Below are 56,320 nucleotides of genomic sequence, written 5' to 3' on the forward strand. Positions count from 1 at the left end.
CATGTACAGAAACGCGGTTTTCACCAGGAACGGAGCTAAAGTTTTGCCCAATAATCGATATTGTATCTCCAATCATAGCGGCGTTAGTCGTATTACCGCTAATGATAAGACTACCGGGATTGATGATCTCAACAGTAATCGCTGGGGGCAGAGCCTCTTCATCGGAGTTACAGGAAGGTAGTAGAGCGACGAGAAGCAGTGTTTTAAGGTAGTAGGCGACTTTCATATTAAAAAATTATATTGGTGAAAGTACGCTTATAACGATAAATCTAAATCATTATTTTAGCAATTCGAGGAAGTATCCATAGCAAGATATTGGTAAACTTTCTGATGGTTTTTATCAGCCATACAAGCCGTACTCAATGCGTTCGAGGGTCTGACTTACCTCATAGCGTCCCGTCTGTAAAGCTACTAAATCGATGGGGCGGCGTCCAGCCAGGTTTTCCACCCTTCCATACAGCCATTCCTGAAAACGTGACCATTCGCCAAACGTAGTTAACCCTTTATCTACTAAGCGAGCAATAGTAATCAAGCTATCTTTGATGGCCAAGTCAACATCTTCCTTATGAAACTGGCGGTATAAGCGCGCCTGACTGATAGGTAGAATGGTATTTAAATCAATACCTAACTCTTTGTATATTAGGTAGATAATTTTTAGCGTAGAACCCGATAACGGAGTTGGATCAAGTTCATAACTAGGAATATCTAATAATGCTGTGTTCACAGTTGCCAATTTCTCTTCGCTAGTCATATCAGCCAGCAGATTTTTTGAAAGCGTAGAAATAGGAACACTTGATGACATCATATTATTATCAAAAGAAGTAATAAACCCTAAAAGTGCAATGAGCAGCAGTAGAAATAAATCTTCATCAGTCTGTGACAAAATGCCAGAAATTGCTACTAACTCACTAAATCACGGTTGATCGTTACTTTACGGATGGCAAATCGAAAGAAATTTCTTGACCAACTACATCAGCATCAGGGGCTAATTCATAGCCTGTGCCGTAGTTACTTTGCCAATGCCGAAGATCGGGAAGATGCCTTTCAGGAAATTGTGCTGCAACTTTGGAAATCCTACCCATCGTTTCGGGGCGATTCAGCCGTGAGCACCTGGATGTACCAAGTAGCTCTTCGGACGATTTTCAATTTGCTTCGCCAGCATCAGTTTACGTTTGCTACCCTTCCGGAGCAACTAAGCGGGAATGATGCAAAAGATACCGAAACGATTCGAGTAGCACTTAGCGTGCTGAATCCCGAAGATCGGGCTTTGCTTATTCTCCACTTAGAAGGGTACCAGTATCGAGAGATTGCGGAAATAAATTTGATGACGGTTACTAATGTCAGCACGCGCCTCAACCGGATTCGACAAAAATTACGCTCACTCTTTCAATCGGAGATGATATGAACTTAGATGAATTAAAATCGGATTGGCAGCACTATGCCTCAGCGACTGCTACGCAAGAGCAAAGAAGCTTGGATGAACTAGATGCTTTACTTCCATCGCAGCAGTCAACTTTTAGTCAATGGTTTACAAGCTATTCTTCTTTATTAAGAAATGCTGCTATGTACGCATCTATCATTGTTCTCTGCGGTGGCTGCTGACTTTATGCTTTTTGCTTTTATACAATGGACAGTTTCACCCGAAATTGTTGATCTGGGCTTTTTCACCCTGCGCTGGTACAGTCTACTATTCACTACGGGAATTCTACTCAGTTATTACATTGTCCGCAAGCAGTTCGAGCAGGCAAAACTACCGAATGAAGTATTTGAATCGCTAGTAATGCATGTGTTGGTAGGCATGATTGTTGGAATGCGACTGGGGCACTTTTTATTTTACGAACCTGATGCTTTTTTAGATCGTCCCCTCGAGATTTTTCTGCCAGTTAGTTTCACTCCCGAACTACGTTTTACGGGTTACGCTGGTTTAGCTAGTCATGGCGGAGCTATTGGCATTCTGATCAGCCTGTGGCTTTTTTACCGTAAGTACCCTAAAGTATCTGTTTGGTTTGTATTAGACCAACTGGCACTAGTTGCTCCGCTGGTCGGAGCATTCATCCGCTTAGGAAATTTTTTCAACTCCGAAATGATCGGGCATCCTACCTCCATGCCCTGGGCTTTTGTATTTCCATTGGTAGATCAACTACCCCGGCATCCGGCGCAGCTCTACGAAGTAGCAAGCTATCTGTTTATTTTCGCTGGGCTAATTGCTTGGAAGTCTCGCACACGCAATCGGCCAGCAGGGCTAATTTTTAGCGGATTACTCATCAACTTATTTTCCGCCCGCTTTGTGATAGAATTTTTCAAGATCAATCAGGTAGCTTTTGAGAGTAACTTCGTACTGAATATGGGTCAGTTGCTCAGCCTGCCTTTCATCGCTATCGGGATCATTTTGTACTACTCTCGCCGCACAAAGTCAATAGCGATTTCGTAATCTTTTTCTCTGACAAAAAGGGCAGAAAGCTATCGTAGTAAAGGCAGTAAGATGGCAATATCTTATTAGTAATGAGGAAGTTAAATGTGTAGAGATCGCTTCGCCAAGCCTTGCGATGACGTATAAATTAGAAATCCCACCAAAATTGCTCGAAAATCACCTTTCTTTCTACTCCGTTAATCCCTCGGAACTTTTGGCTTTTTCGGATGTTCTTCAATGGTATTCAATCTGATTCCTATGTCATTTTATATTGTATGCTAGAAACTATTTATACTATCAATTATCCCTTGTCAATTTTCAATTAATTTTGCTGTATCCTAACACCATAGAAGAAAAAATTGGCTTCGACCAAATTCGGCAGTTGCTGAAAGAACATTGCAGTAGTTCTTTAGGAACGTATTACGTAGATAAAATTCAGTTTTCGGATGACTACGACCACATCAGTAAACTGCTATATCAGACCGAAGAGTTTCAGCAAATCTTGCAGGAAGAACAGTCCTTTCCTTCGGGAAATTATCTGGACGTACGTCCGCAATTAGCCAAGGCGAAAACTCCCGGCATTTTTCTCTCCGAAGAAGAATTTCACCAGGTTCAGCTATCGCTAGATACCATCATTCGTTGCCAATCTTTTTTCAAAACTTCTGATGAAGAACAACCCTACCCGTATTTGGCCCGCCTCAGCGAGCACGTAGGAGTACCCCCTAGTTTGCTGGGAAGTATCAGGAAAATCATTGATGAAAAGGGGCACATGCGTAACAACGCTAGCAAAGAGTTGCAGGATATTCGTAGAACCATGTTAGGCGAACAGTCTCGCTTACGAAAGGTACTCGATCAGATTATGCGACAGGCCCGCCAGCAGGGTTACACATCCGATGATGCCTCGGTCACAATCCGGGGAGGGCGCATGGTAATTCCCATTCAGGCGGAATACAAACGGCGCATCAAGGGGTTTGTACACGATGAGTCAGCTACCGGGCAAACCGTTTATCTGGAACCCGCCGAGGTGCTAGATATTAACAATGAGATTCGGGACTTAGAATATCGGGAGCGTCGGGAGATTACTAAGATCTTAACTCAGCTCACGGATGAGTTACGGCCTCATCTGAAAGAACTACGGTACGCTTATCAGTTTCTGGGGATGATGGACTTCATTCGGGCCAAGGCACGATTAGCTCAGCAACTGGAAGCAGTTTGTCCCAAGCTGGAGAAAAAGCGATTGGTCGATTGGCAAGAAGCCCGACATCCATTATTGTATCTATCGCACCAAGCCCAGAACAAACCAGTCATTCCGCTGACGATAGAATTAAGTGCCGATCAGCGAATTTTAGTTATCTCGGGGCCCAATGCTGGGGGTAAATCGATCTGTCTGAAAACGGTGGCTTTGGTGCAGTATATGCTTCAGTGTGGCTTACTCGCACCAATGGGCGAACAATCCACCGCCGGAATCTTTCAAAATATTTTTATTGATATTGGCGATGAACAATCCCTAGAGAACGATCTGAGTACCTACAGTTCGCACCTCACCAATATGAATTACTTTGTGAAACTGGCTGACCAGAAAACACTAATTCTGATTGATGAATTTGGTACTGGTACCGAACCGCAGTTCGGCGGTGCCATTGCTGAAGCTATTCTCAGTGATTTAAACCAAAAGAAAGTATTCGGAGTCATCACCACACATTATTCTAATCTGAAGGAATTTGCTGACCGAGCCGACGGAATTATCAACGGGGCAATGCGCTTCGATACAGATGAACTGGAACCGCTCTACCAATTAGAAATAGGCAAACCCGGTAGCTCCTTTGCTCTGGAAATTGCTCGGAAAATCGGTTTGCAATCATCTATCTTAAATCAGGCGAAAGAGCTAGTAGGAGTAGAGCACGTGCAATACGAGAAGATGCTGAGCGAGCTGGAAAACGAGAAAAATAAGTACGAGCAGCTTACGCAGAATTTAGCCGCCAAGGAAAAGCGTATTTCTACCACTACTCAAGAGTACGAAGAACTGCGGGAACACTTGAAAAGCGAGCGTAAGCGTATTCTGGCTGAAGCCAAGCAAGAAGCCAGTCAGCTTTTGCAAAATACTAACCAACGGATTGAGAACACCATCCGCACCATTAAGGAAAAGAATGCTGAGCGAGAGAGCACCAAGCAGGTTCGGCAAGAACTAGAAGACTGGAAACAGCAAGTAAAACCTAAAAAATCTGAAATAAAATCCCGTCCGAAGAAAGCAAAAATTGCTAGAGAAGAAGGGCCGATTCAGGCAGGGGATGCAGTACGAGTGAAAGAAAATGGAGCGATTGGCGAAGTGCTGTCACTAAAAAATAATCAAGCCGAAATTCTAATTGGCGCTCTCAAATCAAACATAAAGCTGAATCGCCTTGAGAAAGTTGCTAAGCAATCGTTAAAAAAACTGCAAAAGAGTCTTGCTACATCTGGTAGTCGTAGTATTGATCTGAACGAAAAGCGGGCGGAGTTTAGTAGCAGTTTAGATTTACGGGGCAAACGGGCGGAAGAAGTTATTCCCCAGTTAGAAAATTGGGTAGACGAAGCCGCGATGTTCGGGGCAGGCGAACTACGGATTGTTCACGGCAAAGGAAATGGGGTGCTGCGCGAGATTGTTCGTAACTACTTAAATACCCACCCTTCGGTATCACGATTTCAGGAAGAACACATTGAGCGAGGTGGCTCCGGCGTAACGCTGGCGTATTTGCACTAATAAGATTCTTTTGAGAAGATTATCACTGCGTTTGCTGCTTAGTCATCGTCAACTGGTAACTACCCGAGATTCCCGATATCCGACTGTTATCAGTGGGAATGCTGCTATTTAGACCCGCCGAAAATGTTATTTGTAAGGAAGCAGTATCGGCTTCGAATAGCTGAATAGTTAGCGGAACCAAATCGGGTTGGCGAATTACTTCAGCTCCCACCGAAAAATTATCACTTTCTTCTATTACTAACGTTCCTTGGGGCGGAAATATCGCCGGACTAATGTTTCCCTGGCTAATGTAAGCTACTTCGCTTAAGGTAGGAGTAATCGTTAGCCGAAAGCCAGCAAAATCTCCGGCTTCTACTTGCGCTTCTATTCCCGGGGGGGTGTCCAGGTCTACTACTGCATCGGTTGTATCACGAACCAACCAAGTTCCGGCAATGGCCTGTCCGGGCACTACCTCGTTGCCACCGCCAGAGTCATCATTTTCTCTACAACCCCAGATGCTTATTGCCAATAAAAATAGTAGAAGCGTTCCGATCGATTGAGTCATTGGCTGAGAATTGAAGACGTTAGAAAGCACGTTTGTAGTTTTTAACTGTGAGGTTAGCGTTTAAATTGTGTAATATCAATGATCTGGTCGCAGAAATCGTACTCAAATGATTGATTGGAGCAAATGATTACCAGCTTTTCGGCAATGTGCTGTTTAATTTCTTCTTGATACCACTGTATTCCTTGCTGATCTAAATTAGAACAAGGCTCGTCGAGTAGCAATACGGGGCTTTGGGAGTAAAAAGAAATTCCCAGTTTTAGTCGTTGCTTCATACCGGAAGAAAACTGGTAAATATACTTTTGACGAGCCGCAGTGAGTCCGGTTCGCTCCAGCAATTGGTTCGCCGTTACCCCTGGTTTGAAAGGTTTTAGCGTAGTGTGAAAAGATAGAAATTCTTCCAGTGTAAACTCTTCAATGAGTTCCATGTACGGTGCCGACATACTGATATGGCGAAATATCGTTTCTTCATCTACTGGTTTTTCTTTCTGGTAGTAATGAATTTTTCCTTTTGAGGGAGGAAGTAATCCGGCCAGAATAAGTAATAACGTGGACTTCCCGCTGCCGTTAGGTCCAGTAAAAGCGTACGATTGCTGTTGCTGAAACGTAAGGGTAATACCCCGAAAAATCCACTCGCCAAGTCCCAGGTTTCCCGAATGCTGACCACGCTGAAATTTCTTGCCTACCTGCTCTAGTTCAATACGCACAAACGAAGGCTGCTTACTGATCAAATCCTCGTATGATGCCTCGCTCAGAGCCATGCATGAACCGAAGAATTTCATCCCGCTCCCGAGAAGGGTTCATGGTAATTTCTATCTGGTCAAGAGCCGTAGAATTGTTCATTCCGCTGAGGTAGATCATGCGGTAGATTTCCTGTATCTCGTTGATTTTCTCATTAGAAAAGCCCCGTCGCCGTAAGCCAATAGAGTTGACCCCACTGTAGCCTAGAGGTTCGCGGGCCGCCCGAATAAACGGAGGCACATCTTTACGAACTAAAGACCCACCTGAAACCATAGCGTGCGCCCCTAGCTTAGCAAACTGATGAACTGCACTCATTCCTCCAATGAAAGCAGAATCACCGATAATTACGTGTCCGGCAACTTGCACGGAGTTGGCTAAAATACAGTTGTCGCCAATGGCACAGTCATGGGCAATGTGTACGTAGGCCATGAGCAGTGTATTGCTTCCGATGGCAGTTTTATAACGATCAACCGTACCCCGGTTAATGGTCACACATTCGCGGATGACAGTATTATCGCCAATTTCAGCGGTAGTCTCTTCTCCAGCAAATTTTAAATCCTGTGGTACTGCAGAAATTACTGCGCCGGGGAATACCTTGCAATTTCGGCCAATTCGCGCCCCTTCCATAATAGTTACATTAGGGCCAATCCAGGTGCCTTCTTTGATAACGACATTTTTATGGATAGTGCTGAAAGGTTCAATCACTACGTTACTAGCGATTTTGGCTTCGGGGTGAATATACGCTAAGGGTTGGTTCATGAGCTTTTTCGGACTATGCTGGCCGACATGGTGGCTTCGCAGACTAAGTTTTTTCCCACGTACGCCTCACCACGCATTTTGGCAATTCCTCGCTTAATAGGCGCCAGCAGTTCACATTTGATTGTAAGAGTGTCGCCGGGCAATACCATTTTCCTAAAACGGCAGTGCTCAATGGCTAAAAAGTAGGTCCAATAATTTTCGGGGTCAGGTACGGTATTAAGTACCAAGATACCGCCGGTTTGCACCATAGCTTCCACCTGTAGTACGCCCGGCATCACTGGGTTACCCGGAAAATGACCCTGAAAGAAAGGCTCGTTCATAGTAACATTTTTTGTACTACAAACGGTAGTGTCATCTAGGTGATAAATTTTATCAATCATCAAAAACGGATACCGATGCGGTAGCATGTTACTAATCTGATTGATATCTAGCACTGGGGGAAGCTGGGTATCAAAATGAGGCACATTGGAATTATCCCTTGCCTTCATGGCTTTCTTCAGCTTCTTAGCAAAGGCTACATTGGCAGCGTGACCCGGGCGAGCGGCCAAAATCTGCGCTTTAATGGGACGGCCTACCAACGCCAAATCACCTACCATGTCTAGTAGCTTATGTCGGGCAGGCTCGTTCTTATAGCGAAGCTCTACGTTGTTCAAAATCCCTTCTTCCCGTACCTCTACTTTGGGCTTATTGAACAGATCGGCTAAGTAATCTAGCTCATCATTATCTACTTTCTTATCAACTACCACAATAGCGTTGTTAAGATCGCCCCCTTGGATTAAGTTATTTTTATGTAACATCTCCAACTCGTGCAGAAAGCAGAAAGTACGGCAGGCGGCAATATCTTTAGAGAAATCCTTAATGTCATTGAGGGTAGCGTGCTGGCTGCCTAGTACCGGAGAGTTGTAGTCAACCATTACCGTAACCCGATAATCATTCAAGGGAAGGGCCGCAATTTCTACATTGCGGGAAGAATCTTGAAAGTGAACGCTTTCCTTTACTTCGAAGAAATTACGCAACGCACTTTGCTCTTCGGTGCCAGCTTCTGCCAAAGCATCGATATAGGGTTTAGCACTACCATCCATAATAGGTGGTTCGGGGCCATCGAGCTGAATGAGCACATTGTCAATCTCCATGCCTACCAGCGCGGCTAATGTATGCTCAACAGTATTAATGCGGGCACCGCTCTGTTCAATGGTGGTTCCCCGGGAAAGGTCTACCACATTATCTACATCAGCATCTACGGTAGGTTCCCCTTCCAAGTCAGTGCGCTGAAATTTGATTCCGTGATTAGGTTTAGCGGGTAAGAAGGTCATATTAGCCGGTACTCCCGTATGTAACCCAACTCCTGAGACGGTTACCGACTTTTGTATAGTGTGTTGCCTAATGTTCATCATGTATTTTGACTCAATTAAGCGGCAAAGTTAGTATTTTTTTTCAAGTTCATTGATTCTCTCAATTAGATCGGGTAAGCTTCTGAAAGCAGCGTACGCTCGTAGGTATTTCTTTCGGTCAAATGCGGGGCTGCCTAACACAATTTGGTCAGACTTAAGCGATTTTCCCACCCCGGCCTGGGCACCCACGGTTGAGCGATCACCGATAGTGAGATGCCCTACAACGCCTACCTGTCCGGCCAGAACGCAGTTTTTGCCAATTTTGGTTGACCCAGACACTCCGGTTTGGGCAGCAATCACCGTATTTTCACCAATTTCTACATTATGAGCAATCTGGATGAGGTTGTCTAATTTTACTCCGTCGCGAATAGTAGTAGAGCCCAACGTAGCGCAATCGATAGTTGTGTTGGCACCAATGTTTACGTGGTGGCCAATGACTACATTGCCCAGTTGAGGAATTGTTTTGTAAGTGCCATCGGGCTGCGGGGCAAAACCAAAACCATCGCTGCCAATTACGGCTCCGGCGTGAATCACGCAGTGCGAGCCAATAATGCTATCCGCGTAAATCTTCACCCCACTATGAATAATGGTATGGTTGCCAATTACCACATTATCACCCACGTAGGCTTGGGGGTAAATTTTAACATTGTTTCCAATTTTGCAGTTAGCCCCGATATACGAAAACGCTCCTCGGTATAAGCTTTCACCTAACTGACTACTTTCGTGAGCAAAAGTGGGTTCTTCTGTACCTACTTTATCGTGGTTGAGTAATTTGTGGTACTCCTCCAGCAACGTGGTAAAGCCTGAATATGGATCTTCTACCCGAATAAGCGTAGTTTGTACGGTTTGGCGGGGTTGAAACTGCTTGTTAACCAGCACAGCACTAGCGGCAGTATTGTAAATGGCAGGTTCGTACTTAGGGTTGGAAAGAAAAGCTAACGCACCAGGCTCGGCATCATCAATTTTGCCTAGCTTACTTATCTTAGTGGTACCATCACCCTGGACTTCTCCGTCTAGTAACTGGGCAATGTACGTAGCACTGAACTCTATCATGAAAGGGTGAGTATTAGGTTAATTCAGACCGCTTCTGCTTGAAGTGCCAAATTCTTTGGCCAGCAAACATAATACTTTTTTACGATCTGGCTCATTGCCTTCACGTAAGGTAAATCGGATGCCTCTACTACGTCAAAAATCTTGCCCTCTTTGGTCAGAATATTGATTTTTTGATCCCCGGCTGCGTAAGCAGCATTGCTCACTTCTCCATAGTATAAAAAGTAGGCTACTTCATCTTGATTTAATTGCATTTCTTGCTGAGCCTGTTGTTGTAAGCGGTTGATTGCTTCGGCAGGTAGGGGTTGGTTGAAGAGTCTGATTCTGAATAATTGTCGCTGAAGCAGCATCTGGCTCAGGGTAGACAGCGCGCGGTCAGGGTGTTGCTGCCAGTTTTTAATAGCGTACCAAATATCAATGTCATCCAACTCGGTGTAGTGCTCCAGATGCTTTTCATTTTGCTCAATATCAGCTAGGGATAATGATTGTTCTAGGAACAAAGAGAGGCAAGAGGAAGCGGGTACCTCAGCTCCCACAGTTAATAGGTGTTGGGCTCGTTGGATAATGGCCACCATCATTTTTTCAGCACTTACGCTGGCTTTGTGCAAGTATACTTGCCAGTACATCAGTCGGCGGGCATGAAGGAAATTCTCGATGCTGTAGATTCCTTTTTCCTCCACCACTACCTCGTCGTTCCGCACGTCTAGCATTTTAATGATGCGGTCGGCTCCAATTTCGCCCTCCGATACTCCGGTGTAAAAACAGTCTCGCTTGAGGTAATCCAGTCGGTCAATATCCAGTTGGCTGGCTACGAGCTGATGAAAAAATTTGCGCTCGTACCGGTTAGTGAAAATTTGGTAGGCCAGTGGTAAGTTACCACCCAACTCCTGCGCCAGCCGTTTCATAATGAGTCGCGACATCTCTTCGTGACTTACATCCAAAAGGGTATATTCTAGCGCATGAGAAAACGGGGCATGGCCTACATCGTGCAGCAGAATGGCAATCAACAGTGCCTCACATTCATCATCTGAGATTTCCTGTCCCTTGTTGCGAAGGCTATCAACGGTATTTTGCATCAGATGCATGGCACCCAGGGCATGATTGAACCGGGTGTGCAGTGCGCCCGGATACACCAAGTGAGCTAACCCCATCTGCCGAATGCGCCGTAACCGCTGTACATAGGGGTGCTCAATAATATCAAAAATAAGTTCGCTGGGGATATTAATAAACCCGTAAACCGGATCGTTGAAAACTTTTCTCTTATTCAACGTTAGTAAGTTTAAATGATTAGTGTTAAGGTATTATAGTGCTATAGTTCTAAGTATGGTAACGGCTAAATAGTAACTCTAAACTTAGCTCCCGGAACTATAACACCACGCACTATAACACCATTTGGATAACCCCCTCAAAATTAATTAGTTTTTAACTCAACCTACTTATGCAGAAATACAAAATTCTTTGGGCCGATGATGAAATAGACCTGCTGAAGCCCCATACGCTTTTCTTGGAAAAAAAAGGCTACGAAATGGTAACCGTGAACAGCGGAGCCGATGCCATTGAGCAAGTAGAGAACCAGCCGTTTGACCTGATCTTCTTAGACGAGAACATGCCCGGCATGACGGGGCTGGAAACCTTAGACTACATTAAATCTTCTAAGCCTAATATTCCGGTAGTGATGATCACTAAGAGCGAGGAAGAGATGATTATGGAGCAAGCCATCGGAGCCAAAATCAGCGATTACCTGATTAAGCCACTAAATCCTAACCAGATACTGCTCTCTATTAAGAAAATTCTGGATAACCGACGGCTGGTTACCGAGAAAACCAACATGAGCTATCAGCAGGATTTTCGGAACCTAAGCATGGCCTACAGCGACGATATTGACCATCGGGAGTGGATTGAAATCTACCGGAAGCTGACTTTTTGGGAGTTGGAAATTGATAATACTGAGGATCGGAGCATGTCGGAGGTGCTGGATAATCAGAAAGACGAGGCGAACTCCAATTTTGCCCGCTTCATTACCGATAATTATGATTTGTGGCTGAACGAGGTGGGAGTAGATAAACCATTGCTATCGCACGAGTTAATGACTAAGCGCATTTTCCCAGAGCTAAAAACGGATCAACCGCTCTTCTTTATTCTGATTGATAACCTACGGTTTGATCAATGGAAGATTATTGAACCCATTATCGCCGATCATTACACGGTAGAGGAGGAATCGTCTATGTATTCTATTCTGCCAACAACTACCGCTTTTTCGCGTAACGCCATTTTTTCGGGAATGCTACCCGCTGAAATGGCCAAGTATCACTCCGATATTTGGGTAGGCGACGATCAAGAAGAAGGCAAAAACAACCACGAGTACGAGTTTCTAAAGCGACAGCTTAAAAAGAACCGCCTGGATATTAAGAGCAGCTACCACAAAATTATCCGCACTGAGCAGGGCAAGCAGTTGCTGGATAATGTATCTAATCTGATGAAAAACGATTTGAACGTAGTGGTTTACAACTTTGTAGACATGCTCTCTCACGCCCGCACCGATATGGAAATGATCCGTGAACTGGCTCCCGATGAGGCTGCCTATCGCTCCATTACCAAATCTTGGTTTTTACATTCTCCTTTGCTTGACCTATTCAAGTGGTTATCGAGGGAATCGGTGAAGGTAATTGTGGCGACCGACCACGGCACCATCCGGGTAAAACGCCCGGCTAAAATTATTGGCGACCGAAATACTAATACCAACTTGCGCTACAAGCAGGGAAAGAACCTTAACTTCGACAATAACCGAGTGTTTGCGGTACGCCGTCCTGAAGATTTGCACTTGCCTCGCCTAAATGTATCAACCACGTATGCGTTTGCTACGCAAGACTACTTTTTTGCGTACCCTAACAATTACAATTATTACGTAAATTACTACCGGGATACCTTCCAGCACGGAGGAGTATCTTTAGAAGAAATGATTGTGCCGCTAATTACGCTAACGCCTAAAAATGCCTGAAAATGAATGGGCTCGAAAGACCGTGCCGGAAGCAGATTTGTCTCAGGTTGCTCAGGAGTTGATTAATTGGGGAAATTCTTACGATATTTGGCTATTTCAGGGCGACTTAGGAGCGGGGAAAACTACTTTGATTAAGGAGTTAGGTCGGCAGTGGAAGGTAGAAGATCAGATGAGTAGCCCAACGTTTTCTATCGTGAACGAGTACCGAACATCCGACGGCCAAAGTATTTATCACTTTGATTTTTACCGATTAAATCACGAATCAGAAGCGGTAGACATTGGTGTTGAAGAATATTTTGATTCAGAAAGCTACTGCTTGGTGGAGTGGCCTGAAAAAATCCCTAATTTGCTACCCGATCGGCACCTGCAAATTTTTTTAGAGGTACAGCCCGATCAGAGTCGCACTATTTACGCGTCCCAACATGAATGATTCAACCAAATCGGAAACCCTAGTCAGCGCCACATCTTCCGAAATTAAGGAGCTTGCCAAAGAGCAAGTGCTATATCCCCAGGAACAGTTAGCCAAGGTAAAAGAAAGCAACAAATCACTCCAGATCGGAATTCCGAAGGAGACATCATTGCAGGAGAACCGACTGCTGCTCACTCCGTCTTCCGTAGGGGTAATCACCAATTTGGGTCATCGGGTAATGGTAGAAACCGAAGCGGGCGTAGCCGCCAAGTTTTCCGATAATGAGTACAGTGAAGCCGGGGCTAAAATTGTGTACTCGGCCAAAGAAGCCTTCGATGCAGAAATTGTACTGAAAGTTGCTCCGCCCACTCTGGAGGAGATTGAGTATATTCTTCCGGGAGCTACGCTAATTTCGGCTCTGCAAATGGGAAACCAAACTCCCGAGTTTATTCACGCTCTGAACAAGCGAAAAATAACCGGAGTTGCCTTTGAATTTATTGAAGATAAAGTGGGGGGGATGCCCGTAGTGCGGGCTATGAGCGAGATTGCCGGGAGTACCGTAATGACGGTAGCGGCTCACTATTTGAGCAGTAGTACCAACGGCAGTGGAGTTGTTTTGGGGGGGATTACCGGGGTGCCTCCTACCAAGGTGGTAATTCTAGGAGCGGGTACGGTGGGAGAATACGCCGCTCGTACCGCTATCGGTCTTGGTGCCCAAGTAAAAATATTTGATAATCAACTGTACAAACTGCGTCGGATAAAGCATACGCTGGGTCAGCAAATATACACTTCAACCATGGATGTAGTCACGCTGAGCAATGCGTTAGAAGAGGCCGATGTAGTGATTGGTGCCATTCGGGCTGAGAAGGGAACTAACCGCATGGTGGTAACCGAAGAAATGGTGGCTAACATGCAAGCCGAATCGATCATTGTGGATGTAAGTATCGATCAGGGAGGCTGTATTGAAACCTCGGAAATCACCAGCCTGAAAAAGCCGGTATTTCGTAAGTACAATGTGATTCATTACTGCGTACCCAATATTGCTTCGCGGGTACCGCGCACAGCAACCACCGTGTTCAGTAATATTTTTACGCCTATTCTATCGCAAGTATGCGATGCCGGTGGGGTAGACGAGATGATCTACAACTACCGTTGGTTTATGAAAGGCATTTATACCTACCGAGGTAGCTTGACCAATGCGGCTATCGGCAAAAAATTCAATCTCCGCTCCCGCGATTTACATTTGCTAATGGCCGCCCGGATATAGTTGTTGACAAAATGTATTTCATGGGGAACTGGACATATTATATTGAGTCTAACCCTGTTTTCTTTTTCATGAATACTGTCTTTTTAGCATCCTAATAAAAGACGATTTTCGGGTATATTCTGCTATAATTTGATCCAGGAATGTTTTGAAGTCACTTTGAGTATTAAAATACTCATTCATTGATCTCAAATCCTCTAGTTTGGCTATTGCGATTTTATAGTACTTACTATTTCCCAACTCGATATTTTCTATTATCTCTTGTTTGATCTTATCACTGTTCTGAAGAATATTGTTCATTTTCTCTAATTCTTGCCGGTCTTTTTCTTTCTGCTCTATTTTTCTTCTGGATTGTTCTACTACCGCAGCTTTTTCACCAATTTCAGTCAATTGTATCTGGTGATGTTCATCTTTATCTTTACTGATATTTTTGTCCTTCAACTCCTTTATCAACCGCGCTTTCAGGTTGGACTCATCTTTCAGTATCATTTGTAAATATTCAGCCATTCTATCTTGAGGCATTTTGAAGATTTGGTCTTCCAGATCAGTTGCCTCTTCTTTCTTTTTACTATATGATTGCATAACATCCAACCAATCTTGGCTAACCAAACAAAAGTCTTTTGCTTCTTGACCACTCGCACTTAAGGGAAGTAAATTTGGGGGAATCAGGCTGGAATTGAAACTGTAATCAAAATCGAATTCATCACTTTTGTAGAGGTCTTCTAAAAAACGTAACCATATTACGAATAGCGATCGGTAGTCCCCGTTCATGATTTCATCCCGGATATTCAAGAGTACCTCTCCGTAGCTATCTTCTTCTATCCACCCCAATCCGTCTTCTTCACTGAAACTGATATCAAGGATGACAAATGCTGACTTCTTGAATATTCGTATATCTTGGGCGTAACTAGAAATAACGCTGATGCTGTATTTTTTAAGAAATGCATAATCAACTAATTCAGCGGGAAACTTCATCATTATTCGCTTGCTTCCCCAGTTAGCGATATAGAACATAAAGTCAAAGTAGTTTATCAAAACTTCTTCCTCATCGTAACGAAAATCACTGTAGCTATACGTAAATACCGCTTTTCGTGACGACAATTGAACCCGACTCGACATTCCCCGAACAGCTTCCAAATCTTTTGAAGATAAAGGTTTATCTACTGCGTGGAATTCATAATATTGGAATTCGCTCATATCATTAATAATTCTGTATTGTAGTTTGTTACGTCGTCTAGCTATGCGACATGCCGACCATCGGGGGTATGGACGTATAGTGCTGTATTACATGAAGTGCTAAACTTCGCTCGCTATCTGAGCTATGGTCACAGTCAAAATACTTTCCAAATGTGCTTTTATATTTTTCTCTTTAGGCTTAGCATCATCAGTAATTGATATAATATGTGGTTTTATACTCAATGGTGCTGTGGAGTCTGTATCATCGCCTGATGTTGATTTGTACTCTAAAAATGCACCGATTGCAATAGTACTATCATCATATCCATAGTGGTGAATTGATATACCCAGTTCATATTTTTGACCATCTCTCAAATTAAAACCAAAAATGAAATAGGATTTAGGAAGATTACGATTGAAAAAGTAATTATGTTGATTAGCATACCTTACAATCTGATGATAGTAATAATGCTGGCGAGTTGAATCATCTGGACGGCCACTACCAATATAAAAGGTTACTGAATCGTCAAAACCAGTTTCTAGCTGATCCTTATAGCTATTTAAGAACTCATTGCATATAGTATAAATTTGTAAGCGTCTATCTGCAAGTAATTGCTTGTGTTGAGCTTGTTCATGCTTCCCTTTATCTAATAATTTCTGTTTAAATATGTTGGTTACCTCATCTAATGAGGTCTGTGAAACTTCTCTTAAGTTCAGCACCTCTTCTATATTTCGGCGCTGAATTTCCCCAAAATAAGTTACTAGCCGCTGTGGGCTACCTGCATCCGATTCCTCTAATGATTTGATGTACTTTTCCTTTGCCTCTTCTCGCAAAACGGTCACAGGAAAATAATTTGCTTTTATCAAGATTAGGCTTGCAATTAGCCTTACTACTCGGCCATTACCATCTTGAAAAGGATGAATAGTTGTAAAAGCATGATGAACCCACGAGGCTACTATCAGAGGGTGTACTTTTTGCTCAATTAACCCTTCATATATTTTAATAAGGTTATCCATTTCTGCCTCCACATGATCAGGAGGACAATATTTAACCACTATACCATCTGGTCTTGTTGGGTTATTCTCTCTTTCTTTAAACTTGCCTTTTATTAATGCAATTTTAGTCTTATTCCCAAACTGACCCCTCCCCTCAGCAAACTCTTGGTGTCGTGTTGTAAGCTGATGCAACTCCAAAATAAACCCCTTAGTCAATGGCCTATTTTCCTTCACAACATCGAATATAAAATCTACCGCCTCTAAGTGGTCATCCAAATGACTAAGAAGTTTCTTTTTTTCAATATTAGTATCCCCATGAGATATTAAAGAAGATAGAAATCCCTCATTTATCAATGTCTCAGTAACCCCCTTTTCTATATCATACATGCGCTCTACTACCCCAGTTTCAATAGCATGTCTACGCTTTAGTCTATTCATAAAATCTTGATACTCCTTAGAGTTCTCAAGTAAAACCTCACGTCTTGAAAACCAAGATGGTGCAATTTCATCTAATACAGATGTATCTGCGTAAGCCCATTCATCAGAAAAAGATATATGCCTCCAAATTCTATTTATCTCACTCATACTTTAATCCTCTAAATTTCATCTAACAACTACACCAAAGAAACTAGAATCCGTTATTTCTATTGTCACTTTTCTGTTCAACTGAGTCGCCTCAAGCTACCGATTACTCGCAATAAACAGCAGCTCCGTTAAAGTACAACGCTCTACAGTTAATCTTAATGCGTTTTGCCCGATAGTTAATAAGTATTTGTTGAATTTACCTATAATATTTCTTATCTCGTACTTCAAGACGTACTGATGAAAAGGAAGACTTTTCCAGTTTACCCTATACCACATATTAAGAGATTATAAAACGTCATTATCACTAGCATAAAACAGGTGAATCCGTCATATTTGTGCGGTTTACTTCTTCATTCATCATGCGCTATCCCTACCTACTAACGCTCTGTTTCATACTAAGCATTCCGACCTTCGTTTGGGCACAAAGCCAACCTTATTTTCCCACGAAAACCTGGGAAAACCGTTCACCCCAAGATGTTGGCTTAAACGCTGAACAACTACAAAAAGCCGTTGATTTCGCTCAGAATAACGAGTACGAGGGGGATCGTGATCTGAAAGTAGCTATTTTGAAGGGGTTTGCTCGGGAGCCGTACCACGAAATTAAGGGACCAACCAAAGATCGGGGTGGCCCAGCTGGAATTGTGTTGAAAAACGGATACATTGCAGCTCAGTGGGGCGATGTTGAGAGGGTAGACATGACGTTTAGCGTTACCAAAAGCTACTTATCAACTATGGCTGGCTTGGCCGTAGATGCTGGACTAATTGCTAATGTGAATGACTCGGTAGCCAGTTACGTCTGGGATGGAAAATTTGCCGGAGCGCACAACTCCCAAATAACCTGGGATCACTTACTCACTCAGTCTTCCGACTGGTCAGGCACATTATTCGCTACTAAAGACTGGGCTGACCGTCCACCCAGCGAAGGCGGTATTGATGACTGGAAGTACCGTGAGCTACTGACTCCGGGCACTAACTTTGAGTATAACGATGTGCGGGTCAATTTGCTGGCCTACTCATTACTGCAAGTCTGGCGAAAGCCACTGCCAATGGTGCTGAAAGAAAAAATTATGGATCCGATCGGGGCATCTACTACTTGGCGCTGGTATGGTTACGACGACTCTTTTGTAAACGTAGATGGTATTATGATGCAGTCGGTGAGTGGAGGTGGTCACTCGGGTGGGGGAGTGTTTATCTCTACGCTAGATCACGCCCGCTTCGGATTGCTATTTTTGCGACGAGGCAATTGGAACGGACAGCAGTTGATTTCTGAACGTTGGATTGAGCAGGCGATTACCTCATCGACAGCTAATGCAAGCTACGGCTACATGTGGTGGGTGAACCGAGGCGAACGCGCTTGGGAGGGAGTTTCCCCTTCGGTTTACTACGCAGCCGGTTTTGGAGGTAACTTCATCGTCATTGATAATGAACATGACTTGGTTATTGTTACCCGCTGGCTACAGCCATCTCAAATTGGCGAGATGGTGCGATTGGTTATCTCTTCGGTAGAATAGGCCGTTTCGGGCTGCACAGCCGGGGTGGCGGTTATTTCAGCCAAAACAGTTCGACCCGCCTTTGTCTTATCGCCAATACTGACCTTTACTTCGGCATTGAGTGGAAGATAAACATCTACCCGAGAGCCGAATTTAATAAATCCAAATTCTTCGCCCTGTTGCACGGTATCGCCTTCGCCTACGTACCACTTAATTCGACGAGCCATTGCCCCGGCAATCTGGCGTACCAGAATTTCCAAACCACTCGGTAACTGTAGAACCATTGTAGTGCGTTCATTATCGGTGCTAGACTTGGGGTGCCAGGCTACCAAATACTGCCCCGCGTGGTATTTAAAATATTTTACTAACCCAGATGCCGGGTTACGATTAACGTGAACATTGATGGGCGACATGAAAATGGAGACCTGCATCCGTCGTTCCTGAAAGTATTCCTTTTCTTCGGCTTCCTCAATCACTACTACTTTACCATCGGCTGGAGCTAAAATTTGTTCTTCATTTCGGGTTACCACAATACGAGGGTTGCGAAAGAACTGAAGAATTAACAAATACAGTACAGCACTAGTGATGAGAATGACGGTTTGCAAAACGGTGCGCCCAGGAAAAAAATACGCAACCGCGAAGTTGAACAGAATCAAAACGATTGAAGAAACTAATAGTAATACGCGCCCTTCTTTATGGATAGTCATAGATGATATGCATTGTTGTAACTATACGACAAAGATAATGGGCTTTTGTTACCGAGAGCATGTTTGAATGAGTGAATGATGGAATAAAATATTATTCGAACATTCTTTCATTCACTCATCCAATCATTTCTTAAAATCCTCCTCGGAATTTGTACGTGTTAGCCACCTTATCAATAGCAACGATGTAAGCCGCAATTCGCATGGATACGCCGTATTTGAGAGCTGTTTTATACACCCGCTCAAAAGATTCGCGCATAATACGGTCGGAACGGCGGTTCACTCGGTCGCGGGTCCACTTGTAGCCGAGGCGATTTTGTACCCACTCAAAGTACGAAACGGTTACTCCCCCGGCGTTCGCTAGAATATCCGGAACAACCAAAGTGCCCTTGCTATTGATAATATCGTCGGCTCGGGCTGAAGTAGGGCCGTTGGCACCTTCCACAATCATGCGGGCGTTGATCTGCTCGGCATTCTTCACGGTAATGACATCTTCCATCGCGGCCGGAATCAGAATATCTACTTCTAAGGTAAGTAGTTCCTCGCCTTCAATAACCTCTCCTCCGGTAAACCCCGTTAGCGTACCTCCGTTGGCCTCCCGAAATTCTACCGCCTGCTGAATGTTAATACCATCCGGATTGTAGTACGCTCCCGAAATATCGCTAATAGCTACCACTTTGCTGCCGCGCTCTTCCATAAGCAAAGCGGCGTGAGAACCTACGTTACCAAACCCTTGTACTGATACAGTAGATTGGTACGGATTGATCTTGAGCTTTTCCATCGCGGCGAAGGCCGAAACCATTACTCCGCGTCCGGTGGCCTCCGCTCGGCCGGTTGATCCGCCCAGTACAATGGGTTTTCCGGTAACCACTGCGTTAATCGTCATGCCGTTGGCTCGGGAGTATTCGTCCATAATCCAGGCCATCTCCCGGGGGCCGGTACCCATATCAGGGGCGGGAATATCGCGGTCGGGCCCAAAGATGCTAAACATTTCTTGGGTGTAGGATCGGGTTAACCGTTCAATTTCACCGGACGACATTTGGCGGGGGTTACAGCGGATACCGCCTTTTGCCCCACCGTAGGGAATATCTACTACGGCACACTTCCAGGTCATCCAAGCCGCTAGGGCCTTCACTTCATCAATATTTACTCCCATATCGTAGCGGATACCGCCTTTGGATGGGCCAAGAATATTAGAATGAATTACCCGGTAACCCTCAAACACTCGGATAGAGCCATCGTCCATGGTGACGGGTAAAGAAACAATTACTTGCTTCACCGGATTTTTTAAAACATTATACACTTCATCGTTCAATCCTAGCGCTTGCGAAGCAATATGGAAGCGCGACATCATGGATTCAAACGGATTTTCCCGATCCTTGATCGGGGCTGGTTCTACGTATGACATGTGGTTAACTCGTTAGAAAGATTATAAAAATCTGGCGTAAAATTAGTAATCTGATTCCACAAAATGTAATCAACGTAGTGTTTTTAAAAAAATTTCAAAAAAATAATGATAAAGTGAGAGGCTAGAAGTAGTCCGTCGAAGCGATCAAGGAAACCACCGTGTCCGGGTAACCCTTTTCCCGAATCTTTAATAGCGATACTGCGCTTGAAAAGTGATTCCACCAAATCGCCGTAGGTGCCGGTAATTACGATGATTGCGCCGACAATAATCCATTCCCAGGCGGGTAAATCTGTATAAAAATACGATAATAGCAAAGCGGTAACCAGTGCGGTAATCGCTCCACCAATACTGCCTTCCCACGACTTCTTGGGCGAGACCCGGGCAAACAGTTGCCTCCGGCCAAAGCGCACTCCGGTAAAGTAAGCACCAGTGTCGCTAGCCCAGAACAGTGAAAGAATCCCCAACACGATTTGAAAGCTGTACGTACTACCGGAAAAAGCGATCAGATTTAGCAGAGCAAAAGGAACCGCCACGTAAATAATGCCGCAGAGCGTAAAAGCAATGTTGGTGAAGGGTTTTTTATCTGACTTTTTGTATAATTTAATAAAGAAGATACTAGCCATTGCGGGAAAAACCAGCAGGTAATAGCTGGCATCTATTGTCCCTCGCTCTACCAAAAAGCTGACGGTAAATAGCAATAAACCAGTGAATGTTCCAACCGATTTAAGGGGCAACATACCGTCTAGGCCAGTGAGCTTGTAAAACTCTAATTGCGTGAGGCCACAAATGGCAAAAAACAGTGCAAAGTACGTCCATTCGCCACTGTACACGGCAAAAACAATAGCTACGATGCCAACAGTACCGGTAATAATTCGCTGGGTAACGTTGTTGTATCTATTTAAAGCGGATATCATCGCGAATAATTTTTAGAGCACTTATTACACAGTTGGGAGCCACGTAGACCTCAATTAAGCCAAAGTGGTACGCCCGATCTTGTTTGTCTATGAGCACCGGATTTAGTTGCTGATCTTCTAACACTGCTTTCACAATCTCGGCTTGGTAACGTTGTTCCGTACTAAAGACTTTCTGCCACTTGCTATCCATACGGCTGTTTTAACTTGGTCATTTGCCGAAACTGATATAATAAAAACACTCCAGCTCCAGCCGCCGCTAGTACTATCGGCCATGCTATTGCTTCAGTAGCTTCCAGGTCAATATCGGTAATTTCCTGCTGATATAAATAAAGCATTACCAAAGTGAAACCGTTGTTTACAAAATGGGCAAAAATGGCGTACCATAAATTTCCTGACCAGTAAAATAAATAACCAAATAAAGCCCCCAGCAACAAGCGTGGGAAAAAACCGTAGAACTGCATATGAATAGCACTGAACAGCAATGCAGCTAACCAAATAGCTGCATGATGATTACCAACTAATTGATGTAACTTTGGCTGTACCAACCCTCGAAATAATAGTTCTTCTCCTACGGCGGGCAATACTGCAATAACTACCATGCCAATTAGCAATCCGGAGATGCTATTGAATCGGGTAAGATACTCCGTTAATTCTTTCAATTTGTCTTCCTTGGCTTGAGCCCACGCTTCAAAAGCCGGGGAAATTCCGCTGAAATCTAGGTTCATATTCCACTCAATAATTACTGAGTTGGCCACCATAAAAGCCAGCATGAGCAAAAAAACGAGGCTCAGGACAACTACCGAGGTAGTAGTGTGAACGGCCAAAGGTGAAGCTTTTTTAGCGGAAGTAGCACGCCCGCTGCTGAAGTAAGGAAGTAGCGGTATCTGTTGCTGTCGGTCAATTAAGCGGTAGTGCAGCAAAGGAGCTAAAACAAAACCAAAGAGGGATGTGGCTGCCTGAAGAATCAGTAGTGCTGATTTAGCTCGGGGTGAGCTCATAGGGTTAGCCAGTGCCTGCTGGATATTCTGAAAGTCGTAATCGAACAGGGGAAGAATGCCAATAAATGCCAAAATCTGCCCTATAAACAACCCTAATAGCACAAAACCAACTAAAATTAGCAAGGAAGAAACTATATTTGTTTTTCGTACTGCTGTTGGTTCTGGTTCTTCTAGTAAATCCATTAATCTTATTTGTCTATCTAACCTCCCAACGAAAGTTATGTTACGGAACGAAGAAAAAGCCTATCAGGGCAAAGGTAAAGAAACTTCTGACTTTCATTCGTTGTAGTTCAAAGTGTTATAGCGACCGTTGCGCGGTACTTAGTGTTATGGTGTCGTTATTCTTTACGTTGTAGGTTCAGAGCCTAGCACTATAAAACCTTAACACTGTAACACTAATTAAAAATGTTGTGGTAAAAATTGATACGATAGATTTAGGTGAGTTTCCGTTGTTGCTGGCCCCGATGGAGGATGTAAGTGATCCGCCGTTTCGAGCGGTATGTAAAAAGAACGGAGCCGATATGATGTATACCGAGTTCATCTCGTCGGAGGGGCTAATTCGGGACGCCGCTAAAAGTGTAGAGAAGCTAGACATCTACGACTACGAACGCCCGATTGGTATTCAGATTTTTGGCGATAAGATAGAATCGATGCGGGAAGCTGCCGCCATTGCCGAAGCGGCTCAGCCCGAACTCGTTGACATTAACTACGGTTGCCCGGTGAAAAAAGTGGCTTGCAAAGGTGCGGGTGCCGGAATTTTGCAAGATTTGCCCAAAATGCAGGAAATGACCCGAGAGATTGTCAATCGGGTGCAATTGCCAGTGACGGTAAAAACACGTTTGGGTTGGGACGAAAAAACCATAAAGATTGTGGAGGTCGCCCAACGACTGCAAGATGTGGGCATTCAAGCCTTGACCATTCATGGGCGCACTCGCAAGCAAATGTACAAGGGTGAAGCCGATTGGAACCCCATTGCCGAGGTGAAGAATCATCTCGATATTCATATTCCGATTTTTGGTAATGGCGATATTGACTCGCCGGAGAAGGCACTGGAGTATCGCCGTCGCTACGGAGTAGATGGAATTATGATTGGTCGGGCGGCGATTGGCTATCCCTGGATATTTCGGGAGATCAAGCACTTTTTTCGTACGGGTGAGAAACTACCCCCGCCTACGTTAGAAGAACGAGTGCAAGTGGCTCGGGAACATTTGGAATTTTCGGTACAATGGAAGGGTGAACGCAAAGGTATTTACGAAATGCGCCGTCATTACACCAATTATTTTCGGGGGATTCCACACTTCAAGCCTTACCGCCAGCGATTGGTTGAGTTGCCTACTTTTGCTGAGGTGTCAGAGACACTAAATGAGGTAGCTGAGAAATTCTCTGGACATTACGAATCGGTTCTGGCAGAATGAAAAGAATATCGGCTCGCAATTCAGGTGTAGTTGCTTGGGGGGCATTGATTTTACTAGGATTAGTTTGGGGTAGCTCCTTCATTTTGATTAAGCGAGGGCTTACGGCCTTCTCGGGTAGTGAGGTGGGTGCCTTGCGAATGGTTGCAGCCGGAGCTTTTTTGCTACCCGTAGCAGTTATGTCTTTCCCTAAACTGAACCGTCGTCATTGGGGAGTTTTAGTGGTGATTGGCTTTCTGGGCAGCTTAATTCCTGCTTTTTTATTTGCCTGGGCTCAAACCCAACTGAGCAGCTCGTCTACTGGAATCATTAATGCTGTTACGCCTCTCAACGTGCTGGTAGTAGGAGCCATTTTCTTTCATCAAACCATTGCCCGTAAGCAACTGCTGGGCCTGCTCATGGGACTGGTTGGAACGGTGCTGCTCATTTTAGCTGGCTCGGCGGAGTCATCAACGGGATTCAATGCGTATTCTCTACTGGTGGTAGGAGCTACGGTTTGTTATGGCTTTAGTTCCAATATCATCAAACAGTATACCTACGATCTTACTCCTCAAACTATTACGGCAGTTTCGCTGGTGCTGATGTTGCCGATTGCAGCCGGGTACTTGTTTGGCTACTCTTCTTTTCTGCCTACGTTGGAGCAGCAGCAAGCATGGTGGCCTTTTTTGGCAATTGTTACATTGGGAGTAGTCGGTACTGCCTTGGCACTAATTATCTTCAATAAGTTGGTACAACTGCGTTCCCCCGTGTTCGCTGCCTCTGTCACCTATCTGGTACCGATGGTCGCCATTCTGTGGGGCTTTATTGACGGAGAGTCGCTCAACTATCAACATTTCTTGGGCATGCTGGCGATTTTAGGCGGGGTGTATATTGCTAATCGATTGTAAAGGCTATATTACCCAGTACCTTTCTATCAGCTCTAATACCTTCTCTTTGTCTATAAAATGTATTGTACCCTTTAATTTTTCTGGCACTCTGTAGAGAACTTCCCTCTTTGCTTCTTCGCTGAACTTTCCACTTATCACGAATGTGAATGAGGAAATATACATCTCATCTCTACTTTCCTGTCCTGTATAAGGAATAGAAAATGCGCTCTCAGCTTGTTCTATTAAGGTCTTAATTTTTCCTTTAGCGCCACCACCTACATTTCCAGGCTTTACCTGCATGGCATGATACTTTAGTTGCCCAAACTTAGAAAATTCAGAAAAAACTATGTCTTTTCCATACTCGTTAGTCCCATGAGTGTATTTGACAAAGTTAAATTTCATTCTTCTGAGCAACGGTAAAACCACATCTAGAGTAAAAGGCTTTTCATCAGTATCGTACTCATTTTTCCACTGAAAACCATTTACAGTAACATCAACCTCCTTTTTGAGATCTAAAATTGCAGAATTTCCTTCGCCTATCAAGTTTTCAATAGTATCGAAGGTATTGGACGTTTTATAGCTTATAATAATATATTGATGACCTTCGTCATCTACATGATTGTAATCAGAATATAAATTTTCATGAAATTCAACTGCCTTTAAAAAAGCTGTAAAATAGACAGAAATCCTTTGAGGAACTTTCTTTAATAAGTTAGGATGAGAATAATATTCAATTTGAAATTCATCTTCATATCGCCTGATTCCTGTAATCTCAAAAATATCACCCACAAGATTTCCAAAAGGAATTCTCAAATCTAATTTATCTGGAAACTCGTCTGTACGGAGAGGTAACACTTCACTTAATTTGATATTAGCAGCTTCATCCATTGACAACATATCACCATGAAGAAACCCCATATCACTAATCAATAGTATGGACAGTTTTATGCAGCCAATTTTCCCCGTTGCAATAGCTTTGGGTAGTTGGGGTGCATTTTTATTGACTCAGCGTCCAGATTTAAGTTTGAAATAATGATTTGTAGCCAACGGGTATTAAAATGCTCTGTTTTGACGTCTTGCAGTGAGAAGCTGGTTCTACCCTGCAAGTGATTCTCTACCAAACACAGATTCAAAGTCATCATGACGGCCTGAAAATGGAAGGCCAAACGTTTTTCTTGAGTGCTTTGGCAGTGGCTGAGTCCTAAATGCTGCTTAGCATCTCTAAAGAGAAACTCAATATTGAAGCGCAAGCGATAGTATGCTAGAATACGACTTGCTGAGAGTTCCAGATCCGAACATCCTAACAAGAACAAACCGGTTCGGCCGCTTTTACTTTGTGTAGTAACCATCACTACTTTTATCTTTCGCTTCCACTTTACCGACCAAACCACTTGGCAATAGACTTGCCAACCTTCAGGGGTGGTACCCTGTTGTTCAAAACGAGTTAACACCTCATCGCCTTTCCAGTGAACTTTACCCCCATTCTTGCGTTTTCTCCCTCGGGGCTTTTGGGGGCCTTCATATAAGTAGTTCATATTGGCATCACCGCGCAACTTAGTGATCATGAACATACCTAACGCAGCTACCTGATCCCAAGCGGCTTGTTTGGCGTAAAAGCCGTCTACCACCCAGTACTTCGTCTTTTTGAGCAGGTAGGCACTACAACGGACTAGCTGCTGTAAGTAGAAAAGTAAGCGGTTGGTCTCGTCTTTGAGTCCACCAGGGGTTTGGTGTACCGATAGGGTTAAGGCCAATCCGCTTTTCACTGATACCAAAGCCAGCGCACTAATCTCTAATCCTTTAATTGCTTTTTGGGAGCATCCGCTCCAGTACCTATCCAAACCGTACGTCTTTTTACCGCTCTTAGCAACGTAGCTACAGTCACTCACCGCAATCCAGGAGTGGTTAGCAAAAAACAGATCAATGAGCACCTCACTAAAGTGTCTGAAATCAAAAGCTTTGTCGTAATTACGCCGAAACGTACGCTCACATAGGTCGCCCCAGCGCGACAAGTTGGTAAAGTTATAACGCCCCTTAGCCGATAAGAACACCTGTACAAGATGCACTAAAAACTTATGCATGGGTTGGGATATGTCCGGCATTTTTGCCATTATCGTCTGGAGAATCTCTATGGTTTTCATGGTACCCTAAAGTTGTTCGCAAAACTAACTTAATGGGGTGCCTTCTCTTTTCCTAAATTCTGTCCGAAGTATTGACTAATGAGTTTATGATTTAAGAAAACATCATATTCATACGCCCCTCTATCAGTTAGGGCTTTCTCCTTTATTTCTATCATAACCTAAATCTTATGAAAAAATTAATTTTCAACTCCCTCTGTCCAGACTTCGTGCATGGGTTCGCCTTTGCTGTTGAGTCCTTTGTGGTACCAGTCGTCGGCTGTGCGGCGGTACTCAAACGATAAGGAAGCACCTGTTCGGCTATCGTCGCGGGAGAAGAATTCAATGTTTTCGGTGTACTCACCGTCTTCGGTAGCCTGGTAAGTGCCACCACCGGTGCCCATAAATTCTTTGGTGGCGTAGTTAAACGCTGCCCACTGAAAGCGACTACCCGAAAGTATTTTAACGGTGATCCGAGGGCCAGCTCGTCGACGTTCGCCTTCATTGCCATCTTCATCTACCCGGGTAGCAAATCGCCAAGCTCCGGTAAGCGGGGTAGTTTCTTCTCCTAAACGCTCCCAAACCTGTGTGCCGTCAGGAGTATCTTTCAGCGTAAGCTGGTTATTGGTTACTTGGGCAGCGTAAACGATAGGGCTACGCACCTGAGAAGCATCTTCAGTGAAAAAATCGTAGAGAATATTAAGTTGGTCATCAGCTAATTCGTAACCGCCACCTCCGGCACTAACGAAACTTCCATCGGATTGATACTGGCCAAACATGAAATAACCATCTTGTAGAATAGCGACTGTCTCAATGCCTACCAGTGGTTGACCATTAACGCTGCTCAGTTTCCAACCGCCGTCTAGCGAGGATTGGGCCCATACTGAGCTTGTATTGAATAGAAAAAGTACTAGGCAGTACGATAGTAAAGTTTTCATAGGTTTTTAGGTTGATTATCACTAAAAACTGCTAAATACCGATAAGGTTCAGCAAACTTTTAGGCACACTACCTTATTGCAGCGCACTACGCAACTATCGGCAGTGATGAATGACGTAGGTAACCACGCCCCAGAGTTGAATAGTTTTTTTTTGAACCATCGCGGATGGCTCATAAGCTAGCGAATACTGCCGGGCGTCGTAGGTTGAAGCTTGCATGAGCTGAAACGCATCATTTTCAAGGGCAATCACCAGATCGTTAGCTTCGGCTGAAAGGTTACGGTCTACTACCAGCAAATCACCATCATGAATATTTAGCGACTGCATACTTTCGCCCTTCACTTTAATGAAGTAGCAAGAAGGGGAGTGGGAGAGGACGTACTCGGTTAAGTCCAAATTTAAAATATTGCCCGGCAGAAGCGGTAACTTTTGCAGTTGAATGCTAGCTTCTGAAGAAGATTCGCGTGTCATAGGAAATGAAGGTTGGTTGGCTAAGACAAATATATATCTTTTATGTGAATTATATTCTTTTTTTAAGAATATTTTACTTTAATCTCTTTGGTTTCAATTCCCCGAGGTCTGCCTTGAGAAATAAACTTATTCCGCCAAATGCCTCGTGGGCTTACCCCGAGGATTATTTACTAATTCTTTGAGTAGTGCCGTAAATACCATATTGTCAATTTGTGCCTCCAGTAGCAGGAAATCAGTTCAAGTTTTCCTAACTTTCGTAAAACTACCAACTTATGCTATCTCTTAAAGTACTGCTATTTTGCTATGTGGTACCCTTTTGTACAGCCGCCACGGTTTTACCAGATACCACCCGAACCGGAGCCGAGTATCTAGCGTTGGCCCAAGCATCAGAGAATCAAGAAGCTCCTGTTCAAGCCATCAAGCATTACAAATTGGCCCGGCAGCAGCTACAGCACGAGCAGGATTACCTAAATGTAGTGTACGCACTCACCCAATTAGCTGATTTACACTTGTCCGATGAGGCTACTCAACCCAAAGCAGTAGCTTACTTAGATACCGCTCAGATAGTTCTTAACCAGCACGTACCCGATAATGATACACTCAGTGCGCTGGTTTTTACTGCTAAAGCTAACTTAGCTCTCGCCCAACGTAAACACTATGAAGCAATTGAGCACTACCAACAATCGTTAGTTCGAAAACGAGTGTTTTATGGGGAAAACCATCTGGAGGTCGCCCGTGATTTAGAAGAGATAGGCAACGTTTATCTGTATAACCTACAGAGCCCCTACGAATCGGAGCGGTTTCACCAGCAGGTACTTAGTATCCGAGAGCAATTTAGCGACCAAGGCCGACTACTGGCTAATTGTTACTATCATCTCTCTTTCGCTAATCGCCTACGGGGTGACTATGATAAAGCGTTATCGTACGCATTTAAGGTAGAGCAGGGCTATAAGAATTTACCAGAGGTCGACCACTTTAATCTACTGAATGCCAATGGCTTGCTAGGAACTATTTATCATGATATGGATAGTATTGATAAGGCTTTGTATTATAATAGAAAGGCAATAGAAATTGGAGGTAAAATACCGAAAGCTAACCTTTCTATGCACTATAACAATCAAGCTGGATATTTTTTCAAGAAACAAGCTTACGATAGTAGTATTTATTATGCGCGTTTAGCTGTAGACAAGCAGGCTAATCTAGAGTCACTTTCAATAAGTTATCAGTTTCTAGGGAATGCTTACCGAGGAAAGGGGCAAATGAAAGCATCATTTGCTAATTACCGAGAAAGTCAAGATTTAAAAAAGGTAATCTATGGTAACTATCATGCCCAATTATCTTTCTTGTACATTGATATTGGAAAGGCGTTTGACGCGATTCAAAGCCCAGACAGTGCTTTATATTATTATCAGTTGGGATTAGAGAATGCAAGAACTAGTCGGCAGCAGTCAGAAGTTTTTACTACAGCGATTCGGACAGAAGACGATCTAGGCGCAATGGAAGAAGCTCTAACTAGGCTCACGTCTATTTTAATGAAACAGTATAGGAAGACCTCTAATACCAGCTATTTAAATATAGCTCTACCGTATTTTGAGCTATTTGATCAGTTAGTAGATGTTTGGCGAGCGGATTTTTCTACTGAAGGAGCCAATTTGATACTGTCCAGTAATCATAAAACGACCTACGAGCAGGCGGTATCCGCGGGTTACCATTTGTACCAAACCAATCCATCTGATTCTTTACTACGCTGGGTTTTTCACTTTACTGAGAAGAGTAAGGCGATGGTGCTACTAGAGTCCATTCGTCAGGCCGAGCGAGACCAGCAGCTACTGCCTGATTCACTGGTTCAACGGTATCAATCCTTACGCACTCAGTTGGCCTACTACCAGTCGGAGCTCACGGAAGCCGAGCCGCAGTCCGCTCAGATGTCGGAGTGGCAACGTCAGCGAGCCGACGTACTACGGGAAATTGAAACACTAGATCAGCAGGTGGAGGTTAATTATCCTAATTATTACACAATTACTAGTGAGGACTTTACCATCAGTCTAGATACCCTTCAGAAGCACCTGGTTTCGGGGCAGTCTGCCGTTTCCTATTTCTGGGGCAACTCGGCAGTATACGCCTTATTAGTTACCCCCGATACAGTGAAAGTCCACCGGACTGAAAACACAGGTCGGCTAAAGAAACTCGTTGGGCAGTACCAAGACGTACTGGCTAACGATAATATCAGTGCTCCCTCCTACGCTAATTTTCTCCAATTTCAAGAAAGTGCGCACCAGCTGTACCAGACACTACTAGCTCCAGTATTGCCTGATGAAGATACTGAGCATCTAATTATTATGGCGGATGGTGAGCTTACTAAGGTGCCCTTTGAAAGCTTTATTACATCTACCGTAGAAACTGCGCCCAATGACATTAGGTACCAAGATTTACCGTACCTAATCAAAACTTACGAGTTTTCCTACGAATTATCGGCCAGTGTGGCTTTTCGGAATAGGCAACGCCGTAAAGTAGGTCAGAAAGGTGAGTTCGGAGTGGCAGCGTTTGGCATTAAAAATTTTGAAAATATACCCGGTCACGAACGTTATCCCCGCCTGGGCGATGCCGAAGAAGAGGTGAACTACGTACAAGAAAAATTTCCGCAGGCGCAAATCTTCTTAAATGAGTCGGCTACTGAAGAGGCGTTTAAACAACAGGCTGTAAATGCTGACATACTGCACGTAGCAACCCACGGTATGGTCGATTTAGAAAACCCCTTTGATTCTAAATTTATCTTTTACCCTACCTCAGAAGAAGATGGATCTTTTTACCTGTATGAGTTGTACAACATGTCGTTAGAAACTCAGCTACTGCTGCTCGGCACCTGCGAGTCAGGGGTAGGTAAATACTACGCCGGAGAAGGAAGCTATAGCTTAGCTCGTAACTTCGTGTACGCTGGTTGTCAATCGGTCGTGATGTCGCTCTGGAAGATCAACGACTACTTAACTATGAAAACGATTGAGAAACTGTACGACCAACTTGCCGAGCAATCCGCTACCGCTACTGCGCTGCGGAATGCTAAGTTAGATTTTATTGAAGACGGAAGGTTCGCCCATCCCCAGTGTTGGGCCGGGTTGGTGTTACTCGGAAACACCGATGTTCAATTTCCCCTGCCCTACGATCTTACCTATGCCGCAGTAGCACTTGCAGTAATAGTTATCCTCAGCCTGATTGTTTTTATGCGGCTGCGTAGATCCGATTATAAACGGGTGCTACCGAATATCAACCGCCAGCACGTCTGATACTTCTACGTACCTAACTATTTCGCCCTTTACGGGAATAGGTTTTGCAGCTTGTTTTACGAAGCTATCCTGTATTACCTTTTTACTTTTCTTACTTCCTAAGTAATTTTCTATTAATTCTTCCCGGGCATCATCGTGGCCACTATTTCCTTTGTATAGCTTTACCTCAGCTACTCCCTTGTATTCTTTATCGTACTTGATTACACTACCTTCGTCTATCTGTTTAGTGTTAACATCTTCGCTGTCTATTGCTAGAAAATAAAATAACTCTCCAGTAGAGCAATCCTGAAGAACACCATCAACGTACTTAGTTCGGCCCCCGTTAAAGGCTACCACCTCCGGCTCTCCTGCCTCTACCGTTCGTTTAGAAACTTCGTACAGATTACCATTGCAGTGTAGTGAATCACTGTCAGTAGGTTGGCTATCAAATCGTTTCCGTACTTTATCCAGCGCAAACTTAATATTCAGCGGGGTAATACTGGCCAACTGGTCAGCGTTTGCACTAGTAATCGTGCCCTCTTTCACTAAGTTTTCAAAGGTTGAAATATTCGTCAAGGTTCGTGGTTTGGCACAAAGAATACGTCCGTCTGGCATAATTGTAAGGTTTTAAGGTTAGTAAAACTATGTGTAGTATGTTTAAAGCTAACAACTTATATCTTTTGTTAGCTAATATACAACTATTAGTAACCGCCAATCGAAAATGTCACCTGATGAAGCAGAAAAATTTTAACTTACCGGGAGGTATCTTCTTGTTTTTCCACCAAAAATTGCCAGTAGCGGCGGGGTACGTGCTGAAGGTGTAATTTATCGTTGCGCCGTTCGGGAATATTGACGTGTTGGAAGTAGGTACGCCATAATTGCTGATACTCTTTTTCAGCATTAGTAAGTAGTTGAGGAGCTAGCTGGTGTTGAGAAGAGTCTAGCGTAATAAAACGAGCGGTGTAAGGTTCGTAATAGAGGCCATAACGTCGTTTGGTGTCGTAAATCAGCCAGCGGAAAGCCGGATAGCGTTGGGTGAAGTGCGGGGGCAGTAGCGGTAGTACATTAAAGTCAGGATTGATCAATGCAGCGTACAAGCCCTCCTGCGTTTGCTGGAAGCGGACAAAAGCGTGCATCCGATGTACCTCCCGGTGAATCTGCTTTTTGATACGATGTACTTGTAATATGATTGGCTCCCGAAAGTTATTCAGCACATTCCCCGAGCTGCTTACAGCCAGCTTTACAAATCGATAAATTAGCATTTCTACCTGGAGCTGTTCGGACAGAAAAATATGATAGAGGATAGTTACTACATCTGACCCACACTGCTGGATTAACTTCTTTTTTACACGTTGGTTGTGTTCGGGGTTAGTGGGTACAAAGATCGGCTCGCCAAACAGACCAGGCTGAAAAGCAGATTCTTCGGAAATTTCTTCTACCGCACCCAGGCGATAGCTTTCAAAGACTACCGATAATAATCCTTCAAATGATCCGTCGTAGGTATATACCATACGTTAACCGAATAAGCTGAGTTGAGGAGAGAACTTCGGTTGGGCTTGCTCGCTCAAAATTCGCTGCTTCAGATGCTCGGGGTGAAAACCTAGCCAGCGAAAGTCTGAGTCGGCCGTAATCAGAAAGTAGCGGGCGCGTTTCCAAACAATGCCAATCTTTTTAAGGTGTTCGGCGCGCAGCTTACCAAACCGACGAGCCTGCACAATTTTTTGCGCTGACTTGACTCCTACTCCCGGAATCCGCAGAATGAGTTCGTAAGGTGCCGTATTCATGTCTACCGGAAATTGTTCGGGATGCCGCAAGGCGTAACCTAGTTTTGGGTCTACCTCTTGATCCAAATCCGGGTATTGCTCATCCACCAGTTCATCGACATTAAACCCATAGCTGCGGAGCAACCAATCAGCTTGGTACAGTCGGTTTTCCCGAACCAATGGGGGACTTTTTAGTACGGGTAATCGCTGATCGTTGCTAATGGGCACGTAACCCGAATAGTATACCCGGCGTAGTTGCTGTTCTTGGTACAAACTGTTGGCCAAGTGTAAAATATGATAATCTTTTTCCGGAGTAGCTCCTACCACCAACTGCGTGCTCTGTCCGCCGGGAGTAAAGGTAGGAGCTGAACGTAACGTTTTCTTTTCCTCTCGATAGCCAGTAATAGATTCGGCTAGAAAGTTCATAGGCTGGTAGGCCGACGCATAGTCTTTTTCTGGAGCCACCTTTTTCAAGCTTTCCTCGGAAGGAATTTCTAGGTTTACACTCAGTCGGTCGGCGTATAAGCCTGCTTCATGAATCAACTCATCACTTGCACCCGGAATTGCTTTCAGGTGGATGTAGCCATTGAATTTATGTTCGGTGCGTAATTTTTTGGCAATTCTTACCAGTCGCTCCATAGTATAGTCTGTATTCTTGAAGATGCCAGAGCTTAAGAATAGCCCTTCAATATAGTTGCGCTTGTAGAAGTTAATTGTTAAGTCTACTACTTCCTGCACCGTGAAAGCAGCTCGCTTAATATCGTTGGAACGACGGCTAACACAGTAGGCACAGTCAAAAATACAGTAGTTGGTCAGCAAAATTTTTAGTAGCGAAACGCAGCGACCGTCTTGGGTATACGTATGGCAGATACCCATTCCTTGGGAGTTGCCTAGCCCATCCTTAGTATTCTTGCGATTGCTTCCGCTAGAAGCGCAGCTTACGTCGTATTTGGCCGCATCGGCCAGAATGGCTAATTTCTCAGTCACAGGTTGAGGCATATTCTTAAAACAAGAATTTTATGATAAGTGTTCAGTACAACTTTCTTTACACTCAGATTGTGAAAGGCTAATTTTAATCATTTTTTGCTCAAAAAGCATTGTTTGTTAAATAAAGATGAGTGTAATTTATTACTTAGTATAAGTATATGTAATGGGTTTTATTACGAAAGATGGTGTAGTTATGTGTAATGTAGATTTATAAAAAGTTAAACAAAAATGTGGTTTATACGGTAGTGCTAGTATCACCTAACAATTATTAACTCATGAATACTTTAACAGCTAATGCGCCTGATTACCCGCCAAAAATGCTTCAAAAGCCTTTCTTTGACCTTACTCTAGAGATGCTAGATTGTGTGCGGGATCATAACTTTAATCGCTTGTCGCAGATTTGCGATGATGACTACGGTATTGTCGATATCAATACCGAAGGTGGGTCGGAGATTATTCGTGACCGAGCCGGATGGGAGAAATGGTTTTCGGGCTTGTTTAAAACATTGGATCAGATGCAAGCGGAAACCTGGTCAGAAATTACCAACTACGAAGCCCAGCAAACTGACGATATGGGCTACAGTGTGGTAGACTTTGACCAAATGTTTGTGGTAGGTGAGAAGCGAATGCGCTTTTCGGTTATCGCTACAATCATCTGGAAAAAGGTAGCACAAGAATGGAAAGAAGCTCGTTACCATAGCTCATTAATTCAGATAGAAGAACTGAATGACGAAGTAAGCATCTGAACAAAGAAAAGCACTACAGTATTATTGTAGTGCTTTTCTTTATCTGTACTGTAGTGAAAAACTAGGCAGTAACGGTATCTCGTTTGTCGTAACTGGTTGTTGTTCCAGATTTGCTAGATCCTATGGCGGTAGCGTATACCACTAAACCAAAACCAATTTTATTCACCGCATCACCAATATTGTAGATTAAATCCATATTAGCTGTATCTATTCCGGTAAATGACAACAAGTTGCCTGGTAGAAGCATGTACCCAATAGGGTAAATTCCCCAGCCAATAGTAGCAAACAGAGCTAAGTTCTTAAATCCTTTCTTTACTACTGCACTGTTGGTCTGAGCAGCTAAACTTTTCGCCGAACCAAACCAGATTTCGTAGATAATAATTGCCCAACCTATCGTGGAAATTACTCCCCACAAAATATTCATAGTACCGTTGTCTCGGTAAAATCCTTCACCAATGTAGCCTGCTACCAACATAAGTACCGCAGCAGCAATAAATCGCCACATCAACCCAATTTTGGCACCAGCTGGGCGAAGTAATAAGTAAAATTCTACGCACATCAACGGGACAGTCAGCGTCCAGTCAATGTACCGCAGTACGGTAGGGTTGTCTCCGGTAATAGTGTAATAATCTCGCATGTAGTAATAATGCACTGCCGCAATTCCAGTAATAAGTCCAGAAATGAGCAAAGATAATTTCCACTTTCCATCTACCCGGCTACGCTCGAAGAAGAAAAAAATAGAGGCAGCAAACATAGCCATGTAGCCGGTGAAAAAAGTAAAAGCCACCGGATCATCGACTGGAATCTCCACGATGTCCGCAAGAAATAAGGTTTCCATAATTGTTTAGTATTTTAGTTCATATAATAAACAGTATGCAGATTAATTGTTTAATAATTTACACAAATAATTACACATTATTTTATCTGGTTCTTAAAAAGAATAGATTAATTGCTATCATAAAAAGTGATTTTGTATAAAAATAGGTTAACGCGTGTCAATATTATACAATATTAGATGGGAAATTGCCTTCCTTTGTTGTGAAAATAAATCGGTGAAAATATAAACAAAAGATATAGATGTTTTGGAGGGGTAACTACATGCCATGAAGGGCTACTGTACTTTTGGGGAAACCTTACTATTTGTTAAACAAACAATAATGCAGCTATCAATAGAGAACTACTTTCTCTGGTTATTTTCTTCAGATTTAATAACCAGATTACCTGAATTATTGACTAATTGATGGGCTAGTGGCACGCTGCTGATCTAACCGCTGATAGATCAGGATTAGTAAAAGATGCCTGTGGTAGAACCTATTTTGAAAATCGGATAAGCACAGTAGCAACTGTAAAATTATGCTGGGATCATCATATTGCTTCGCTGAAAATTGAGCCTTATGCGTATGAATCTGTCGGAGGATTAATAACAGAGTACCTGATTGTGCCAGCGCATTTGGTATGATTCTAACAGCCAATGTAGTACCTTTTCCTTCAGGCGGACAATGGTTTGTTGCGCGATAACTTTCATGTAGCAAAAATACCCCAGCCTTACGTAAAGGTAAATCAGATACTAGGTGAAAACTTACGTATGTGCCCTATGCGTAAAATACTTTGTCTTTTGGTAATACTGCAAAAGCAATGTTGTTGCAGCAAATAGCTATCAGAAATGTTACAACAGAAAATAGTAGTTACCTACAAAAAGCCCCAATAGCTAGGCTGAGGCTTGTCAGAAAAGAACGTCTACCGGACTAAAAGAAAGTTACTTATCGATGTAGGGGAATTTGCGAGAGGCCTTTCGCATCAGGGCATTAATAATTTGGTTGGTGTCGCTGCCCAATTCGCGGGATAGTGCTTTCTCGTATTTCCAGAGCAACTCTCCGGTAGCACCGTCGTTAATGTTTACCGCTACCTTTCCTGAGTTGGTAGCAGTAGAAATGCCAAATAATACTCCTACGGCCACAGCACCAGCGTCTGACATGGGCTTATCCGTAACCAGAAGACCCGATATGATGCCATCTACCTCCAATATTTCCGCTAGATCTTCAGAAGTGTATTCGCCTAAAACATCGTAAGCAATCCCATTTTTGGCTAGTAAGGCATTCGTGCGCGTCACATCCTGGAAGTCAACGCGAAAGTTATGTTTAGATTTCCGTCTTAGAAAGTAGGAGTACAACGCACTTTGTACTGACTCACCTTCCTGCTCTTCCATCCGAGCCAGGTCATCAGCAGACATATCCTTCATTTGCTTAGGTCGAAGTTTTACCGTGGCATCAAACGGAATAATAGCCAGCGTTTTATGGTCTTTGGCCAGTTGCTCAAAATCAGGACTGGTGTAAATAGAGCGGATAAATTGTGCCGAAACATCTGAGGAAAAAACCGCCAAGCCAATGACTGCCAGTAAAGTAAAAATAATCTTGTTCATGATAGGTGCGATTAAGTTTGGTTTTACCTATCATACCTGCTGAGAGCTAAAGGTTAATGGAGTTATTTAAAAAAGGGGAGGGTATTTTCCGTTGTTGCAGGTAGTTAAAGAAAGACGCTACTGCTACCTTACCTCATTTAAGAAATTGCTTAGATGTTGAATGAATTGCTCAGGCCGTTCGCTATGAATATTATGTCCGGTGTCTTCAAAAACAATGTGGTTGATCAATGTAGGATGATTGGCTTGTAAAGCTCGGTTGGCTGCTTCAAACGGAAAAAGATCGTCCGCATGGGTTGCGTCCAAGATAAGCACTGGTACATCTAGGTTTCGGAATATGATTCGAGGTTCTATCAAAGTCATAGACGCGGCAAACAGTGGAACGCTCGCCGGGCGAAGGATATTATTCGCGATTTGTTCACTACTACTGTGATGAAATAGCTGGAATAGCCCCGGGTTTACTGCCCATTTGTCGGGTGCAACTTCTTTGATGTAGGAAAGCAGATGGAATTGGTTAGTTGTATCGTCCTTATCGTATAAACTGAAGAAAGCCGCTTGTTTGCTGGCAAATGCTGTGTCGGTCTGAACATATTTTTCTACCTCAAAGGAAGCTATCAGTTGGGTCAGGCTGTCTGGTTCTAGCCGATGGTAGTTATAATTGGTTGCTACTGACCCACCATCTTCTAGTATTAAACCCAATGTGTTTTCAGGGTAGGTATCGTAGAAAGCGGTACTGATATATCCGCCTCTCGACCATCCGCCAATCATGGCCCGGTCAATGCTCATGGCATCCATCAAATATTTTACATCATCAGCAATATGGTAGAGCGATACTTCCTGTTGCGGTACTGGGGTTTGTCCGTGTCCGTAGTAATCTACGGCAATTAGATAGTATCCGGCCTCAGTGAGAGCATCGGCCACGTTTCTTAATTCGTATCCATTACTGAAACTACCCGGTAACCAAATAAGTGGGACATCCGCAGAATCGCCCCAAGTTAAGTAGTGCATCCGAACATTCGGAGTCTGAATGAAGTGCCCATGTTCGCGCTCAAACGCCTCAAAACCCTGTTTAGCCTGTTTAAAAACTGATTCTTGGTCGTTTTTGGTAGGCTGGGCGAACGCTCCACAAGCAAGAAACGCCGTAAAACAAACGACTATGGTAAGATTTTTTGTCATAAATAATGTGGCTACTTATAATACCAAATAGGCTAACTTTTCAATTATGAATGTAATAACAAGTCTTGTATCTAGATCAACTATCTGAAGATATTCTTTTCAATGGTAAATTCCCTGTTTTTGGTAATCGTAGGGAAATTCCCTGTTTTTGGGAACCTCGAATGATGTTTCCTTCATGGGAATTGGATAACGTTGTTATCAAACACCAAAAAATCTCAAAAATATGAATAATGAAGGTTTCGTTTCGCGAAGAGTACTGGGAAAAGCTTTATACTAGCGCACCTATCGGTAAACCTAAGTTTTCTCAAGATATTGTAAAGAGATATCGCCGGGTCATTAGAACAGTATCGCAAGTAGAAAATACAAATATGCTTCGGCAGTTCAAAGGGTTACGGTTTGAAGCATTGGCTGGAAATTTGAAAGGTTACCATTCACTAAGAGTCAATAAACAATACCGAATCATTGTAACTGTGTTGGAAAGAGAAATACAACTTGACCGAGTCATGGAGGAAGAGGTTATAAGCGAAGAAATGAACAAACACTATCAGTGAGTTTTTGACATAAAACTTGGTAGATAATAACCTGCTAGATTTTAATATTGAGCCGATGAACTGGAGGCCCGAGAAATTAAGCAGAAAGCTTTCGCTTCGGAAGTTGGACTGAGACCACCGCACCTGAACGAAATTATTAAAGGTAAGCGTAACCTCACTGCTCAATTAGCCCTGAAAATTGGGCGAACTCTCGGCATTGATGCTAGTTTCTGGATGCGAGTGCAGGGTGAATACTTCCTTGATGTTGCCCGGCTAGAAGAGGCACAGATGCAAAAACTGTAGTTTTACACGGTAAAACCTTCCATAATCCGAATTACTTCTTCCCCAACTTCACCCGAGCAAGGATTTTCGGCTTCTCCCCGAAAATAGCGGACTACTTGCTCAATCATGGGTTGCTGAATGTGAGGAGGGTGCTCAAAAGAAAAAGTCTGCGGCTGACTACCTTGCTGAAGATGAACTTCGCTACCGTAGAAAGTAAACGTAATCTTTCCTTCACTACCAATAATCTGCACTTCTTCCTGAGCAAACGCTTCGGGTACCGAAAAGCACCAGGTTCCCTGAAATATGACTTGGTTCTCAAAAATGATAGAGCCGGTTACCGTATCGTCGGCTTCGTATAAGTGTGCCTGATTAAGGGCGTTTCCGGTGTAAGAAGCTGGCTGGCCAAAGTAATGTAGCATCAGATCAATCTGGTGGGGGGCAATGTCGTGAAATAACCCTCCGCCTGATACATCAGGTTGCACTCGCCAGTTAGTTTCGGTTTGAGCGATAATAGATGATTCGGCGGGTTGTAAAATTCGTAGCAACGCTAGTTTAGGAGTACCGATCGCTCCGTCAGTAAGCAAGGTTTTAACTTTTTGGAAAGCAGGCAACGCCCGTCGGTAGTGGGCTACTACCAATTTACGACCACTCTGGGCTACCGCTTTATTAATGGTTTGACATTCCTCTGCACTCATCGCCATCGGTTTTTCTAAATACACATCCTTTCCAGCTTCTAGCGCCATCAACGTGTATTCTAAGTGCGAATCGGGAGGGGTGGCGACATACACTGTATTAATATCGGCTTGCTCCAGCATTTGGGCAGCATCATCGTACCATTCGGGTACTTGGTGGCGACGGGCGAAGTCAGCGGCCTTCTCAGCATTGCGTCGCATTAAAGCAAGTAATTGAGAGTTTTCTACTTTTTGAAAGGCCGGGCCGCTTTTTACTTCGGCTACATCGCCCGCACCAATCATGCCCCATCGGATTACTCTTTCACTCATACTATTTTGTTTGCCGGGGGAAGTTACAAAATCAAAAGAAAGGATGCTCCTAGTGAAATAGTTTTAGCGTATTTCGTTGTATTTTGGTAAAAACAAAATTATTATGCTAGCACACATTAAGCTAAACAAGCCTACGCTTATTCGCTGGAAGGTGTACATTGATCGCGCTCGGATGTACATCGGCTACATTCAGTTTTTTATGATTGGAGTTGTCTTTATGGAGGCCTTTCGTGACGAACCATTCGGCCAATTGATCTTTCAATACATTTACATTTCTATTCCGATTCTGTTTGTACTATTTATTGTTGGTTCAATCATTATTGGCTATTTAGATTCTCGTTTTGGGCTACGGGAAGAAGAACTACGGAACCTATCTAGTTCTAACCCAGTGCTGCGCGATATTCAGCGAGAGCTGAGTGAAATCAAGCAAACTGTGCAGCACTTAGAGACCAAAAACCCTTCAGAGACGTAAAATTTGGTATGGCTATCCGTAAAGATTTTCCACAGTATTACCCCGAAACCCGGCAGCAGTGGCGCGACTGGCTAGCCGAAAACCACCTTAGCGCCGATGGAGTGTGGTTGGTATATTACAAGAAGGGGGCGGGTAAACCTACCGTTACCTACGACGAAGCCGTAGAAGAAGCCCTTTGCTATGGTTGGATTGATAGTGTGCCGAATAAGCTAGACGATGAACGGTTTAAGCAGCTATTTTCACCGCGTAATATTAAAAGCCCGTGGAGTAAGCTGAATAAAAAACGAGTAGCTTTCTTGTTGGAAGATGGGAGAATGACCGAAACTGGGTTAGCTAAAATTGATGCTGCTAAAGAAAACGGTTCTTGGACAATCTACGATCCAGTTGAGGCCCTCGAGATTCCGAATGATTTGCAGCAGGCATTAGCTAATAACCCAACGGCAGCGAAATACTTCACCGCGTTTGCACCTACCTACAAAAAAGGAATTTTATGGTGGATTATCAGTGCGAAACGCCTGGAAACCCGGCAAAAACGAGTAGCTAAAACGGTAGCGATGGCCGCACAAAACCTAAAAGCCAATTTTGACGGATAAAGTACTTGTACCGTAATAGTAACGGCTTGGGTACGCATTTTGTGATTTGGGAAGAAACGGCAATTAATCTCGCTATGAAATCACCGATGCTATTGTTAGGAATATGGCTACTGATGCTGGCTTGCTCGTCGCAAGTGGCTGAAAAACCTGCGTACAATTTTACCCAACGTGGAAAAGCTTCCTACTACGCCAACTCCCTAGCCGGAAACCGCACCGCGAGCGGAGAGGTCTATCACCCTGATAGCCTGACCGCTGCCCACCGTCATTTACCGTTCGGAACCAAAGTACAAGTTATTAACCCCGCTACGAAGCAAGAAGTGACCGTCACTATTAACGACCGGGGGCCGTATCACGCCAGTCGCATTATTGACTTATCTCGCGCTGCTGCCCAGCAAATTGGCATCATCCAAGCTGGCGTTGCCCCCGTCACAGTAAAAGCTATACTATCTACCGAAGTAGCGGATAGTTTGCGTACAATAATGATTGATGATGAATGAATAATGATTAATTTTCAGTCATCAGTCATCAGTCATCAGTCATCACTTATGTGCGGAATTACCGGATTGTACGCTTTTAATGAGCTAGGCAAGTTTCATATGATTAAGCTGGCCGCGGCTACCGATGCGTTGGAGTCGCGTGGGCCTGACTTTGGGCAGCACGATCTGCTAGACCATGTGGGACTAGGGCACCGTCGCTTGTCCATTATTGACACTTCGCGGGAAGGAAGTCAACCGATGCGAGACGCTAGTGGACGCTACACTATTGTCTTCAACGGTGAGATTTATAATTACCAAGAACTGCGGCAGAAGCTGAACGGAGCTAATATCGACTTCGTTTCCCAATCCGACACGGAAGTATTATTGTACTGGCTGATTCACCGTGGCATCGCTGGGTTGGCTGAAGTGAATGGATTCTTTGCCTTTGCTTTTTTTGACGCTGAAGAAAATCGGATGTGGTTAGCCCGCGATCGGTTTGGTATTAAACCATTGCTGTATTATTCTGATGAAGATAAGTTCTTCTTCGCTTCCGAGATGAAATCACTGCTTGCTTTTGGAGTAGAAAAGCAACTTGATTACTCATCGCTCTACCACTATTTGCAACTGAACTATATTCCGGCACCTTACACTATCTTCAAGAACGTGAGAAAACTGTTGCCGGGGCAGTACCTGGAAGTTGCTAAAGGAAATGAAGAGCGGGTAAGCGTAGGAACTTATTACGAGCTACAACTCAATTCGTCTGACCAAGTGGCGGCCTCTCTTTCTTACCAAGATCAGCAGCAGCAGCTGCGAGCGCTGCTCGACCAATCGGTGCAACGCAGGTTAGTAGCCGATGTGCCACTAGGTTCTTTTCTAAGCGGAGGTATCGATTCTTCGGTGATTACCGGACTAGCCCGGCAGCACGTAGATTCATTCAATACGTTTTCTATTGGCTACCGCGATGAACCGTTCTTCGACGAAACTAAGTACGCCAAGCTCGTTGCCGATAAGTTTGAGACTAACCATACGGTATTCTCCCTCACCAACGACGATCTGTACCGCCATCTGCACAGTGTACTGGATTATCTGAGTGAGCCGTTTGCTGATTCGTCGGCTTTATCGGTGTATATTTTAAGTAAAGAAACCAAACAACGGGTAACCGTAGCTCTTTCAGGTGATGGGGCGGACGAAATATTTTCTGGCTACAACAAGCATTTGGCAGCCTATCGGGCAATGCATCCCGGCTGGCAAGAAAAAATAGTAGCTTCAGGATTACCACTCTGGCAGCGAATGCCTCAATCCAGAAACGGTTGGCTATCAAACAAAGTCCGTCAATTTGAGCGATTTGCCACAGGAATGCAGTTAAGTCCCAAAGAACGCTACTGGCGCTGGGCTACGTTTCTAACTTCTGAAAAAGCCAGTCGCCTGTTGAGCAGCAATTCACGAGTGCAACTGTCGTTGGAAGAAAACAAATCTCGTCAGTCTCAGTGGCTTACGCCCATTTCGGATGCGGCTGAGAACATCAATCAAGTGCTACTTGCTGATACGCAATTGGTTTTGCCTAACGATATGCTAACGAAAGTAGATTTAATGTCGATGGCCAACGGGTTAGAGGTGCGGGTACCCTTTTTAGACCATGAAGTAGTAGAGTTTGCTTTTCAATTACCGGAAGAAAGTAAAATTAATCGGCAGATGAAGAAGCGAATTGTGCAAGATACTTTTCGGGATATGCTACCGCCCGAACTTTATCAGCGACCCAAGCATGGTTTTGAAGTACCGTTACTACCTTGGTTTCGTACCGAGCTAAAAAGCGCAATTACCCACGATCTGCTAGGCGACCAGTTTATTGAGGAGCAAGGTATCTTTAGCGTTGAAGAAATCAGATCGTTGAAGAAACAACTATTTTCCTCTAACCCGGGCGATGTACACGCTACCATCTGGGCACTAGTAGTTTTCCAGAGGTGGTGGAAGCAATATAGTAGCTAATGGAAAATGGAAAGTTGATAATGGATAGTAGTTTCAAATTTCAACTATCAATTATCCATTGTCAACTTTTACTTATTTTGGTCTCCGGTCTCTATTTTGCTCGCCTCGGTAGGAGGAGTAGTTACGGTTTGCTTTGGCTCTTGATGGTTGTCTCTTTCTACCTCGTCTTTAATTTCTTTGGTCGCATTTTTAAACTCCCGCATACCCGTTCCTAGTCCCCGAGCCAACTCCGGAATCTTCTTCGCACCAAAAAAAATTAGTATGATCGTAACAATCAGCAGAATTTCCCATCCGCCCAGGCCACCAATAAATAATAGAGTAGTCATAATTACGTGGTTTACTTCATCACTTAGATAAGAAAATTACTAACAGAAAACAAGTGAATAATCGGACTAATCGCTCACCTGTAGTTGTATGCGCTAACTTTCTCTCCAACTAAAAATGCCTTTAGAGCAGTAATAGTTTCGTTCGGGTGCTCTTCTTGCACAAAATGACCACAACCCCAGGTTTTTACTTTGGCTTGGGGCAGTCTATCTGTCCAATGTTTCAGATAGTCAGTGGTAATAAATTCATCGTGGGTTCCCCACAGAATAAGCCAGGGCTTTTCACTCAAAACATCCAGTTTCTCCCACTGCTCCTGATACCAGGCCGAAGAACCATGCAGCGATTGGGCAAGCCTGAGTAACGATTGTCGGGAAGCTTTGGTTGGAAACGGACGAGTGTATTGTTGATGAACTCTTTTAGATAGCTTCTTCTTGTCAGCAAACCCTTTTTTGAGTAGTACCTTCGGTGAAAAGTTTAGGTGCAGATATAGGAATTTGCCTAGCCAGCTACGGGTAATTTTGTCAATCTTTTTCACGGCCGGATTAGAAGCCGTTTCCCACAGCCAAGTATTAAATAGCACCACCTGCTTAATACGCTTCGGTTGGTCTAGGGCAGCTCCTAACCCAATTGGGCCACCAAAATCATGTACGACGAGCGTAATGTTCTGTAAATCTAATTTTTGAATAAACTCCGATAAGTTTTCGGCATGATCTTGCGGACGGTACGCAAAGTTTTCTGGCTTATCCGATAAACCAAAACCCAGATGATCTACGGCAATGCAGCGGTAGTCTTTAGCAAACTTTGTAATAAAATTACGGTAAAGAAATGACCAAGTGGGCGTTCCATGAACGAATAAAATAATCTCGCCTTGTCCTTCGTCAACGTAGTGCATCTGACCCGATGAAAGAGAAAGGTGATGAGATTTAAAAGGGTACAGTTCGGTATCTAACCAATTGGGTGATCTATTTTCCATGATCTATTTTGTGAAGTACAACAATGTTTAATTGAGTTCTCAACAAAGGTCATGAATTGCCGAATAGAGAATCTTGGTCTACACCAAGATTTTAGCTTTACAAGCTCAGATCTTTACTGAACTCAGCAGCTTACTAAAGTTGGTAGGGTCAATTCGCAGATAAGAAGCTAAATCCTTGTGCGGAACCATGTTGAGCAAGTGGGGACTACGCTTGACGAAAGCAGTAAATCGGCTCTGAATATCCAATGCCATCAGTTCGTACTGCCGCTGAACCAGCCCGACCAGTACTAGTTCGGTGGCCTTTCGCACTAAAGTTTCAATAGGTCGGTGTTGCTGCATCAGTTGCTGGTGTTGCTCGTAGGAAATTCGTAGAAACGTACTATCAGTGATACTCTCTAAAAAATAATGAGATGGGGTTTGGGTGATAAATGACTCCGGAATACCGGAGAAAGAGGGCGGGTAGGTAAACGCAATTACGTGGGGTTTGCCTTGATGCAGGTAGTACGACTTCTGAATGCCTTCTTCCACAAAATAAATATACCGCTCCCTTTGTCCCTGAAAGGTGATAATTGTTTTCTTTGGACAGTGAAATGGTTGCCAGTAGGCTAAATAATTTTCCAAAATCTCAGTGTCTACCGAGTGAATGGATTGAAGGAATGTTCTAATCATACTAACTAATTATCCATCACTCTACCAGTTTTGACTGAGGTGATACCGTTTGTAAACAGTATTGTCTTGTTATTGGAACCATGAAAAAAAACTACGATAACATCAGCCAATTTAAAAAATATTATCACTAAACTGACTGTTTTATTTTTAGGGCTAGGGCGTGTTGACATTCATGCTAACGAGTGGTTTTGAGGCTATTTTCGGGCCAATAAAGGCCATCGTGGCGCGACACTTGAGAAGAGCGATGCCGAGCATCGGTCGCCGAAAGCCGCCGGGGTCCGGTAACGCATAGTGGCCTGAAAAGAGACCAAAAACGCCGTTTAAGTTTGAATGCCAGCACGCCCTAGTAACATGAGTGCAACACTATCAACTTCTTTAGCATGAAACAGCTATTTTTCTGATTGTCCTTTTCGCTCAGTGTTCTGACGATGATGAGTTGATGTCACTGAACCGTGACTATTTCGTTGGGTCATGGCAAATTGACGCTAATATTCCTGCGTTCAATCAAGCCACTTTTCAATTTAGACCTAATAGTCGCTATGCTATCACTTTCAACAGTGGTGGAACGATAGAAGGAGATTGGTCTTACAATCAGCAAAGCAGGGAGCTACTGATCACTAGCTCTGATGGATTAGATACTTATGTCATTCTAAATTACTTCAGTCATCGCTTTGAGGCTCTACGACCCGATGATGAGACCTTGCTGTTTTTTGAACGAAGTGACAGATAGCCGAAAACGCGCGAAAAGCAAAAAAGCTCCGACTCAAATGAGCCAGAGCTTGAGGGGAAGAGATAGTAAATTAAGCTACTGGATGGTAGGCATTTGACCTTGAACCGGGTTAGAATCTACTCGGGCACTCGCACTGCTGCTTACTTCTACCTGAGCAGGACTAAGAAACTGAGCCTCTACTGGTATTTCTTCCGATACAATTTCGTAGTTCTCATCAATTTGTACCATATCACCCTTCACAGTGATGAGATAGATGCCGTTTTCTTCAGTAGCATCTACTTGAATGGAACCTTCGGTCAATCGGTAGCCAGTGTTGTTAACGGCAAAGTAAGCGATGTAGAAAGGGGCAATCATACCGGAATAAGAATTGTACTCGTAGGTGCCCGGTACGATGGTTCCGGGTTGATTGGCGTTGTAAATAAAGATCGCCGAACTGCCTTGGTCAAACCAACTAAGCTCTCCGTCGGCCATAGCCGTTTGGTCAGCGTAACCAAGTACAATTGGATACTTACCATTTTCATCAGCCTGTGTTTCGCCACCGCCGATGAATTCGGTGTAATCGAACGTGCTCTCGCCCGACGCCATTCGGCCCACCAGTGTGCTATTGTTATCAGGTTGAGCGGGAGTAGTAGGTGTGAACGGGGTGGTTGGGGTTCCAGCGTCAGTAGGGATGCCTGAAGTATTCGGAGTGGTGGGTACCGGGTCATTCGCCTCAGTGCAAGCGGTGAAAGCAGCTACTAAAGCTACCGCAAAGGTTTTAGTCAAGTTTGAAAGAGATAAAGTTTTCATGGTTATGGATTTTAAAGTTCGTTAAGTTCAGTGATTAGTAATATCGGTTAGTAGCCGACGTTCACTATACTATGCCGAAGGAAGGGGAGAGGTTAATGGTGGGCGGAAAGAAAAGAAGGGTAAAAGAGTAAAAATATCTGTTAAGGTATTGATAATCAGTGTGTAAGTACGAGGTAGTTTTCCGGCAAAAAAGAGAAGTGTCCGATAAGTGAGTGTCAATATGCAGTAGGCTAAGCTACATTACTTGAGCACCGAAGTAGAGTAGCACGGCGCACACCAGCCAAAATACCCATTGGCTTAGCAGGAGATAATTTTTCTTCTTTCGGGTAAGAAACAAAAGCTGAAGTAGCCAAGCTACTCCCCAGAGCAAAAATAGTAGGCTCAATGAGAGAGTCAGCGTTTTTTCAAAAGAGATGAGATCAGTAAGGGCAATGAGAAACAAAACGACCGAAAGCAGTAGTAAGTCAATAGTTACCATTTGAAAGGCGCACATCGATTGTATCCAGTTTCTCTGAAGTTCGTCGGTTGGTTCTGAACTTAATTTCTTCGGGTTGATGCTTAGTGCTTCTTGGTTTCCCGCAACGGTATGAGCCAAAAAAGCCATAGAAGCAATGATGGCCGCGATTAATACCGGAATATTCATGAGATTTTCGGCAAAGCGGTTAGTACATCGTGAGCATTCACCACGGTGCAGAATTCCTCATGCAAACTGGCCAAATGGATTTGGTGCATCTCCTCCGCCGTAATCAGTTCGCCGTTTATTCCCCTACGCTCAAAGGTTGCGGTGGCATCAGCTACTAGCTTAACGTTAAAACCTAAGTTTCCTGCCATCCTGACGCTGGTAGAAACGCAGTGGTCGGTGGTCAGCCCGACTACTACCAGGTGGTTCAATCCCTGTTCCCGTAAGTAATCTTCCAGATCGGTTCCGATGAATGCACTATTTACTGTCTTTGTAAAGATTTGCTCATCGGGCAAGGGCTGCACTTCAGGTTTAAACTGGTTGCCGGGCAGTTCGGGACGAAGCGGAGAGTTAGGGTTAGTAGAATGATGCTTCACGTGAATAATTGGCCAATTGATTTTTCGCCAAGCATCAAGTAGTTCCGCCATGCGCTGTTCCGCCTGCGGATTATTGCGCTTTCCCCAGTACGGATCGTCCAGCCCTTGCTGAACATCAATAAGCAGTAGTACAGATGGTTTCATGTTTTGTGGTAAAGGTCACAAATAGGAATTAGCAAAATAGGTTGTTCTTACCTACGAAATCAACAACGGATATGGCTATTTATCGTTTTAATACTGAAGCGACGACATTACAGTCAAATTACTTAATCAAACGTTATAGTACTCAGTATAACAATAAGAGGGTGCATTTCAAAATGACGTTACGCAGCGTTTCGTATAACATCTTGCAGTTGATGCCATCGGTCGCTCATATTGAGTGCCCTCAAATCAAGTACCCGCTGTGCTCCCTTCCGGCCCCACCGTTGGCCTGATAACTTTAAGCGTTGCTGGGCTACCGTACGTTGGGCTGCTTCTATGGCTCCTGATCCGATCATCCAGCCTCGGCTAACATAGTAGGGATAGTCCATCCGGTACGTGTTGTTTTGACAATAACGTAGCAGTTTGGCTTTGGCCTTTCCTACTGCTTGGGTGGTGGTCTTTAAAGCCCCAATGGTAGCCACTACTTGCCTTCCCCCCTGCTGTAGTAGTTGTTCACTCACTTGCGCCAGCCAAGCTTTGCTTTGCTGAGCGTTACTGAAATAGAGGTGTGCAAACTGAGCTAAGTGCTCTTTGACATGATAAAAATCTAAGATTTGGGTCGCTCGCGGATAGGCAGCATCCACCCAATTTTTGATCCAGGGTGCCCCATCACTCACCACGACCATACGCTCAGCTAACGCCTCATACTTATCGGTCAATACGGCCATCTTGGCTTCAAACGCCCGATGGTGCCCCAGGTGAGCCACATACTCAGAATGCTTGATCCAGCCCCGTTCGGGCTGCTCCTTATAGCAATCCGATTCGCAAAACACCCGACCAATCTTGGCTTCCTGCCAACTTTGTTCCCGGGTTAATAACATCCCGCCGTCAATCTCTACATAGACCACTTCTGAGGAGCTTACTGCTTTCGCAGGTGTCTCTTCCGCTAATAAAGTGGCGGCCGATTGCCCATAATGATGAACCAGGCGATAGATCTGGGTCGCATTACTGGGCACATGAAGTAGTTTCTCTATGAGCCGAGCACCTGACGCATAACAATGATCTTGCCCTACATATACCAACAGTTCGGTCAGGTAGGGGGTAACTTTCCCTGAAAGGTACTGACTGAACCGATGGGCTTTACTCACTGCTATCATTCCGTAGCGACTTTGGACTTTTTTTTAATCCGTCGGTCAGTAGAAGAGACCCCTACGGTTTTTTCTAGCACTTGGCGGCCTAACTCAACCCAGAGGGTATCAAATTTCTTTTCGTAATCATAAAAAGTCCTCTCGTCTTGCAACGACTCAAGAGCGTCCCACCGGGAAGCTGCTAAGTCTAGGTATTCTTCTTTCGTCATAGCTCTTTACTTTTTAAGGTACTATCTTCATACGACATTATGAAATGCACCCCAATAAGAGGAGTTATTTCACTATATTTATACGTTCCTTTATTGATTCAATCGCCTAGTAATGGAAGTAAAAGACAAAAAGGCTATATCTCCCAATAAAGCTAATGAGCGGTATCAGAAGATGCTTGCTCGTAAGATGAAAATGCGCCAGCACTTTCAACAGGGCGGAACACTGTCTGAATTATCTAAAGAAGAGTTTTCCCTTGTTAAACCTTTATAAGCTCGTTTCTGCGAGAACGGCTATCTTTTTACTACCTCTTTCAACACTACTTATGTAATCACTTTTCAAGATTGTTCTGAGTACTTGCTGGAAACTGAGGTTTATCAGAAAGTTCAGGTACTTGGGTTTTCGTTCTTTCAGCAGCAAACTACAGAAATGAAGCATCTGTATGACCCTAGGGTCAAAGCGACTATTCTTTCAGTGATTAACCAATTTTTTGAGAAAAACCCCTCCGGGGTACTCATTGCTACTTTAGAGAGTTTAGACCATAAGCAGCAAGGCCGTAAGTTGCTATTTAACCGATGGTATCAGACATCGGGTGTAGTGCAAGAAATTGCTATGCATCAGGCAACGATCAGTGTTGAAGATATTCAGCTTAGTCACTTGTTGCTTATCAGAGAAGATAACCCGTATTATCGGAAAGTAATACGTGCTTTTAAGGAGTTTATTGAGCTACTAAAGCAGTATAAGTAACGATGTTTTGCTGCTCATAATCCCTTTCAATTATACTGCACATAATGCTCCCACTTCGCTAGAACCGCCTGGAAATCTTCCGGTAATTCTGAGTCAAAAAATAGCTGCTCTTTGGTAACGGGGTGTTCAAAGCCGAGGGATTTGGCGTGCAGAGCTTGGCGAGGTAGTAGCTTAAAGCAATTCTCCACAAACTGTTTGTACTTGGTAAATTTCGTGCCTTTGCGAATCTCGCTTCCGCCGTACAGCGCATCGTTAAACAGTGGGTGGCCTAGATACTTCATATGGGCCCGAATCTGGTGGGTGCGACCGGTTTCTAGTTGGCACTGTAGCAGTGAAACGTAGCGCAGCGATTGAAGCACTTTATAATGAGTAATGGCATTTCGCCCCACATCTCCCTTTGGGAACGCCACCGTTACTCGTCGGTCTTTGGGGCTTCTTCCCAAATGCACATCAATAGTACCCTGCGGTTCTTCCGGCTCGCCCCAAACCAGAGCCAGATAGGTACGCTCAATGGTATGATGAAAAAATTGCTTGGCTAATCCGCTCATGGCTGGCTCCGTTTTGGCGATCACCAGTAAGCCCGAAGTATCTTTATCAATGCGGTGTATCAATCCGGGACGCCCTTCGTTGCCCTGCATGTGGGGCAGTTGCTGAAAGTGGTAGACCAAAGCATTTACTAGCGTACCCGACCAGTTTTGATAGGCCGGATGCACCACCATTCCGGCGGGTTTGTTAACTACCAGTAGATAGTCATCCTCGAACACAATGTTTAGCGGAATATTTTCGGGAAGCACCTCGGTATCACGGGGTGGGGTGGGTAGTGAAACCACAATTTCATCGTCGGGGCGAACCTTATAATTAGGCTTAACCGACTGCTCATTCACTAGTACGTAGCCTTCCCTAATGGCTGCTTGCACCTTCGAGCGAGTAACGTTAGGTAAAAACGTAATAAGGTACTTATCAATCCGGACAAGCTCCTGGTTGGGCGAGGCAACCAGGCGGTGGTGCTCAAACAATTCTTCCGACTCTTCGGTATCATCAAAACTCATAGTGGTAGCTTTCTTTCGGCAACAAATTTATGCATTTTAAGCGATCTTATGCGCCCAATAAAAATGCGTAACGCTTCACCGATTATTCAGCAACTGGACAACGCTCGGTTGAACCAAGCCCGGGTAGCAGTCTCGGTACTTCGGTTAGACAAAATGTATCCTGATCTTTCAGGCAATAAGTGGTACAAACTAAAGTATAATCTGCAACAAGCCCGAGCTGAAGGTAAAAGTACGCTATTGACTTTTGGCGGGGCTTACTCCAATCATATTTACGCTACGGCGGCGGCCGGAAAATTGTACGATTTTGATACTATTGGTATTATTCGGGGCGAACGTCCGAAAACGCTAAACCCTACTTTACGGTTTGCTGAAGCCTACGGAATGCAATTGCACTTTGTGAGTCGGGAAGCGTATCGGAACAAAGAAAGTGATCTGTTTACGGAGCAACTTCAACAGAAGTTTGGCTCATTTTATCGGCTTCCGGAAGGTGGTACGAACGGGTTGGCGATTAAAGGTTGTTCGGAGATATTACCAACGCCGCTAGAGTATGATTTCATTTGCAGTAGCGTGGGCACCGGAGGAACGCTGGCTGGATTATTAGTACAGTTAGCCGGACAAAAACAGGTGCTTGGCTTTCCGGCACTTAAGGGTGGAAATTTTCTGTACGATGAGATCAATCAGCTTACGACGAACTTCAATAATCAATCATACACTAATTATCAGCTAGTTACTGATTACCATTTTGGGGGCTATGCGAAGGCGAATGCCGAATTGATTACCTTTATCAATCACTTTTATCAGAAGCATCCTATTCCGCTAGATCCGGTCTACAACGGGAAGCTGTTCTACGGACTTTATGATCTAATCCAGCAGCAATACTTTAGGGAGGGTACTCGTCTGTTGGTGATTCATACTGGCGGACTGCAAGGCATTACTGGGTTCAATGAGCGGTACCCTAACAAAAAATTATGTATTTTAGAAGGTTAGTGTTTACCAGAAGCTAACGGTTTGTATTAATTCAAAAGCACAACTCATGAAAAATTTTGTACTTAGCCTGCTCAGCCTGTTCGTTTTTAGTGGAGCGTTTGCCCAGAAATGTGATGACAACTTCTACCGAATGGAACCCGGCTCCACCTTTCATCTTACTTACTACGATAAAAAAGATAAAACAACCGCTCGCCAAGAAAATGTGGTGACCGATACTAACGAAAACGGAAGCACACTGGAGGCGACCGTTAGCACCAAGCTGTTTGATAAGAAAGACAAATTAATCACCGACGGTTCGTTTCTGGTAATTTGTGAGGGAAACGGGGTAAAAGTTGATATGAATCAAATGATACAGTCGATGGATCAGTTGAAGTCAATGGAAGGTATGAACACAGAAATTGAGACAGACTATATTTCACTGCCGTCTGATATGTCGGTAGGGCAAGTGCTACCCGATAGTAAGACAACAATAAAAATGGGTAGTGGCGGAATCAGTATGATGTCGAGCGAAGTGGTGATTACCGACCGCAAGGTAGTTGCCCAAGAAGAGATTGCCACTCCCGCCGGTACGTTCGATTGCTATAAAATCACCTACACTACGAATGTAAATATGAAAGTGATGGGTGGGGGACGTACTATGTCGTACCCGGGCGTAAACTGGTTTGCTCGCAATGTAGGAATGGTAAAATCGGAGAGCTACGACCAAAAAGGAAACTTAGAGTCGTATACGCTGCTAACCAAGTTAGAATAAGACCAAGACCTTAATCTGCTAACAACTCAACCATTCCGGGGGCGTTCTGCATTCGGGCATGGTCGAGGGCGGTATTACCTCGCTGATCTTTGATACTTTTATCGGCCCCGTGTTTTAGTAGCAATTCGGCAATCTTTCGCTGTCCGAAGGTGGCGGTGTAAATAAGAGCAGTGGCTCCGTTAGTATTCTGTCGATTTACGTCGGCTCCGCGTTCAATCAGCAATTGAGCCACCCGAGGGTACCCTTTAAAACAAACCCCCATCAGTGCGGTATTTCCCGCCGCATCCTGCACATTAATGTCCGCTCCGGCATCCAGTAGATGCTCAGTCATTTTCAACTGTTCGTTGTAACTGGCCAAAATTAGCGGTGGAAATCCCCGTGGGTCTCGCTTCTCTATGAGGGCCGGTGTTTCAGATAAATGCCGTTTTACTTCGGTAATTTCTCCTAAACGAATTGCTTCAAAATAGTCCATGCCAGAAATATATGAAAAAAGGAGCTATGGGAGCTCCTTCATAATAAATAGTTTGTAGAGAATTCACCGCATGGTAGCGGATCAAACAATACTACCGAATATAAAATCATAAATCAAATTGATTATATTGATGAATCAATAGTTTTTCTCTATATGACGCTTACGCAATTAGAATATATCGTTGCACTGGATGCTCATCGGAATTTTGCTCGAGCTGCCGCTCATTGTTTTGTGACTCAGCCGACGCTTAGTATGCAGATAAGAAAGCTGGAAGATGAGCTGGGAATTGTGCTGTTTGACCGAAACAAGAAACCAGTTTCGCCCACTAGCATAGGAGCTCAAGTGATAGCCGAAGCCCATAGTACCTTAGCCAGTCTTCAGAAAATTCGGGAGGTGGTTCACCAGCATACCGACGAAATAGCCGGAAGGCTACGAATGGGCATGATCCCTACGCTTAGCCCGTATTTGTTACCTCGTTTATTACCCAAGTTGGCCAAAAAATATCCGAAAATAGATTTCGAGATTGAAGAACTGGTATCAGAACAGCTCGTAGAAAAACTGCATCAAGAACAGTTAGATATCGGCGTGTGGGTAGCTAATCGCCGGGAGCCAGATTTGGTACATACTCCGCTGTTCTACGAAAAATTTCTGATCTACCTACCGGAAGGGCATCCTTACCCTAAATCTTCCATCGCTTTGCAGCAGCTCGACATGAACCATATTTGGTTGCTGAAGGAGGGGCACTGCTTTCGCGATCAGGTAGAAAAAATCTGTGGAAATTTTGCTCAATCGCATCAGCAAATCAATTTTTTAAGTGGAAGCTTAGAAACATTGAAGAAAATGGTGGATCAGCACTACGGGTTCACGCTCTTACCCGAACTGGCGGTGAGAGAACTCTCGGCGGAACAGCGCGAGAATATTCGAGAGTTCAGAAACATTCAACCGCTACGAGAAATTAGTTTAACGTATCACAAGCGGTTCCCGCGGGAGAAATTGATCCGCATTACCAAGCAAGAGATTCAGGAAAGCATACCGCCTGAACTGCTCAATGAAGAACGTGGAAAAGTAATTCCTTGGAAGTAGTAAAGTGCCGAAAGAGAAACACCAGTTTATCTCTACTTGCGTATTGCTACAAACCGAATAACTTTGAACTACCAAAGATTTTGAAAGAACTGTTTTGTCGTACACTCATTATTCATTATCCATTTCTCCCTATCAACAGTCAATTACTATCCACTGTCTATGAAAATTAGAAACACTTTTATTCTCGGGCTGGCTTCTGTCGTTCTGATGCATTGTCAGTCACCAACTGCTACGCAAATAGAACCTCACCAACTTTTTACTAATAATGCTGTACTACAGCGCGACATTGCTATGCCAGTGTGGGGTAGGGCCAACCCGGGTGGAGCGGTGGAGGTAGAAATAAACGGCCAGGTTGAACGAACGGAGGTGAGCCAGGATAGCAGTTGGCAAGTGAACCTAGCGGCAATGGAAGCCGGTGGGCCTTTTCAACTTATTATTCGAGGCGAAGAAGAAATTGTGCTGGAAAATGTGATGGTGGGCGATGTTTGGCTGGCTTCGGGTCAGTCTAACATGGAGTGGCCCTTGAGTGCTGAGGTGGACAATTACGAAGAAGAAATAGCCAATGCTAACTACCCCAATATTCGCTTATTCACGGTGTATCGTAATACCAGCCTCGAACCTTTAAACCAACTGGATAGCGGTAGCTGGCAGGAGTGCTCACCGGAAACTGTGGCTAACTTCTCGGCAGTAGCCTATTTCTTTGGGCGAGAAATTCGGCAGGAGCAAGATGTTCCTGTTGGCTTACTGCACTCATCTTGGGGAGGTACAACGGCGGAAGCCTGGGTAAGTGAAACCTCGGTACGGCAGATGGAAGATTTTTCTGCCCTGCTTGACGCTCTTCGTGTCGATGAATCAGGTGATTTGAGCTTCTCTGAGAAGCAAAAGCTGAAAGAACAAGTCATCGCCCAAGCTGATGCTCGCCTACCGGATGTCACCGTTCCGTTAGAAGATCAAGACTGGTCAGTCATGGAATTACCTACGCTGTGGGAAGATGCCAACCCGCCTTTAGCTGGCTACAATGGCTACGTATGGTTTCAGAAAACATTCACACTACCCCAATCGTACGAAAATCAACCGCTTACCTTGCACCTAGGGGCAATTGACGATGCCGACATTACTTGGATAAACGGACA

Annotated in this window: 60 protein-coding genes (2 of these 60 running past the window's edge); 24 read left to right on the forward strand and 36 right to left on the reverse strand. The window is 44.1% G+C overall.

Annotated features, from left to right (window positions below):
* Together P0M28_RS20980 and P0M28_RS20985 are read right to left on the reverse strand one after the other, a co-directional pair.
* On the reverse strand, positions 1-226 hold the beginning of the coding sequence (locus P0M28_RS20980; RefSeq protein WP_302204865.1) for an IPT/TIG domain-containing protein. The gene continues 449 nt to the left of window position 1, outside the view; 226 of the gene's 675 nt are visible here — the first part of the coding sequence; its start codon is at positions 224-226; its stop codon lies beyond the left edge, outside the window.
* Between the two features lie 114 nt (positions 227-340).
* Positions 341-883, reverse strand: coding sequence for an MbcA/ParS/Xre antitoxin family protein (locus P0M28_RS20985; RefSeq protein WP_302204866.1), 543 nt, complete (start codon positions 881-883; stop codon positions 341-343).
* A 54-nt stretch (positions 884-937) separates the two neighbouring features.
* On the opposite strand from P0M28_RS20985, the gene P0M28_RS20990 reads away from it, so the two are divergent.
* From P0M28_RS20990 to P0M28_RS21000, 3 genes are all read left to right on the forward strand, one after another.
* Positions 938-1,405 (forward strand): RNA polymerase sigma factor, encoded by a 468-nt coding sequence (locus P0M28_RS20990; protein WP_302204867.1) that lies wholly within the window; start codon positions 938-940, stop codon positions 1,403-1,405.
* A gap of 150 nt (positions 1,406-1,555) precedes the next feature.
* A complete protein-coding gene (gene lgt / locus P0M28_RS20995) occupies positions 1,556-2,431 on the forward strand; it encodes a prolipoprotein diacylglyceryl transferase (RefSeq protein ID WP_302204869.1) in 876 nt (291 codons plus the stop codon).
* A 307-nt stretch (positions 2,432-2,738) separates the two neighbouring features.
* The gene (locus P0M28_RS21000; protein ID WP_302204871.1) at positions 2,739-5,147 is read left to right on the forward strand and encodes an endonuclease MutS2; all 2,409 of its coding nucleotides are present in this window, start codon (positions 2,739-2,741) and stop codon (positions 5,145-5,147) included.
* 22 nt (positions 5,148-5,169) lie between these two features.
* On the opposite strand, the gene P0M28_RS21005 is transcribed toward P0M28_RS21000, so the two are convergent.
* From P0M28_RS21005 to P0M28_RS21030, 6 genes are read right to left on the reverse strand one after another with little or no spacing between them, the layout of a single operon-like run.
* The gene (locus P0M28_RS21005; protein ID WP_302204872.1) at positions 5,170-5,691 is read right to left on the reverse strand and encodes a hypothetical protein; all 522 of its coding nucleotides are present in this window, start codon (positions 5,689-5,691) and stop codon (positions 5,170-5,172) included.
* A gap of 53 nt (positions 5,692-5,744) precedes the next feature.
* The gene (locus tag P0M28_RS21010) at positions 5,745-6,449 is read right to left on the reverse strand and encodes an ABC transporter ATP-binding protein (RefSeq protein WP_302204873.1); all 705 of its coding nucleotides are present in this window, start codon (positions 6,447-6,449) and stop codon (positions 5,745-5,747) included.
* Positions 6,409-7,188: an acyl-ACP--UDP-N-acetylglucosamine O-acyltransferase gene (lpxA, locus tag P0M28_RS21015; RefSeq protein WP_302204874.1), complete on the reverse strand. Its 780-nt coding sequence runs from the start codon at positions 7,186-7,188 to the stop codon at positions 6,409-6,411. Before lpxA ends, P0M28_RS21010 begins: the two co-directional genes overlap by 41 nt.
* Positions 7,185-8,579, reverse strand: a complete 1,395-nt coding sequence (locus tag P0M28_RS21020; protein ID WP_302210929.1) for a bifunctional UDP-3-O-[3-hydroxymyristoyl] N-acetylglucosamine deacetylase/3-hydroxyacyl-ACP dehydratase — start codon at positions 8,577-8,579, stop codon at positions 7,185-7,187. The genes lpxA and P0M28_RS21020 overlap by 4 nt, the downstream gene beginning before the upstream one ends.
* A gap of 30 nt (positions 8,580-8,609) precedes the next feature.
* Positions 8,610-9,629 (reverse strand): UDP-3-O-(3-hydroxymyristoyl)glucosamine N-acyltransferase, encoded by a 1,020-nt coding sequence (gene lpxD, locus P0M28_RS21025; RefSeq protein ID WP_302210930.1) that lies wholly within the window; start codon positions 9,627-9,629, stop codon positions 8,610-8,612.
* 26 nt (positions 9,630-9,655) lie between these two features.
* Complete coding sequence (locus P0M28_RS21030) at positions 9,656-10,897, reverse strand: HD domain-containing protein (RefSeq protein ID WP_302204876.1); 1,242 nt, start codon at positions 10,895-10,897, stop codon at positions 9,656-9,658.
* 170 nt (positions 10,898-11,067) lie between these two features.
* Between P0M28_RS21030 and porX the strand changes: the two genes are divergently transcribed.
* Genes porX through P0M28_RS21045 form a run of 3 tightly spaced genes read left to right on the forward strand, consistent with a single transcriptional unit; the run spans position 11,068 to position 14,303 of the window.
* Entirely contained in the window at positions 11,068-12,627 is a 1,560-nt protein-coding gene (gene porX / locus P0M28_RS21035) for a T9SS response regulator signal transducer PorX (RefSeq protein ID WP_302204878.1), read from the forward strand.
* Positions 12,620-13,057: a tRNA (adenosine(37)-N6)-threonylcarbamoyltransferase complex ATPase subunit type 1 TsaE gene (gene tsaE, locus P0M28_RS21040; protein ID WP_302204879.1), complete on the forward strand. Its 438-nt coding sequence runs from the start codon at positions 12,620-12,622 to the stop codon at positions 13,055-13,057. The genes porX and tsaE overlap by 8 nt, the downstream gene beginning before the upstream one ends.
* Positions 13,050-14,303, forward strand: a complete 1,254-nt coding sequence (locus P0M28_RS21045) for an alanine dehydrogenase (protein WP_302204881.1) — start codon at positions 13,050-13,052, stop codon at positions 14,301-14,303. Before tsaE ends, P0M28_RS21045 begins: the two co-directional genes overlap by 8 nt.
* 66 nt (positions 14,304-14,369) lie before the next feature.
* On the opposite strand, the gene P0M28_RS21050 is transcribed toward P0M28_RS21045, so the two are convergent.
* Both P0M28_RS21050 and P0M28_RS21055 read right to left on the reverse strand, forming a co-directional pair.
* Positions 14,370-15,497: a hypothetical protein gene (locus tag P0M28_RS21050; protein ID WP_302204883.1), complete on the reverse strand. Its 1,128-nt coding sequence runs from the start codon at positions 15,495-15,497 to the stop codon at positions 14,370-14,372.
* Between the two features lie 99 nt (positions 15,498-15,596).
* Entirely contained in the window at positions 15,597-17,057 is a 1,461-nt protein-coding gene (locus P0M28_RS21055; protein ID WP_302204885.1) for a Fic family protein, read from the reverse strand.
* A 359-nt stretch (positions 17,058-17,416) separates the two neighbouring features.
* Between P0M28_RS21055 and P0M28_RS21060 the strand changes: the two genes are divergently transcribed.
* Positions 17,417-18,568: a serine hydrolase domain-containing protein gene (locus tag P0M28_RS21060; protein ID WP_302204887.1), complete on the forward strand. Its 1,152-nt coding sequence runs from the start codon at positions 17,417-17,419 to the stop codon at positions 18,566-18,568.
* On the opposite strand, the gene P0M28_RS21065 is transcribed toward P0M28_RS21060, so the two are convergent.
* The 5 genes from P0M28_RS21065 to P0M28_RS21085 all read right to left on the reverse strand — a co-directional run bounded on the left by P0M28_RS21065 (position 18,523) and on the right by P0M28_RS21085 (position 22,754).
* Entirely contained in the window at positions 18,523-19,254 is a 732-nt protein-coding gene (locus P0M28_RS21065; RefSeq protein WP_302204888.1) for a phosphatidylserine decarboxylase family protein, read from the reverse strand. The genes P0M28_RS21060 and P0M28_RS21065 overlap by 46 nt on opposite strands.
* A 130-nt stretch (positions 19,255-19,384) precedes the next feature.
* Positions 19,385-20,659: a Glu/Leu/Phe/Val family dehydrogenase gene (locus P0M28_RS21070; protein ID WP_302204889.1), complete on the reverse strand. Its 1,275-nt coding sequence runs from the start codon at positions 20,657-20,659 to the stop codon at positions 19,385-19,387.
* 83 nt (positions 20,660-20,742) lie between these two features.
* Complete coding sequence (locus P0M28_RS21075; RefSeq protein WP_302204890.1) at positions 20,743-21,573, reverse strand: phosphatidate cytidylyltransferase; 831 nt, start codon at positions 21,571-21,573, stop codon at positions 20,743-20,745.
* Positions 21,554-21,763, reverse strand: coding sequence for a putative signal transducing protein (locus P0M28_RS21080; protein ID WP_302204891.1), 210 nt, complete (start codon positions 21,761-21,763; stop codon positions 21,554-21,556). Before P0M28_RS21080 ends, P0M28_RS21075 begins: the two co-directional genes overlap by 20 nt.
* Positions 21,756-22,754 (reverse strand): CPBP family intramembrane glutamic endopeptidase, encoded by a 999-nt coding sequence (locus P0M28_RS21085; protein ID WP_302204892.1) that lies wholly within the window; start codon positions 22,752-22,754, stop codon positions 21,756-21,758. The genes P0M28_RS21080 and P0M28_RS21085 overlap by 8 nt, the downstream gene beginning before the upstream one ends.
* A 227-nt stretch (positions 22,755-22,981) precedes the next feature.
* Here P0M28_RS21085 and dusB point away from each other — a divergent pair, with 227 nt between their 5' ends.
* The gene (gene dusB / locus P0M28_RS21090) at positions 22,982-23,986 is read left to right on the forward strand and encodes a tRNA dihydrouridine synthase DusB (RefSeq protein WP_302204893.1); all 1,005 of its coding nucleotides are present in this window, start codon (positions 22,982-22,984) and stop codon (positions 23,984-23,986) included.
* A complete protein-coding gene (locus P0M28_RS21095) occupies positions 23,983-24,870 on the forward strand; it encodes a DMT family transporter (protein ID WP_302204894.1) in 888 nt (295 codons plus the stop codon). The genes dusB and P0M28_RS21095 overlap by 4 nt, the downstream gene beginning before the upstream one ends.
* Before the next feature lie 3 nt (positions 24,871-24,873).
* On the opposite strand, the gene P0M28_RS21100 is transcribed toward P0M28_RS21095, so the two are convergent.
* From P0M28_RS21100 to P0M28_RS21115, 4 genes are all read right to left on the reverse strand, one after another.
* The gene (locus tag P0M28_RS21100) at positions 24,874-25,737 is read right to left on the reverse strand and encodes a hypothetical protein (protein WP_302204896.1); all 864 of its coding nucleotides are present in this window, start codon (positions 25,735-25,737) and stop codon (positions 24,874-24,876) included.
* A 56-nt stretch (positions 25,738-25,793) separates the two neighbouring features.
* On the reverse strand, positions 25,794-26,990 hold the full coding sequence (locus P0M28_RS21105; RefSeq protein WP_302203654.1) for a transposase: 1,197 nt from the start codon (positions 26,988-26,990) through the stop codon (positions 25,794-25,796).
* A gap of 176 nt (positions 26,991-27,166) precedes the next feature.
* The gene (locus P0M28_RS21110) at positions 27,167-27,904 is read right to left on the reverse strand and encodes a DUF4488 domain-containing protein (protein WP_302204897.1); all 738 of its coding nucleotides are present in this window, start codon (positions 27,902-27,904) and stop codon (positions 27,167-27,169) included.
* A 94-nt stretch (positions 27,905-27,998) separates the two neighbouring features.
* The gene (locus P0M28_RS21115) at positions 27,999-28,373 is read right to left on the reverse strand and encodes a LexA family protein (protein ID WP_302204899.1); all 375 of its coding nucleotides are present in this window, start codon (positions 28,371-28,373) and stop codon (positions 27,999-28,001) included.
* 272 nt (positions 28,374-28,645) lie between these two features.
* Between P0M28_RS21115 and P0M28_RS21120 the strand changes: the two genes are divergently transcribed.
* Positions 28,646-31,654 carry a CHAT domain-containing protein gene (locus P0M28_RS21120; protein ID WP_302204900.1) on the forward strand — a complete coding sequence of 1,003 codons (3,009 nt, stop codon included), beginning with the start codon at positions 28,646-28,648 and terminating at the stop codon, positions 31,652-31,654.
* On the opposite strand, the gene P0M28_RS21125 is transcribed toward P0M28_RS21120, so the two are convergent.
* The 3 genes from P0M28_RS21125 to P0M28_RS21135 form a co-directional block, all read right to left on the reverse strand.
* Positions 31,625-32,248 (reverse strand): hypothetical protein, encoded by a 624-nt coding sequence (locus tag P0M28_RS21125; RefSeq protein ID WP_302204901.1) that lies wholly within the window; start codon positions 32,246-32,248, stop codon positions 31,625-31,627. The genes P0M28_RS21120 and P0M28_RS21125 overlap by 30 nt on opposite strands.
* Positions 32,249-32,385: 137 nt before the next feature.
* The gene (locus tag P0M28_RS21130) at positions 32,386-33,144 is read right to left on the reverse strand and encodes a TIGR03915 family putative DNA repair protein (protein WP_302204902.1); all 759 of its coding nucleotides are present in this window, start codon (positions 33,142-33,144) and stop codon (positions 32,386-32,388) included.
* Between the two features lie 3 nt (positions 33,145-33,147).
* Positions 33,148-34,395: a putative DNA modification/repair radical SAM protein gene (locus P0M28_RS21135; protein WP_302204904.1), complete on the reverse strand. Its 1,248-nt coding sequence runs from the start codon at positions 34,393-34,395 to the stop codon at positions 33,148-33,150.
* A 263-nt stretch (positions 34,396-34,658) separates the two neighbouring features.
* On the opposite strand from P0M28_RS21135, the gene P0M28_RS21140 reads away from it, so the two are divergent.
* Positions 34,659-35,129, forward strand: coding sequence for a nuclear transport factor 2 family protein (locus tag P0M28_RS21140; RefSeq protein ID WP_302204905.1), 471 nt, complete (start codon positions 34,659-34,661; stop codon positions 35,127-35,129).
* 61 nt (positions 35,130-35,190) lie between these two features.
* Here P0M28_RS21140 and P0M28_RS21145 read toward each other — a convergent pair whose 3' ends face one another.
* From P0M28_RS21145 to P0M28_RS21155, 3 genes are all read right to left on the reverse strand, one after another.
* Entirely contained in the window at positions 35,191-35,967 is a 777-nt protein-coding gene (locus tag P0M28_RS21145; protein ID WP_302204907.1) for a bacteriorhodopsin-like, read from the reverse strand.
* Positions 35,968-36,885: 918 nt separating this feature from the next.
* Entirely contained in the window at positions 36,886-37,548 is a 663-nt protein-coding gene (locus tag P0M28_RS21150) for a hypothetical protein (RefSeq protein ID WP_302204908.1), read from the reverse strand.
* Between the two features lie 123 nt (positions 37,549-37,671).
* Positions 37,672-38,721, reverse strand: coding sequence for an alpha/beta fold hydrolase (locus P0M28_RS21155; RefSeq protein WP_302204909.1), 1,050 nt, complete (start codon positions 38,719-38,721; stop codon positions 37,672-37,674).
* Between the two features lie 230 nt (positions 38,722-38,951).
* On the opposite strand from P0M28_RS21155, the gene P0M28_RS21160 reads away from it, so the two are divergent.
* The gene (locus tag P0M28_RS21160) at positions 38,952-39,272 is read left to right on the forward strand and encodes a type II toxin-antitoxin system RelE/ParE family toxin (protein ID WP_302204911.1); all 321 of its coding nucleotides are present in this window, start codon (positions 38,952-38,954) and stop codon (positions 39,270-39,272) included.
* 60 nt (positions 39,273-39,332) lie between these two features.
* Positions 39,333-39,554, forward strand: coding sequence for a HigA family addiction module antitoxin (locus tag P0M28_RS31140; protein WP_367281921.1), 222 nt, complete (start codon positions 39,333-39,335; stop codon positions 39,552-39,554).
* Between the two features lie 2 nt (positions 39,555-39,556).
* Here the strand turns inward: P0M28_RS31140 and P0M28_RS21165 are convergent, their stop codons facing one another.
* Positions 39,557-40,534 (reverse strand): Gfo/Idh/MocA family protein, encoded by a 978-nt coding sequence (locus tag P0M28_RS21165; RefSeq protein WP_302204913.1) that lies wholly within the window; start codon positions 40,532-40,534, stop codon positions 39,557-39,559.
* Between the two features lie 103 nt (positions 40,535-40,637).
* On the opposite strand from P0M28_RS21165, the gene P0M28_RS21170 reads away from it, so the two are divergent.
* The 4 genes from P0M28_RS21170 (at position 40,638) to asnB (ending at position 44,061) form a co-directional block, all read left to right on the forward strand.
* Positions 40,638-41,006: a hypothetical protein gene (locus P0M28_RS21170; protein WP_302204914.1), complete on the forward strand. Its 369-nt coding sequence runs from the start codon at positions 40,638-40,640 to the stop codon at positions 41,004-41,006.
* Positions 41,007-41,014: 8 nt separating this feature from the next.
* Entirely contained in the window at positions 41,015-41,599 is a 585-nt protein-coding gene (locus P0M28_RS21175) for a YdeI/OmpD-associated family protein (protein WP_302204916.1), read from the forward strand.
* A 74-nt stretch (positions 41,600-41,673) separates the two neighbouring features.
* Positions 41,674-42,096 (forward strand): septal ring lytic transglycosylase RlpA family protein, encoded by a 423-nt coding sequence (locus P0M28_RS21180; protein WP_302204918.1) that lies wholly within the window; start codon positions 41,674-41,676, stop codon positions 42,094-42,096.
* Between the two features lie 48 nt (positions 42,097-42,144).
* Positions 42,145-44,061 (forward strand): asparagine synthase (glutamine-hydrolyzing), encoded by a 1,917-nt coding sequence (gene asnB / locus P0M28_RS21185; protein WP_302210932.1) that lies wholly within the window; start codon positions 42,145-42,147, stop codon positions 44,059-44,061.
* A gap of 68 nt (positions 44,062-44,129) precedes the next feature.
* Here the strand turns inward: asnB and P0M28_RS21190 are convergent, their stop codons facing one another.
* The 3 genes from P0M28_RS21190 to P0M28_RS21200 form a co-directional block, all read right to left on the reverse strand.
* The gene (locus P0M28_RS21190; protein WP_302204920.1) at positions 44,130-44,387 is read right to left on the reverse strand and encodes a Sec-independent protein translocase subunit TatA/TatB; all 258 of its coding nucleotides are present in this window, start codon (positions 44,385-44,387) and stop codon (positions 44,130-44,132) included.
* A 74-nt stretch (positions 44,388-44,461) separates the two neighbouring features.
* Positions 44,462-45,358: an alpha/beta fold hydrolase gene (locus tag P0M28_RS21195; protein ID WP_302204922.1), complete on the reverse strand. Its 897-nt coding sequence runs from the start codon at positions 45,356-45,358 to the stop codon at positions 44,462-44,464.
* A gap of 105 nt (positions 45,359-45,463) precedes the next feature.
* Complete coding sequence (locus P0M28_RS21200; protein ID WP_302204924.1) at positions 45,464-46,027, reverse strand: Crp/Fnr family transcriptional regulator; 564 nt, start codon at positions 46,025-46,027, stop codon at positions 45,464-45,466.
* A gap of 439 nt (positions 46,028-46,466) precedes the next feature.
* Here P0M28_RS21200 and P0M28_RS21205 point away from each other — a divergent pair, with 439 nt between their 5' ends.
* Entirely contained in the window at positions 46,467-46,757 is a 291-nt protein-coding gene (locus P0M28_RS21205) for a hypothetical protein (protein ID WP_302204926.1), read from the forward strand.
* A 75-nt stretch (positions 46,758-46,832) separates the two neighbouring features.
* Here P0M28_RS21205 and P0M28_RS21210 read toward each other — a convergent pair whose 3' ends face one another.
* From P0M28_RS21210 to P0M28_RS21230, 5 genes are all read right to left on the reverse strand, one after another.
* Positions 46,833-47,546 (reverse strand): hypothetical protein, encoded by a 714-nt coding sequence (locus P0M28_RS21210; RefSeq protein WP_302204928.1) that lies wholly within the window; start codon positions 47,544-47,546, stop codon positions 46,833-46,835.
* A gap of 235 nt (positions 47,547-47,781) precedes the next feature.
* A complete protein-coding gene (locus P0M28_RS21215) occupies positions 47,782-48,189 on the reverse strand; it encodes a hypothetical protein (protein WP_302204929.1) in 408 nt (135 codons plus the stop codon).
* Positions 48,186-48,746 (reverse strand): cysteine hydrolase family protein, encoded by a 561-nt coding sequence (locus P0M28_RS21220; RefSeq protein ID WP_302204930.1) that lies wholly within the window; start codon positions 48,744-48,746, stop codon positions 48,186-48,188. Before P0M28_RS21220 ends, P0M28_RS21215 begins: the two co-directional genes overlap by 4 nt.
* A gap of 179 nt (positions 48,747-48,925) precedes the next feature.
* Positions 48,926-49,900, reverse strand: coding sequence for a hypothetical protein (locus P0M28_RS21225; protein ID WP_302204932.1), 975 nt, complete (start codon positions 49,898-49,900; stop codon positions 48,926-48,928).
* Complete coding sequence (locus tag P0M28_RS21230; RefSeq protein WP_302204934.1) at positions 49,897-50,100, reverse strand: hypothetical protein; 204 nt, start codon at positions 50,098-50,100, stop codon at positions 49,897-49,899. The genes P0M28_RS21225 and P0M28_RS21230 overlap by 4 nt, the downstream gene beginning before the upstream one ends.
* Positions 50,101-50,212: 112 nt before the next feature.
* Between P0M28_RS21230 and P0M28_RS21235 the strand changes: the two genes are divergently transcribed.
* Entirely contained in the window at positions 50,213-50,371 is a 159-nt protein-coding gene (locus tag P0M28_RS21235) for a hypothetical protein (protein WP_302204935.1), read from the forward strand.
* A 156-nt stretch (positions 50,372-50,527) separates the two neighbouring features.
* Positions 50,528-50,845, forward strand: a complete 318-nt coding sequence (locus P0M28_RS21240; RefSeq protein ID WP_302204937.1) for a DUF6169 family protein — start codon at positions 50,528-50,530, stop codon at positions 50,843-50,845.
* Between the two features lie 26 nt (positions 50,846-50,871).
* On the opposite strand, the gene P0M28_RS21245 is transcribed toward P0M28_RS21240, so the two are convergent.
* A complete protein-coding gene (locus P0M28_RS21245) occupies positions 50,872-51,894 on the reverse strand; it encodes an RluA family pseudouridine synthase (RefSeq protein WP_302204938.1) in 1,023 nt (340 codons plus the stop codon).
* A 63-nt stretch (positions 51,895-51,957) separates the two neighbouring features.
* Between P0M28_RS21245 and P0M28_RS21250 the strand changes: the two genes are divergently transcribed.
* Both P0M28_RS21250 and P0M28_RS21255 read left to right on the forward strand, forming a co-directional pair.
* Entirely contained in the window at positions 51,958-52,881 is a 924-nt protein-coding gene (locus tag P0M28_RS21250; protein ID WP_302204939.1) for a 1-aminocyclopropane-1-carboxylate deaminase/D-cysteine desulfhydrase, read from the forward strand.
* A gap of 46 nt (positions 52,882-52,927) precedes the next feature.
* Positions 52,928-53,632, forward strand: a complete 705-nt coding sequence (locus P0M28_RS21255; RefSeq protein WP_302204941.1) for a TapB family protein — start codon at positions 52,928-52,930, stop codon at positions 53,630-53,632.
* Positions 53,633-53,642: 10 nt separating this feature from the next.
* On the opposite strand, the gene P0M28_RS21260 is transcribed toward P0M28_RS21255, so the two are convergent.
* Positions 53,643-54,104, reverse strand: a complete 462-nt coding sequence (locus tag P0M28_RS21260) for an ankyrin repeat domain-containing protein (RefSeq protein WP_302204942.1) — start codon at positions 54,102-54,104, stop codon at positions 53,643-53,645.
* Between the two features lie 153 nt (positions 54,105-54,257).
* Between P0M28_RS21260 and P0M28_RS21265 the strand changes: the two genes are divergently transcribed.
* Together P0M28_RS21265 and P0M28_RS21270 are read left to right on the forward strand one after the other, a co-directional pair.
* Entirely contained in the window at positions 54,258-55,187 is a 930-nt protein-coding gene (locus P0M28_RS21265) for a hydrogen peroxide-inducible genes activator (RefSeq protein ID WP_302204943.1), read from the forward strand.
* 159 nt (positions 55,188-55,346) lie between these two features.
* On the forward strand, positions 55,347-56,320 hold the 5' portion of the coding sequence (locus P0M28_RS21270; RefSeq protein ID WP_302204944.1) for a sialate O-acetylesterase. The gene runs 973 nt beyond the window's last position; only the first 974 of its 1,947 coding nucleotides appear in the window; its start codon is at positions 55,347-55,349; its stop codon lies beyond the right edge, outside the window.

The sequence above is a fragment of the Tunicatimonas pelagia genome (genome assembly GCF_030506325.1).
Lineage (GTDB): Bacteria > Bacteroidota > Bacteroidia > Cytophagales > Cyclobacteriaceae > Tunicatimonas > Tunicatimonas pelagia.

Bases quoted from the DNA above. Each gene is read 5' to 3' on its own strand.
- P0M28_RS21120 (WP_302204900.1), top strand. From the start codon at position 28,646: ATGCTATCTCTTAAAGTACTGCTATTTTGCTATGTGGTACCCTTTTGT.
- asnB (WP_302210932.1), top strand. From the start codon at position 42,145: ATGTGCGGAATTACCGGATTGTACGCTTTTAATGAGCTAGGCAAGTTT.
- P0M28_RS21225 (WP_302204932.1), bottom strand. From the start codon at position 49,900: ATGATAGCAGTGAGTAAAGCCCATCGGTTCAGTCAGTACCTTTCAGGG.
- P0M28_RS21190 (WP_302204920.1), bottom strand. From the start codon at position 44,387: ATGACTACTCTATTATTTATTGGTGGCCTGGGCGGATGGGAAATTCTG.
- lpxA (WP_302204874.1), bottom strand. From the start codon at position 7,188: ATGAACCAACCCTTAGCGTATATTCACCCCGAAGCCAAAATCGCTAGT.
- P0M28_RS21115 (WP_302204899.1), bottom strand. From the start codon at position 28,373: ATGACACGCGAATCTTCTTCAGAAGCTAGCATTCAACTGCAAAAGTTA.
- P0M28_RS21215 (WP_302204929.1), bottom strand. From the start codon at position 48,189: ATGAATATTCCGGTATTAATCGCGGCCATCATTGCTTCTATGGCTTTT.
- P0M28_RS21240 (WP_302204937.1), top strand. From the start codon at position 50,528: ATGAAGCATCTGTATGACCCTAGGGTCAAAGCGACTATTCTTTCAGTG.
- P0M28_RS21100 (WP_302204896.1), bottom strand. From the start codon at position 25,737: ATGGATGAAGCTGCTAATATCAAATTAAGTGAAGTGTTACCTCTCCGT.
- P0M28_RS21210 (WP_302204928.1), bottom strand. From the start codon at position 47,546: ATGAAAACTTTATCTCTTTCAAACTTGACTAAAACCTTTGCGGTAGCT.
- P0M28_RS21065 (WP_302204888.1), bottom strand. From the start codon at position 19,254: ATGACTATCCATAAAGAAGGGCGCGTATTACTATTAGTTTCTTCAATC.
- P0M28_RS21255 (WP_302204941.1), top strand. From the start codon at position 52,928: ATGAAAAATTTTGTACTTAGCCTGCTCAGCCTGTTCGTTTTTAGTGGA.
- P0M28_RS21045 (WP_302204881.1), top strand. From the start codon at position 13,050: ATGAATGATTCAACCAAATCGGAAACCCTAGTCAGCGCCACATCTTCC.
- P0M28_RS21070 (WP_302204889.1), bottom strand. From the start codon at position 20,659: ATGTCATACGTAGAACCAGCCCCGATCAAGGATCGGGAAAATCCGTTT.
- P0M28_RS21060 (WP_302204887.1), top strand. From the start codon at position 17,417: ATGCGCTATCCCTACCTACTAACGCTCTGTTTCATACTAAGCATTCCG.
- P0M28_RS21220 (WP_302204930.1), bottom strand. From the start codon at position 48,746: ATGAAACCATCTGTACTACTGCTTATTGATGTTCAGCAAGGGCTGGAC.
- P0M28_RS21175 (WP_302204916.1), top strand. From the start codon at position 41,015: ATGGCTATCCGTAAAGATTTTCCACAGTATTACCCCGAAACCCGGCAG.
- P0M28_RS20990 (WP_302204867.1), top strand. From the start codon at position 938: ATGGCAAATCGAAAGAAATTTCTTGACCAACTACATCAGCATCAGGGG.
- lgt (WP_302204869.1), top strand. From the start codon at position 1,556: ATGCTGCTATGTACGCATCTATCATTGTTCTCTGCGGTGGCTGCTGAC.
- P0M28_RS21245 (WP_302204938.1), bottom strand. From the start codon at position 51,894: ATGAGTTTTGATGATACCGAAGAGTCGGAAGAATTGTTTGAGCACCAC.
- P0M28_RS21055 (WP_302204885.1), bottom strand. From the start codon at position 17,057: ATGAGTGAGATAAATAGAATTTGGAGGCATATATCTTTTTCTGATGAA.
- P0M28_RS21195 (WP_302204922.1), bottom strand. From the start codon at position 45,358: ATGGAAAATAGATCACCCAATTGGTTAGATACCGAACTGTACCCTTTT.
- P0M28_RS21260 (WP_302204942.1), bottom strand. From the start codon at position 54,104: ATGGACTATTTTGAAGCAATTCGTTTAGGAGAAATTACCGAAGTAAAA.
- P0M28_RS21180 (WP_302204918.1), top strand. From the start codon at position 41,674: ATGAAATCACCGATGCTATTGTTAGGAATATGGCTACTGATGCTGGCT.
- P0M28_RS21125 (WP_302204901.1), bottom strand. From the start codon at position 32,248: ATGCCAGACGGACGTATTCTTTGTGCCAAACCACGAACCTTGACGAAT.
- P0M28_RS21200 (WP_302204924.1), bottom strand. From the start codon at position 46,027: ATGATTAGAACATTCCTTCAATCCATTCACTCGGTAGACACTGAGATT.
- P0M28_RS21160 (WP_302204911.1), top strand. From the start codon at position 38,952: ATGAAGGTTTCGTTTCGCGAAGAGTACTGGGAAAAGCTTTATACTAGC.
- tsaE (WP_302204879.1), top strand. From the start codon at position 12,620: ATGCCTGAAAATGAATGGGCTCGAAAGACCGTGCCGGAAGCAGATTTG.
- P0M28_RS21250 (WP_302204939.1), top strand. From the start codon at position 51,958: ATGCGTAACGCTTCACCGATTATTCAGCAACTGGACAACGCTCGGTTG.
- P0M28_RS21130 (WP_302204902.1), bottom strand. From the start codon at position 33,144: ATGGTATATACCTACGACGGATCATTTGAAGGATTATTATCGGTAGTC.
- P0M28_RS21085 (WP_302204892.1), bottom strand. From the start codon at position 22,754: ATGGATTTACTAGAAGAACCAGAACCAACAGCAGTACGAAAAACAAAT.
- P0M28_RS21265 (WP_302204943.1), top strand. From the start codon at position 54,258: ATGACGCTTACGCAATTAGAATATATCGTTGCACTGGATGCTCATCGG.
- P0M28_RS21005 (WP_302204872.1), bottom strand. From the start codon at position 5,691: ATGACTCAATCGATCGGAACGCTTCTACTATTTTTATTGGCAATAAGC.
- P0M28_RS21150 (WP_302204908.1), bottom strand. From the start codon at position 37,548: ATGAACAAGATTATTTTTACTTTACTGGCAGTCATTGGCTTGGCGGTT.
- P0M28_RS21135 (WP_302204904.1), bottom strand. From the start codon at position 34,395: ATGCCTCAACCTGTGACTGAGAAATTAGCCATTCTGGCCGATGCGGCC.
- P0M28_RS21080 (WP_302204891.1), bottom strand. From the start codon at position 21,763: ATGGATAGCAAGTGGCAGAAAGTCTTTAGTACGGAACAACGTTACCAA.
- P0M28_RS21110 (WP_302204897.1), bottom strand. From the start codon at position 27,904: ATGAAAACTTTACTATCGTACTGCCTAGTACTTTTTCTATTCAATACA.
- P0M28_RS21140 (WP_302204905.1), top strand. From the start codon at position 34,659: ATGAATACTTTAACAGCTAATGCGCCTGATTACCCGCCAAAAATGCTT.
- P0M28_RS21095 (WP_302204894.1), top strand. From the start codon at position 23,983: ATGAAAAGAATATCGGCTCGCAATTCAGGTGTAGTTGCTTGGGGGGCA.
- porX (WP_302204878.1), top strand. From the start codon at position 11,068: ATGCAGAAATACAAAATTCTTTGGGCCGATGATGAAATAGACCTGCTG.
- P0M28_RS21050 (WP_302204883.1), bottom strand. From the start codon at position 15,497: ATGAGCGAATTCCAATATTATGAATTCCACGCAGTAGATAAACCTTTA.
- P0M28_RS21105 (WP_302203654.1), bottom strand. From the start codon at position 26,990: ATGAAAACCATAGAGATTCTCCAGACGATAATGGCAAAAATGCCGGAC.
- P0M28_RS21165 (WP_302204913.1), bottom strand. From the start codon at position 40,534: ATGAGTGAAAGAGTAATCCGATGGGGCATGATTGGTGCGGGCGATGTA.
- P0M28_RS21010 (WP_302204873.1), bottom strand. From the start codon at position 6,449: ATGGCTCTGAGCGAGGCATCATACGAGGATTTGATCAGTAAGCAGCCT.
- P0M28_RS21170 (WP_302204914.1), top strand. From the start codon at position 40,638: ATGCTAGCACACATTAAGCTAAACAAGCCTACGCTTATTCGCTGGAAG.
- P0M28_RS21020 (WP_302210929.1), bottom strand. From the start codon at position 8,579: ATGAACATTAGGCAACACACTATACAAAAGTCGGTAACCGTCTCAGGA.
- P0M28_RS21145 (WP_302204907.1), bottom strand. From the start codon at position 35,967: ATGGAAACCTTATTTCTTGCGGACATCGTGGAGATTCCAGTCGATGAT.
- P0M28_RS21205 (WP_302204926.1), top strand. From the start codon at position 46,467: ATGTCACTGAACCGTGACTATTTCGTTGGGTCATGGCAAATTGACGCT.
- P0M28_RS21235 (WP_302204935.1), top strand. From the start codon at position 50,213: ATGGAAGTAAAAGACAAAAAGGCTATATCTCCCAATAAAGCTAATGAG.
- P0M28_RS21075 (WP_302204890.1), bottom strand. From the start codon at position 21,573: ATGATATCCGCTTTAAATAGATACAACAACGTTACCCAGCGAATTATT.
- P0M28_RS21155 (WP_302204909.1), bottom strand. From the start codon at position 38,721: ATGACAAAAAATCTTACCATAGTCGTTTGTTTTACGGCGTTTCTTGCT.
- P0M28_RS21230 (WP_302204934.1), bottom strand. From the start codon at position 50,100: ATGACGAAAGAAGAATACCTAGACTTAGCAGCTTCCCGGTGGGACGCT.